The sequence below is a fragment of the Vibrio sp. EJY3 genome, from assembly GCF_000241385.1.
Lineage (GTDB): Bacteria > Pseudomonadota > Gammaproteobacteria > Enterobacterales > Vibrionaceae > Vibrio > Vibrio natriegens.
This window is the reverse complement of sequence record NC_016613.1, coordinates 2,306,859-2,364,529: the sequence shown is the minus strand read 5'-3', so window position 1 is coordinate 2,364,529 and position 57,671 is coordinate 2,306,859. Positions and strand designations below refer to the sequence as shown.

Annotated in this window: 46 protein-coding genes (2 of these 46 cut by a window edge); 24 read left to right on the top strand and 22 right to left on the bottom strand. The window is 45.6% G+C overall.

Annotation, left to right across the window (positions count from 1 at the left end):
- Both ptsG and VEJY3_RS10670 read left to right on the top strand, forming a co-directional pair.
- Positions 1 to 215, top strand: the final stretch of a protein-coding gene (gene ptsG / locus VEJY3_RS10675; RefSeq protein WP_014232482.1) for a PTS glucose transporter subunit IIBC. 1,216 nt of this gene lie to the left of the window's left edge; the window shows 215 of its 1,431 coding nt (coding positions 1,217–1,431); the start codon falls outside the window, past its left edge; it ends in the stop codon at positions 213 to 215.
- A gap of 264 nt (positions 216 to 479) precedes the next feature.
- The gene (locus VEJY3_RS10670; RefSeq protein ID WP_014232481.1) at positions 480 to 890 is read left to right on the top strand and encodes a hypothetical protein; all 411 of its coding nucleotides are present in this window, start codon (positions 480 to 482) and stop codon (positions 888 to 890) included.
- Between the two features lie 71 nt (positions 891 to 961).
- On the opposite strand, the gene VEJY3_RS25320 is transcribed toward VEJY3_RS10670, so the two are convergent.
- The 3 genes from VEJY3_RS25320 to VEJY3_RS10660 all read right to left on the bottom strand — a co-directional run bounded on the left by VEJY3_RS25320 (position 962) and on the right by VEJY3_RS10660 (position 3,578).
- Positions 962 to 1,057 (bottom strand): MetS family NSS transporter small subunit, encoded by a 96-nt coding sequence (locus tag VEJY3_RS25320; RefSeq protein ID WP_014232480.1) that lies wholly within the window; start codon positions 1,055 to 1,057, stop codon positions 962 to 964.
- On the bottom strand, positions 1,054 to 2,520 hold the full coding sequence (locus tag VEJY3_RS10665) for a sodium-dependent transporter (protein ID WP_014232479.1): 1,467 nt from the start codon (positions 2,518 to 2,520) through the stop codon (positions 1,054 to 1,056). The genes VEJY3_RS25320 and VEJY3_RS10665 overlap by 4 nt, the downstream gene beginning before the upstream one ends.
- A 467-nt stretch (positions 2,521 to 2,987) precedes the next feature.
- A complete protein-coding gene (locus VEJY3_RS10660) occupies positions 2,988 to 3,578 on the bottom strand; it encodes an outer membrane beta-barrel protein (RefSeq protein WP_014232478.1) in 591 nt (196 codons plus the stop codon).
- 127 nt (positions 3,579 to 3,705) lie between these two features.
- Between VEJY3_RS10660 and VEJY3_RS25315 the strand changes: the two genes are divergently transcribed.
- A complete protein-coding gene (locus tag VEJY3_RS25315) occupies positions 3,706 to 3,798 on the top strand; it encodes a YnhF family membrane protein (protein WP_020335625.1) in 93 nt (30 codons plus the stop codon).
- 33 nt (positions 3,799 to 3,831) lie between these two features.
- A complete protein-coding gene (locus VEJY3_RS10650) occupies positions 3,832 to 4,989 on the top strand; it encodes a patatin family protein (RefSeq protein ID WP_014232476.1) in 1,158 nt (385 codons plus the stop codon).
- A 69-nt stretch (positions 4,990 to 5,058) separates the two neighbouring features.
- Here VEJY3_RS10650 and pyk read toward each other — a convergent pair whose 3' ends face one another.
- Positions 5,059 to 6,501 carry a pyruvate kinase gene (pyk, locus tag VEJY3_RS10645; protein ID WP_014232475.1) on the bottom strand — a complete coding sequence of 481 codons (1,443 nt, stop codon included), beginning with the start codon at positions 6,499 to 6,501 and terminating at the stop codon, positions 5,059 to 5,061.
- A gap of 360 nt (positions 6,502 to 6,861) precedes the next feature.
- Between pyk and VEJY3_RS10640 the strand changes: the two genes are divergently transcribed.
- Positions 6,862 to 8,079, top strand: a complete 1,218-nt coding sequence (locus VEJY3_RS10640; protein ID WP_014232474.1) for an ROK family protein — start codon at positions 6,862 to 6,864, stop codon at positions 8,077 to 8,079.
- Between the two features lie 103 nt (positions 8,080 to 8,182).
- On the opposite strand, the gene VEJY3_RS10635 is transcribed toward VEJY3_RS10640, so the two are convergent.
- From VEJY3_RS10635 to VEJY3_RS10620, 4 genes are all read right to left on the bottom strand, one after another.
- Positions 8,183 to 11,257, bottom strand: a complete 3,075-nt coding sequence (locus tag VEJY3_RS10635) for an error-prone DNA polymerase (protein WP_014232473.1) — start codon at positions 11,255 to 11,257, stop codon at positions 8,183 to 8,185.
- A 6-nt stretch (positions 11,258 to 11,263) separates the two neighbouring features.
- Complete coding sequence (locus tag VEJY3_RS10630; RefSeq protein WP_014232472.1) at positions 11,264 to 12,667, bottom strand: DNA polymerase Y family protein; 1,404 nt, start codon at positions 12,665 to 12,667, stop codon at positions 11,264 to 11,266.
- A gap of 7 nt (positions 12,668 to 12,674) precedes the next feature.
- Entirely contained in the window at positions 12,675 to 13,367 is a 693-nt protein-coding gene (imuA, locus tag VEJY3_RS10625; RefSeq protein WP_014232471.1) for a translesion DNA synthesis-associated protein ImuA, read from the bottom strand.
- Between the two features lie 130 nt (positions 13,368 to 13,497).
- Positions 13,498 to 14,244, bottom strand: coding sequence for a YciK family oxidoreductase (locus tag VEJY3_RS10620; protein WP_014232470.1), 747 nt, complete (start codon positions 14,242 to 14,244; stop codon positions 13,498 to 13,500).
- 255 nt (positions 14,245 to 14,499) lie between these two features.
- On the opposite strand from VEJY3_RS10620, the gene sohB reads away from it, so the two are divergent.
- The 8 genes from sohB to VEJY3_RS10580 all read left to right on the top strand — a co-directional run bounded on the left by sohB (position 14,500) and on the right by VEJY3_RS10580 (position 23,727).
- Positions 14,500 to 15,561 carry a protease SohB gene (sohB, locus tag VEJY3_RS10615; RefSeq protein WP_014232469.1) on the top strand — a complete coding sequence of 354 codons (1,062 nt, stop codon included), beginning with the start codon at positions 14,500 to 14,502 and terminating at the stop codon, positions 15,559 to 15,561.
- 210 nt (positions 15,562 to 15,771) lie between these two features.
- Complete coding sequence (gene cmk, locus VEJY3_RS10610) at positions 15,772 to 16,452, top strand: (d)CMP kinase (RefSeq protein WP_014232468.1); 681 nt, start codon at positions 15,772 to 15,774, stop codon at positions 16,450 to 16,452.
- A 110-nt stretch (positions 16,453 to 16,562) separates the two neighbouring features.
- The gene (rpsA, locus tag VEJY3_RS10605; RefSeq protein WP_014232467.1) at positions 16,563 to 18,233 is read left to right on the top strand and encodes a 30S ribosomal protein S1; all 1,671 of its coding nucleotides are present in this window, start codon (positions 16,563 to 16,565) and stop codon (positions 18,231 to 18,233) included.
- A 213-nt stretch (positions 18,234 to 18,446) separates the two neighbouring features.
- A complete protein-coding gene (gene ihfB / locus VEJY3_RS10600; RefSeq protein WP_014232466.1) occupies positions 18,447 to 18,728 on the top strand; it encodes an integration host factor subunit beta in 282 nt (93 codons plus the stop codon).
- Between the two features lie 439 nt (positions 18,729 to 19,167).
- The gene (locus tag VEJY3_RS10595) at positions 19,168 to 19,461 is read left to right on the top strand and encodes a LapA family protein (protein WP_014232465.1); all 294 of its coding nucleotides are present in this window, start codon (positions 19,168 to 19,170) and stop codon (positions 19,459 to 19,461) included.
- Positions 19,462 to 19,479: 18 nt separating this feature from the next.
- The gene (lapB, locus tag VEJY3_RS10590) at positions 19,480 to 20,655 is read left to right on the top strand and encodes a lipopolysaccharide assembly protein LapB (RefSeq protein ID WP_014232464.1); all 1,176 of its coding nucleotides are present in this window, start codon (positions 19,480 to 19,482) and stop codon (positions 20,653 to 20,655) included.
- 69 nt (positions 20,656 to 20,724) lie between these two features.
- A complete protein-coding gene (gene pyrF, locus VEJY3_RS10585) occupies positions 20,725 to 21,426 on the top strand; it encodes an orotidine-5'-phosphate decarboxylase (protein WP_014232463.1) in 702 nt (233 codons plus the stop codon).
- A 462-nt stretch (positions 21,427 to 21,888) separates the two neighbouring features.
- On the top strand, positions 21,889 to 23,727 hold the full coding sequence (locus tag VEJY3_RS10580) for an extracellular solute-binding protein (protein ID WP_014232462.1): 1,839 nt from the start codon (positions 21,889 to 21,891) through the stop codon (positions 23,725 to 23,727).
- A gap of 71 nt (positions 23,728 to 23,798) precedes the next feature.
- Here the strand turns inward: VEJY3_RS10580 and VEJY3_RS10575 are convergent, their stop codons facing one another.
- Entirely contained in the window at positions 23,799 to 24,038 is a 240-nt protein-coding gene (locus tag VEJY3_RS10575; protein WP_014232461.1) for a hypothetical protein, read from the bottom strand.
- Positions 24,039 to 24,538: 500 nt separating this feature from the next.
- Here VEJY3_RS10575 and VEJY3_RS10570 point away from each other — a divergent pair, with 500 nt between their 5' ends.
- From VEJY3_RS10570 to VEJY3_RS10555, 4 genes are read left to right on the top strand one after another with little or no spacing between them, the layout of a single operon-like run.
- Positions 24,539 to 25,543 carry an NAD-dependent epimerase gene (locus VEJY3_RS10570; protein ID WP_014232460.1) on the top strand — a complete coding sequence of 335 codons (1,005 nt, stop codon included), beginning with the start codon at positions 24,539 to 24,541 and terminating at the stop codon, positions 25,541 to 25,543.
- A 58-nt stretch (positions 25,544 to 25,601) separates the two neighbouring features.
- The gene (locus VEJY3_RS10565) at positions 25,602 to 26,351 is read left to right on the top strand and encodes a glycosyltransferase family 2 protein (RefSeq protein ID WP_014232459.1); all 750 of its coding nucleotides are present in this window, start codon (positions 25,602 to 25,604) and stop codon (positions 26,349 to 26,351) included.
- Positions 26,348 to 27,016, top strand: coding sequence for a TVP38/TMEM64 family protein (locus VEJY3_RS10560; protein ID WP_014232458.1), 669 nt, complete (start codon positions 26,348 to 26,350; stop codon positions 27,014 to 27,016). Before VEJY3_RS10565 ends, VEJY3_RS10560 begins: the two co-directional genes overlap by 4 nt.
- Positions 27,013 to 28,737, top strand: a complete 1,725-nt coding sequence (locus tag VEJY3_RS10555; RefSeq protein WP_014232457.1) for a glycosyltransferase family 39 protein — start codon at positions 27,013 to 27,015, stop codon at positions 28,735 to 28,737. The genes VEJY3_RS10560 and VEJY3_RS10555 overlap by 4 nt, the downstream gene beginning before the upstream one ends.
- 65 nt (positions 28,738 to 28,802) lie before the next feature.
- On the opposite strand, the gene VEJY3_RS10550 is transcribed toward VEJY3_RS10555, so the two are convergent.
- From VEJY3_RS10550 to dsrO, 8 genes are all read right to left on the bottom strand, one after another.
- Complete coding sequence (locus VEJY3_RS10550; RefSeq protein ID WP_014232456.1) at positions 28,803 to 29,372, bottom strand: membrane integrity-associated transporter subunit PqiC; 570 nt, start codon at positions 29,370 to 29,372, stop codon at positions 28,803 to 28,805.
- A complete protein-coding gene (gene pqiB / locus VEJY3_RS10545; RefSeq protein ID WP_014232455.1) occupies positions 29,372 to 31,018 on the bottom strand; it encodes an intermembrane transport protein PqiB in 1,647 nt (548 codons plus the stop codon). Before pqiB ends, VEJY3_RS10550 begins: the two co-directional genes overlap by 1 nt.
- The gene (locus tag VEJY3_RS10540) at positions 31,011 to 32,330 is read right to left on the bottom strand and encodes a paraquat-inducible protein A (RefSeq protein WP_014232454.1); all 1,320 of its coding nucleotides are present in this window, start codon (positions 32,328 to 32,330) and stop codon (positions 31,011 to 31,013) included. Before VEJY3_RS10540 ends, pqiB begins: the two co-directional genes overlap by 8 nt.
- Positions 32,331 to 32,614: 284 nt before the next feature.
- Positions 32,615 to 33,664, bottom strand: coding sequence for a c-type cytochrome (locus VEJY3_RS10535; protein WP_014232453.1), 1,050 nt, complete (start codon positions 33,662 to 33,664; stop codon positions 32,615 to 32,617).
- Positions 33,665 to 33,672: 8 nt separating this feature from the next.
- The gene (locus VEJY3_RS10530) at positions 33,673 to 34,236 is read right to left on the bottom strand and encodes a c-type cytochrome (protein WP_374953217.1); all 564 of its coding nucleotides are present in this window, start codon (positions 34,234 to 34,236) and stop codon (positions 33,673 to 33,675) included.
- A 176-nt stretch (positions 34,237 to 34,412) separates the two neighbouring features.
- Positions 34,413 to 37,505, bottom strand: coding sequence for a tetrathionate reductase subunit A (locus tag VEJY3_RS10525; RefSeq protein ID WP_014232451.1), 3,093 nt, complete (start codon positions 37,503 to 37,505; stop codon positions 34,413 to 34,415).
- A 17-nt stretch (positions 37,506 to 37,522) separates the two neighbouring features.
- Positions 37,523 to 38,653 (bottom strand): NrfD/PsrC family molybdoenzyme membrane anchor subunit, encoded by a 1,131-nt coding sequence (nrfD, locus tag VEJY3_RS10520; RefSeq protein ID WP_014232450.1) that lies wholly within the window; start codon positions 38,651 to 38,653, stop codon positions 37,523 to 37,525.
- Entirely contained in the window at positions 38,650 to 39,417 is a 768-nt protein-coding gene (gene dsrO, locus VEJY3_RS10515; RefSeq protein ID WP_014232449.1) for a sulfate reduction electron transfer complex DsrMKJOP subunit DsrO, read from the bottom strand. Before dsrO ends, nrfD begins: the two co-directional genes overlap by 4 nt.
- Positions 39,418 to 39,594: 177 nt before the next feature.
- Between dsrO and VEJY3_RS10510 the strand changes: the two genes are divergently transcribed.
- Together VEJY3_RS10510 and VEJY3_RS10505 are read left to right on the top strand one after the other, a co-directional pair.
- On the top strand, positions 39,595 to 41,430 hold the full coding sequence (locus tag VEJY3_RS10510) for a sensor histidine kinase (protein ID WP_014232448.1): 1,836 nt from the start codon (positions 39,595 to 39,597) through the stop codon (positions 41,428 to 41,430).
- An 18-nt stretch (positions 41,431 to 41,448) separates the two neighbouring features.
- Positions 41,449 to 42,057 (top strand): response regulator transcription factor, encoded by a 609-nt coding sequence (locus tag VEJY3_RS10505; protein WP_014232447.1) that lies wholly within the window; start codon positions 41,449 to 41,451, stop codon positions 42,055 to 42,057.
- A gap of 22 nt (positions 42,058 to 42,079) precedes the next feature.
- On the opposite strand, the gene VEJY3_RS10500 is transcribed toward VEJY3_RS10505, so the two are convergent.
- The 5 genes from VEJY3_RS10500 to VEJY3_RS10480 all read right to left on the bottom strand — a co-directional run bounded on the left by VEJY3_RS10500 (position 42,080) and on the right by VEJY3_RS10480 (position 51,379).
- On the bottom strand, positions 42,080 to 42,961 hold the full coding sequence (locus VEJY3_RS10500) for a transglutaminase family protein (RefSeq protein WP_014232446.1): 882 nt from the start codon (positions 42,959 to 42,961) through the stop codon (positions 42,080 to 42,082).
- A complete protein-coding gene (locus tag VEJY3_RS10495; protein WP_014232445.1) occupies positions 42,958 to 45,531 on the bottom strand; it encodes a circularly permuted type 2 ATP-grasp protein in 2,574 nt (857 codons plus the stop codon). Before VEJY3_RS10495 ends, VEJY3_RS10500 begins: the two co-directional genes overlap by 4 nt.
- A gap of 102 nt (positions 45,532 to 45,633) precedes the next feature.
- Entirely contained in the window at positions 45,634 to 48,981 is a 3,348-nt protein-coding gene (locus VEJY3_RS10490) for a DUF2126 domain-containing protein (protein ID WP_014232444.1), read from the bottom strand.
- Positions 48,978 to 49,922, bottom strand: coding sequence for an alpha-E domain-containing protein (locus VEJY3_RS10485; RefSeq protein WP_014232443.1), 945 nt, complete (start codon positions 49,920 to 49,922; stop codon positions 48,978 to 48,980). The genes VEJY3_RS10490 and VEJY3_RS10485 overlap by 4 nt, the downstream gene beginning before the upstream one ends.
- Positions 49,922 to 51,379 (bottom strand): circularly permuted type 2 ATP-grasp protein, encoded by a 1,458-nt coding sequence (locus VEJY3_RS10480; protein ID WP_014232442.1) that lies wholly within the window; start codon positions 51,377 to 51,379, stop codon positions 49,922 to 49,924. The genes VEJY3_RS10485 and VEJY3_RS10480 overlap by 1 nt, the downstream gene beginning before the upstream one ends.
- 428 nt (positions 51,380 to 51,807) lie before the next feature.
- Between VEJY3_RS10480 and VEJY3_RS10475 the strand changes: the two genes are divergently transcribed.
- From VEJY3_RS10475 to VEJY3_RS10455, 5 genes are all read left to right on the top strand, one after another.
- Positions 51,808 to 53,364, top strand: coding sequence for a sensor domain-containing diguanylate cyclase (locus VEJY3_RS10475; RefSeq protein ID WP_014232441.1), 1,557 nt, complete (start codon positions 51,808 to 51,810; stop codon positions 53,362 to 53,364).
- 507 nt (positions 53,365 to 53,871) lie between these two features.
- Positions 53,872 to 54,708, top strand: coding sequence for an MBL fold metallo-hydrolase (locus VEJY3_RS10470; protein WP_014232440.1), 837 nt, complete (start codon positions 53,872 to 53,874; stop codon positions 54,706 to 54,708).
- A 254-nt stretch (positions 54,709 to 54,962) separates the two neighbouring features.
- Positions 54,963 to 55,868 (top strand): 30S ribosomal protein S6--L-glutamate ligase, encoded by a 906-nt coding sequence (rimK, locus tag VEJY3_RS10465; RefSeq protein ID WP_014232439.1) that lies wholly within the window; start codon positions 54,963 to 54,965, stop codon positions 55,866 to 55,868.
- A 201-nt stretch (positions 55,869 to 56,069) separates the two neighbouring features.
- A complete protein-coding gene (locus VEJY3_RS26200) occupies positions 56,070 to 56,459 on the top strand; it encodes a hypothetical protein (RefSeq protein WP_014232438.1) in 390 nt (129 codons plus the stop codon).
- Positions 56,460 to 56,521: 62 nt separating this feature from the next.
- On the top strand, positions 56,522 to 57,671 hold the 5' portion of the coding sequence (locus VEJY3_RS10455) for a protein-disulfide reductase DsbD (RefSeq protein WP_014232437.1). 959 nt of this gene lie beyond the right edge of the window; 1,150 of the gene's 2,109 nt are visible here — the first part of the coding sequence; it begins with the start codon at positions 56,522 to 56,524; its stop codon lies beyond the right edge, outside the window.

Sequence of the window (57,671 nt, the reverse complement as noted above, 5' to 3'; positions counted from 1 at the left end):
CATTCGGTGGCAAAGCGAACATCACAGGTTTAGATGCATGTATTACTCGTCTGCGTGTTGCAGTAGCTGATACTGCAGCTGTCGACCAAGACAAACTAAAACAGCTAGGCGCAGCAGGTGTTGTTGTTGTAGCTGGTGGTGTTCAGGCTATCTTCGGTACTAAGTCTGATAACCTAAAAACAGAAATGGATGAGTGGATTCGTAACCACGGCTAATCTCAGTTATCCATTACTTGTGTGAAAGGGGGCTTCGGCCTCCTTTTTAATGTCTGCGTGCTCTAACCTCATATGTTAATCACCTCATAGTTGTACAAACTTCCTATATCGACACTTCTTCCTTAAAGTGCTTTGCCGTATTCATGTGACAATAAACTCATCTTTACTTTTTTGAGCGTATCCCTACATCCTTCTTACCCTTCATTGACATTATAAAATCCAGTCGTGTTTGAATTATGCACGATGTTTTTTTAAGAATTGATAATGGTTATGAAGAAGAAACTAATAATACTGGCAGCAGGACTGACGTCTGGCGCTGCAATGGCGGCTAATGGAACATCTGATTTAGCTGTTGGTATGGCAGTCGATCAGCAATTGAGCGTTGTTGTTGAGATAGATAATACGTACCGTGGGATTATCGGTAACGACGGCATGGCTTTTGATTACATTGCTAAACGTGGTACGTTCGACCAAAACGTGCCAGTGACTTGGTATGTCGGTGTTGGTGGTTGGTACGAGTGGGACGATGAGTTTGGTGTGCGCGTACCGCTAGGTGTCAATTGGGACCTATCTCAGGGCTGGGATGTGTATGCACAGCTACATCCAGAGCTTGATCTGTACAAAGGTGTAGACTTACAGCTTGGTGGTGCAGTGGGCGTGAAATACAGCTTCTAATACCAATTTGATTAACGTCCAATAAAAAATGCCGGCTAAGTAAGCCGGCATTTTTATTGTTAACGTTACGGTTATTGTTTATTCATCGCTCGTTTGATACAAACGGCGGCACCACCCCAAGTAATACCTAAACCAAGAACCATCATGATGATTGCACTGATTGTCATTTTGTTTTCTCCTTGCGGTTTACTGCGTTAATTAATAGCCCGAAGATAAAGAGTGCTGCGATCAATGCCCAGCCCAATGTCAAATCGTAACCACCGTAGCCGTCGGTAAATAGAGCATAAAGCTTGGTTGCTAAGATTACAGCTAGCATAAGTGGTGTCACGAAACGCAAGCAGATTTCAAACCATTGGCCGATTGAGAAGTCCGAACGCTCGTTAACGTAGCCACGAACTTCTGATACACGGTTTAGTAGCCATGCCATCAATACGATTTCTACTAAGCCACCGACCATGATACCGACGTTGTTTGCAAAATGATCGACCAGGTCGAGCAATAGCAGACCACCATTGGTTGCGAATGCCATGGATACGACGAAACCAGTACCGATAACCACGTTTGCGGCTTTCTTACGACTCCAGTTTAATTTGTCGATAATTGCTGAGGTTACTGCTTCCATGATTGAGATATGAGAGCTTAAGCCTGCTACAACTAGAGCAAAGAAGAACAGTGGGCCAAGAATGTAAGGTGCTGGCAATAAGTTAATTGCCGCTGGTAACGTTACAAACGCAAGACCCACACCCGCAGAAACCACCTCTGTTAAAGGTTTACCTTGCTCCTGAGCCATGTAGCCCAATACTGAGAAGATCATGATGCCGGATAGGATAGAGAAACCACAGTTAATCAATACCGTCATGAACGCATTGTTTGTGATGTCTGATTTTTCTGGCAAGTAGCTAGAGTAGGCCAGCATGATGGCAAAACCAATACTTAGGGTAAAGAAGATCTGACCATAAGCGGCTGCCCATACTTTAACGTCCCAAATTTTGCTGAAGTCTGGTTCGAACATGTAGTTCACGCCGTTCAGTGCACCTGGTAAGAACACCATGCGCCCGATAAGGAACAGCACCATCAAGAAAAGAATTGGCATCATGATTTTAGATGCACGCTCGATTCCTGATTTCACGCCGCTTGCAATTGCAACATAAGTAATGGCCCAAGCAATGACCATAGACAACGCAATCTTCCATTGGATACTACCTAGATTCGTTGGTGAGTTATCACCTAACTTTAGGTATTCACTGAAGAAAAACGCGTTTGTATCTGCTCCCCAACCTTGGCTGAACGACAGACCAAAGTAAGAAATAGACCAGCCGATCACGGCTACATAGTAAACGGCGATGACTGCTGCGACACCCACCTGAAACCAACCAAGCCACTCAAATTTTGAATGAATCTTTGCTAGTGTCTTTGGTGCTGAGCCACGGTATTTTTGACCCATACTGAACTCTAGGATCATGAATGGAATACCTGCAGTGATCATGGCAAAAAGGTAAGGAATAAAAAATGCGCCGCCACCGTTTTCGTAGGCCATGTATGGGAAACGCCAAATGTTACCCAGACCGATCGCTGAACCTACTGCTGCTAAGATGAACCCCGCGCGGGATCCCCATTGTTCTCGCTTCATATTTGACTCCTGTACAACTCCCTAAGGAATGAAGCTCTTTCTGTAAAGCAGGGCAATTTATTAAAAGTTAGGGAAACTGCTATCCATCAGTTTTTATGGCCTAAATTCTAAGTAGTTATTGATTTGCCATTTTTTATTCTGCTTCACATGAAAGAATTTAGAGTTTAACTCTTAAATTTATGATGTGTGTTTGATAAAACTGAAATATTTATCTGTTTTCGCTATTCAGACTAACTTCTAATAATTACAAGCGCAACAGATTCTAAATGTTAATAATAGTATTTTGTCTGGTTATAATATGGTTAATATTCGTTTTTCTGGAGTTTATTTGAGTTGTGTAAGCTTGATCTCAAAACAAATGACTGCAATGAGGTCGATTACATGGTTATAAGGACTATTTTGATTATTTAGGGTGTACGTCTAGCTTTTGTACACCATCTAGACGATGTTTCGTCATTGTGTTGCAGTTAAAAGCGAAAACTAATTCCGACATTAGATTGAAATTGGTTCATCCAATCGGTGTCATACTTGATGATGCAGTTGGAACCATCAGACGGCAATGTGCATGAACCTGAAGTGTCATTGTCGACGACTGTACCTAGCCAACGTAGTTGTGCCGTTAAAGCAATTGCTTGAGAGTATTCATATTCAATACCGGCAAACGCACTCGCAGAAAAACCCACTTTTTTATCCGCCCAGTTCACATCAGTATAAGAGCCGCCTAACCCCAAGCCGGCGTATGTCTGCCAACCCTGTGCAATGGGATAGGCGAGGCTACTTTGAAACTGCAGGTAATGAATGTCTGCTGAGTTGGACAGTGATTTTAGTTCTGTTGGTTGATAGGAATAAAAAAGACCGACTCGCCCCTGAAGAAAAGGTGTTTCGATTGCCAACGCGTAACTGGTCGCTGCATCAATGTCGTAGGTATTGGCATTCGTGTCTTCCACTTTGCCGCCAGCGGTATAACCAATAAATGGTGTGACGATTACATTTGCTTGGACGTTGAAAGCAACGCTCATCAAAATAGTTCCAATCAAATAGCCGACGTTATTCTTCATGCCCTATCTCCTTATTATGCCTAAGCTAATTGTGATGGCTTAGTCAAAATCGTGCGAACAAATTAAGCAAATCTTGAACATGTTTCACGCTGGTGTTATTAATTTGTTACAGTTCAAGGAGGTGTTTATGGAACACGATCTCAAATCCGCACTAATCATCGTTGCCGCTGTTTTCGCAGTTCTTTTGTCATACGGAATTATTGCGATTACTTCGGCTTAATCTAAGTTTAGCTTTATTAGAAGGCTTAAGCCGATGATACGTAACAGCGGTATAATCACCGATAGCCATACTGAACTCGATATCAATGTTTACGAACATTTCAGGCATGGCAAAACTGCTCTTGTCACGCAAGGAGGAGGGCAGCGAGGAATTTTTACCGCTGGAGTGCTTGATGCATTTTTACTGTCCAACTTTGATCCCTTCGATGAATTCTATGGTACCTCAGCAGGTGCACTAAACCTTTGCCCTTATTTATGCCGTCAGCATGGGATGGGCAAGGCGTTTATTACAGAATTGACCACCTCGCCTGAGTTTTTTAACCTTTTTCGTTACATTCGTAAGCAGCAATATTTGGGGCTGGAATGGGCGCTGGAAAGAATTCAGGATTTTCCCTATAAACTGGACCTTGATATGGGGCGCAAAGCACTGGGCACTAGAGGGGCTTTTGCTGCCGTGACTGATGTAGAGACGCTTTCCGATCAGTACCTTCCTATGCTGGGCGATTCCTGGTTTCAAACCATGTTGGCAACGTGTGCGATTCCCAAACTATACCTTGGCCCAGTCGATGTTGGCGGGCGTAAGTTTGTCGATGGTGGCGTTTCCGCCTCAATCCCTGCTCAGGAGGCGTGGAGACAGAATGCGCGCAATATTATTGTTATCCGAACGGAGCCTTACTCAGAAATCGACGCAAGAGTACAAAGTGAAGTCGGGGATAAGTCTGTCCAGTGGTATCGAGAATCGATAAACTCCGTGCAGCAATCGTGGCAACAGAAAGTGAGCCAGTGGAAGTCAGACTGGGCATCCTTTTTTCAGCAGAAAATTAACACGGCCCATCAATCTAAGCTGGCTGGCGAAATGCTTTTGAATGGCGGGCGATGGCTGTTTGGGGCGGATAACTTGTATCGATTGAGTCATCTTATCGGGGAAAACTTCGACTCCGGTTTGGCTGATATGTTGATGATCCATTATCAAACATTCGAGCTGACACAAGCGTTTCTCTCTACGCCACCAGATGATACTTTTATTCTACAGATTGCACCCAGAGAAGTGCTTCGGTCCTCTTCTTTGTTAAGCGACCCTGAAGATTTAGAACATGACTATCAGTTAGGTTTGCAGGCTGGCTATAACTTCGTTCAGCTTTATGACCAACTGAATATTGATCTTGACTTAGATGGGCGTGAAAGCGCGTAGTGTTTTCATTCGCTTCAGATGAAAGTTAAAAGGGCTCCGATTGGAGCCCTCGACTTTTGTACTGATATATTATGCAGGCATAATACGCATACAGTTGGTTGAACCAACGACATCCATTACGTCACCTTGAGTAATGATGACCAAATCTCCGTCGTTTAAAAATCCTTGTTCTTTTAAACAGCTAATCGCATCCTGCGCGGTTGGCAATCCTGCATCGCCTTTGGAGTTAAAATAGACTGGTGTGACGCCTCGGTATAACGCAGCACGATTCAGTGTCGATTCATTTCTTGATAAGGCAAAAATAGGCAACCCTGAGCTCAGACGAGACATCATTAAAGCGGTTCTGCCAGACTCGGTTAAGGAGATCATGGCCTTAATACCTTCCATATGGTTGGCAGAATACATGGTTGCCATCGCAATGGTTTCTTCTGCGGTTTCGAAGGAACGTTCAAGGCGATAGGTCGACAGACTGGCTTCAGACATTTTCTCTGCGCCCATACAGACTTCAGCCATCGATTTAACGGTTTCAACGGGGTATTCACCTGCCGCGGTTTCTCCTGACAGCATGACCGCATCGGTACCATCTAAAACAGCATTTGCCACGTCCATGACTTCAGCACGGGTAGGCATTGGGCTTGTAATCATCGATTCCATCATCTGGGTTGCCGTAATGACGATTCGGTTTAAGCTGCGTGCACGACGAATGAGCTTCTTCTGAACACCAATAAGCTCTGGGTCACCGATCTCTACCCCTAAGTCTCCGCGAGCGACCATGACCACATCAGAGGCCATAATGATATCGTCAATTGACTCACTACTCTCTACCGTTTCGGCGCGTTCTACTTTGGCGACCAATTTTGCTTCCAGGCCTGCATCTCGCGCTAAGCGTCGCGCATAGTGCATATCTTCGCCATTACGTGGGAAAGAAATCGCTAAATAATCGACTTTGATTTCTGCGGCAGTAAGAATGTCTGCCTTATCTTTTTCCGTTAACGCTTCTGCAGATAATCCGCCGCCTTTTTTGTTAATGCCTTTGTTGTTCGACAGGGCACCACCAACCGTGACGTGAGTATGTACTTTATTACCTTCTACGCTGGTGACTTGTAACTGAACACGGCCATCGTCGAGTAACAGGACATCATTAGGTGCGACGTCTTGTGGCAATTCTTTGTAGTCTAAACCGACAGTTTCTTGGTTGCCTTCACCTTTTGGCAAGTCGCTATCTAAGGTGAATTTGTCACCGACTTTGAGCATCACTTTGCCATCTTTGAATGTAGATACGCGGATTTTCGGACCCTGCAAGTCGCCTAAGATAGCAACCTGTCGTCCTAGTTTTGCGGCAATTGCACGGACTTTGTTTGCACGTTGAATATGATCTTCGCTGCTACCGTGTGAAAAGTTCAGCCGCACAACGTTAGCGCCAGCTTTGATGATCTCCTCAAGTACATTGTCTTTATCAGTTGAAGGCCCAAGTGTGGTAACGATTTTTGTTCTTCTCAATTTGGATGTCATAGATTCTCCGAAGAATGCTAGTGTGGGACAAGGTAACTCGAATTGTATTTAAGTATATGCACAGAATGCTTTGGTTAAGATGAACACGAGCAAAAAGTTCTCCATCTTTATAAAAAACCAACTGCATAGATTCGCTTGATGTTTTTAGTGATAGCCACTCGCGTGGAGTGGATGACTAATTTGGTCAAAAAATTAAGTTATTTTTTACACAATTTAACAGGTGTAAATTTTCCGTTATTTGACTAAATACACAAACAAACAGGTTTCTGCGTGATGCTTGTCACGGGGATCTATTAATTCACTTCACAATTAGTTCGCAAAGTAAAAAAATTGCCGTGTTATAGAATTTTGGAGTGCACAATGTACATGGCTCAACCGGGCCATATTGATCATATCAAACAGATCAATGCTGGTCGGGTATACAAACTAATTGACTTAAAGGGTCCAATATCTCGAATTGATTTGTCCAAGCAAAGTGAGCTTGCACCTGCAAGTATTACTAAAATCACTCGAGAATTAATTGAAGCACACTTGATTCATGAAACAACCGTTCAAGAGGCCACCAGTCGTGGTCGTCCCGCTGTCGGTTTGCAGGTTAATAATGAAGGTTGGCAGTTCCTGTCGATGCGTTTAGGCCGTGGTTATTTAACAATCGCGCTCCATGAGCTCGGCGGCGATGTATTAATTGATACTAAAATCGAAATTCATGAGCTGGACCAAGACGATGTGCTTGAGCGCCTGCTTTATGAAATTGATGAGTTTTTTCAAACCTATGCTGATCAGCTAGATCGTGTTACCAGTATCGCAATTACGCTGCCTGGCCTCGTTAACTCAGAGCAAGGCATCGTGTTACAAATGCCGCATTACAACGTAGAAAATTTAGCTCTGGGGCCTGAAATATATAAGGCAACCGGCTTACCCGTCTTTGTGGCTAATGACACGCGAGCTTGGGCATTAGCGGAGAAACTGTTTGGTCACTCTAAAGAGAATGAAAACTCAGTTCTGATTTCGATTCACCATGGTTTAGGTGCCGGTATTATTCTCGATGGTCGTGTATTGTTAGGCCGTCACGGTAATATCGGTGAATTAGGTCATATCCAAATCGATCCAAATGGTAAACGCTGCCACTGTGGCAATATTGGCTGTTTGGAAACGGTAGCAAGCTCACAGGCTATTCGCGAAGAAGTCGTCAGACGGATTGCTGATGGTGAGGCGTCCAGCCTTGCTGAGCAAGAAGAGATGAGTATCGAGAGCATCTGTGAAGCAGCCGCTAATGGTGATCCCCTTGCTGTGGATGTGATTGAAAAACTAGGCCGTTACCTAGGTTCTGCGATTGCGATTGTGATTAACCTGTTTAACCCAGAAAAGATCTTGATTGGTGGCGTCATCAACCAAGCGAAAGACATTCTTTACCCAGCTATTCGTCGTTGTATCGAAGAGCAAAGTTTGCCGGTTTATCACCAGGATCTGGAACTGGTAGAGTCTCGTTTCTACAAACAAGCGACAATGCCGGGTGCAGCACTTGTAAAACAAGCGTTGTATGACGGACAACTGTTGATGAAAGTGGTAGAGGGTTAATCTCTTTTACTGACTTTATTACCGACCTATTAAAGGGATGAGACTTGGGTTCTCATCCCTTTTTGTTATTGTTATTTACTACGGTTGGTAAGCTTTCTAAACACTAGTGAAAGTCTCGTGATTTACTTTGTAACGCCGCTAAGTGATGAGTGCAATCAATCAGTTTGCCTGCGATCACGTGTGTCACATCTCCCTCTCTATCTAAAATTCCTTTTACCATCATCACTTTGGATGTGAGATAAGCTTGCTTTTGGGCTCGGGCCGTCGCACTCCAAACCACGACATTAATATTCCCGGTATCGTCTTCTAAAGTGATAAAGGTAACACCCGCAGCGGTACCGGGAGACTGACGTCCGGTGACGAGCCCGACAACGGTCACCAGTGATTTATGTTCTTTCTCGACTAACTGCTGCATGCGAGTAAAGCGAGGCAGCTTACCTGCTTGATCCAATAAAGTAATCGGATGACGATTGAGAGAAAGCCCGGTACTGGCATAATCTTCAATCAGGTTTTCGTACTCAGAAGGTTGGGTTTGATAGCCAGCAACAGGCTCTTGTACATCCTGAAACAGAGGTAGGTCTGATAGGGAGTCCATGGCTGCCCAACGAGCACTGTAGCGATTGCCAGATAATATCTGTAACGCATTCGCGGATGCCAACAGCTCGATATCGCGGCGACTTCTCAACACCTGCTTTACCTCCTGAATTGAGCGATAGCCGTTTTGAGGGCGGCGCTTAAGGAGTTGGTTCGCGCTCTCTTCACTGAGCCCTTTGACTAAGCGAAAGCCAAGCTGCACGCCCAACCGACCGTTAGGGCGCTGGATCAGGTGGTGCTGATAGTGTGAAAGATTGACGCAGACTGGCAAGACTTCGATGCCATGGCGGCGAGCATCCTGCACCAATTGAGAAGGGCTGTAAAAGCCCATAGGTTGACTGTTCAATAGCGCTGTATAAAACTCAGCAGGGTAATAGAATTTCAGCCAGGACGAACAATACGCCAGCACCGCAAATGAAGCCGAATGACTTTCCGGGAAGCCGTATTCGCCAAAACCACAAATTTGTTCGAAGATACGTTCCGCGAATGCTAAATCGTAGCCTCGCTCACGCATACCATCGATAAGCTTAGGTCTGAATTTTGCGAGATCGCCATTCTTTTTCCAGGCAGCCATCGCCCGGCGTAGTTGGTCGGCTTCACCGCCACTAAAGCCCGCAGCAACCATTGCGAGCTTGATGACCTGTTCCTGAAAAATAGGAACACCCATGGTTCGCTCTAAGACACTTTTCACGGCTTCTGAAGGGTAGCTGACGGGTTCTTCACCATTGCGTCTTTTCAGGAAGGGGTGAACCATATCACCCTGAATAGGACCCGGACGCACAATCGCTATTTGAATCACCAAGTCGTAATAACAGGCAGGCTTTAAGCGAGGGAGCATGCTCATTTGTGCCCTGGACTCGATCTGAAATACCCCGACGGTGTCTGCTTTCTGGATCATGCGATACACATTGGGATCATCCTGAAGTCGGGTGATCTCAGCAATGGACAGTGATCGCTGGTGGTGCTTTTCGACCAGTTGAAAGCACTTTCTGATCGCATTCAGCATGCCTAATGCGAGCACATCGACCTTGAGCAGTTTTAAGCTTTCTAAATCATCTTTATCCCACTGTATGATAGTACGATCTTCCATCGCCGCGTTTTCCACCGGAACTAACTCGTATAACGGTCCGGAAGAAATCACAAAGCCACCGACGTGTTGAGACAAGTGGCGAGGAAAGCCGATGATCTCGTTCACCAGTTGAATAAATTGTTGCCCCTTGAGTGATTCCGGATGCAATCCGAGTTCGACAATTTGCGCTTGCCAGCCTTGGCTACGATCGCGGCGATTCACGTTCTTAATGAAAAAGTCGAGCTGGGTTTCTTCAATCCCCAGTGCTTTACCGACTTCTCTGACTGCACTTTTGAAGCGATAGCTGATCACGGTTGCAGCCAGAGCTGCTCGCTCACGACCATATTTCTTATAGATGTATTGAATGACTTCTTCCCGGCGCTCGTGCTCAAAGTCGACATCAATATCTGGCGGCTCATCTCGTTCTTTGCTGATAAAACGTTCGAATAGTACCGCGATTTGCCTTGGATCCACGGAGGTGATTTCCAGGCAATAGCACACGACAGAGTTTGCCGCAGAGCCGCGTCCCTGATAGAGAATGCCTTGCTTTTTTGCAAACATCACAATGTCGTGAATGGTTAAAAAGTAATAGTGGTATTTCAGCTCTTTGATTAATGCGAGCTCATTCTCGATCGTTTGCTGGATCGTTTCTGGAACACCTTCAGGAAAACGTCTTTTCTTGCCGCGTTCAACCAGCATACGCAGGTAAGAATCGGGTGTGTAACCGTCGGGGATTAACTCGGCAGGGTATTCGTATTCCAGGTCACTCAGCTTAAATTCACACAAATTAGCGATGTGCTGGCTTTCTGCAAGCCATTTTGGTTTGTAGACTCGGGCTATTTTGCTTAGTGGGCGTAGTGCACGCTCTGCGTTGGATAGTCGTTCAAACCCCAGCTTATCGACGCTGCAACCGTGTTTCACTGCCGTAAGTACGTGCTGTAATGGCAGGCGTTCGACCGAGTGCATGAGTACACCACCACAAGCTGTGATAGGTAACTGAAGTTCATGGGCGAGCTTTTCACAATGGTCGGTATATGCCGAATCATCGCCACCAAGGTGACGCTGGATGGCAACCCATAAGCGGTTTGGATGATGTTGGTTTAACCAGCGTCCCCAGTAATGATCGCTGTTTTGGTGGGTTGGGAGCCATAAAACAAAACAGTGACGAATCGACATCAAATCCCATTCAGAGAGTTGATAGCTGCCTTTTTCACTGCGTCGTCTTGCGTTGGTGATGATGCGGCACAATTCTGCATAAGCTTTACGGCATGGACACAATAAGACCACTTGGCATTCATCATTGAGCCAAAACATGCTTCCTACGATTTGTTTGATATCGAGCTTATGTTGCTGGATCGTGGAATAGGCTTTTACAACACCTGCGACGGAACATTCATCGGTGATCGCAATGGCTTGATAACGGTAAAAAGCGGCTTGCAGAACCAGCTCTTCTGCATGAGAAGCTCCGGTAAGAAAAGAGAAATTGGACTGACAAAACAGCTCTGCGTAATTCATAACGACTTAACAAAAAAATCCATGAAGAAACCAATGTTTGTATTGATCGCGGAACACCCATAACCAGCGACCTTGCTTGGTATGTGCAATGTAGTAATCACGCATGATTTCATCGCCATCCCACCACCCTGAAACAATTCGTTCTGGTCCGTGTACCAGAGAAACCTGTTCTTGGAGCGGCATTGGTCTCGGTAACTGCATTGCCGGACGCAGCAACTGAGGAATCGAAGAAAGCGCGACATCGGGTTCATCGGCCGAACGGTATTGACAGGCTTTTTCTGGCCTTGGGTCGTAGGCAATATCAGGCTTGAGTACGGAGTGTTTTCCCATTTTTGCTTGCAACAAAGAGAGCAGCTCTAACGGATGCATTTGGCCTTTCTGCCCCGCAAAGAGGTCGCAAGCGCTGCTGATTGGTTCGCCTTGGCGATTGACCTGCAAAGTCAGGCCAATCACAGGGCCATTGAGTGCCAGAGACTCCAGGCTCAAACTGGCGAGTTGTTGCCAGCGGTGGCATAAGTAGTCGCCGTGTGCTGAGGTAAGCGGCACCGACTGTGTGTGTTTATCTCGCTGGTGGAGCGTTAAGCAAAGCTCAAAAGCAACTTTGTCTCTTAATTTTAGAAAGGTTTCGAGTTGCATCAGCAGTTTGGCCAAGGGCTTCTCAATCCACTGAACATTTTCTAGCTCAAACAGCAACTCCAAATACACCCTGAATGATTCTGTTGGATGATAAAAATCGACAGGGTGTTTAAATTGGCCAGTCAGACGACCTACGTAGTTCACTAAATCAATATCAAAACGGCGAGCGATATCCTGCAGCGGTAACTCAAGCAGGTCTTGTAAAGTACTTACGCCAACACGCTGCAATTTACCCACCGTTACAGTGGATAAATCTGTCAGTGTGAGTGGCAAAGTGGAGAGTGATTGTTGAATAGACGCTTTGTCTTCAATCAACCGATTACTTCCAGACAGTGCCATGAGTTTGGCTGATAATGGAGAAAACCCACAGCCAAACTGCACACTCAGTTTTAGTGTGGCGAGGTGGGTTGAGACTTTGTGCCAGTAGTTTTGCAACCCATCATAGAGGCTGAGCATGGGGGTTGCGCGTAGCAGGAGCCCCTGATTTGGCATCAGAACCACATCAGACGTGATCAGATATAGCCACTGGGCAACCTCCTGCAATTTCTTCAGTTCAGTTTGGGGATGGTGAGGGTGGACTTGTAAGTCTCGACATAAAGACGCAGCGCTGCCCAATCCCATATTTAGCTTGATGCCTTGTTGCTCTGCAATATCGTTGTATTGAATGATGCGACAACGCTGGCTTTCGACTATCACCACAGGCTGTTCTTGGTTGCCACTAAAAAGTGTGTCCAATTGCAGACGAGGGAAGTGTAAGTAGATCCATAAAGACATGTTGTTATTACCCTTGATTTAACATCGGGAAATTTACGACTGTCGATGGAGTATGAGTCTTAAGCGGCATGACCAGTTGTGGGTAATGATGCTGGTAGTTAATCTCGACCTGACCTTTACTCCAGCCACCTTTACGTTTTAATACCTCAACGCTGACGCCTTGCTCACTCCCTTGTACTTTGAGGCTGAGTGAGACAGGCAGGGATAGACGGTTCGCTCGGATTGGCTTCAACATAAACAGAGGGCCAGAGCCCTGCTCACTGGCGACCTGTAGACGTTTGACTTGATGGATTTCAAGCTCGTCTTGCCACAATAATACATTGCTACACACACTACTTTTTAGGCACTGCTCCGCAGCCCAGAGTGCATCACGCTGATGCTCCGGTGTGATGACCCAGACTTGATTGATATCCAAGCCGATACTGTGCAGAAAGAGTGGATTCATTAACGCTGGCGGTTGAATAAACGCAGTAACGCCTTTAGTTAGCGATGATTTCAAATAAGGCGCTAATAAACGCAATTCACCGACACTGCCCACAGACTCCATTTCGATCACGCCGTGAGGTGGAAAACCTCCGCCCAGTAGAGCGTCCAGCTCAGGAAAAGCAGAGCTGTTGAGGAACTGATGTGAGTCCGCTTTGGTTAAATTTGCCTGCCAAACAAGGTGTTGGCTTTTTAAGTGCTGAATAATATCTTGCATAACTAAATACCTGTATATATGTACAGTATATTTCTGTAGTGAAAAGTAGCAAGATTTTTGTGGCGAGAAAAATAAAAAAGGCAGCGTTGGCTGCCTTTTCAATCAGTTATGCGAAGGAGTGAGAACGGAATCACTTACGCTTTGGTTGTGCGTCGATACACTGGCCATTCACGTCAGTCACACTCGGATCCATCAGATGCAGGTACAGTGGCATCAGATCTTGTGGTGTTTTCAGTTTGTTAGAATCTTCACCCGGGTATGCTTTTTCACGCATGCGAGTACGTGTGGCACCTGGGTTGATGGCATTAACACGCATTGTTGTATCACTTAGCTCATCAGCCAGCGTTTGCATCATGCCTTCTACTGCGAACTTAGAGATCGCGTATGGACCCCAGAAAGCACGACCAGAGTGACCAACAGTAGAAGAGGTAAAGATAATACGACCCGCTTCAGCTTTACGCATCACAGGTAGCAGCGCCTGAGTCATCAGAACTTCGGCTTTCACGTTAATTTGCATGATGTCGTCGAAGTCATCTTCTTTGATTTGTTCAAATGGACAAAGTGTGCTCAGAACGCCAGCGTTGTGCAACAGGCCGTCAAGGCGACCAAACTGGCCTTCGATTGTCTCTGCCATGTCGATGTAGTTCTGTTTTGTCGCCCCTTTTAAATCAAGAGGGATAATGGCAGCTTGCGGGTAACCAGCAGCTTCGATTTCATCGTAAATGGATTCAAGGTTTTGAACGTTTCTGCCCAATAAAATCACCGTTGCACCGTGCTTTGCATATGAAAGTGCGGCTTGACGGCCAATGCCATTACCTGCGCCGGTAACAAGAATGACTTTATCTTTTAAGGCATCTGCTGAAACGGAGTAGTCCACGGTGTTTAATCCTTATTATTGTAAGAGGGTCCATGATAGTTAATTGGCGCAAATTACGCCGCTTTCTTAATGGAAAATCTTGGTAATCGTGACAAGATGGTTACAATACACCAATTCATGTGTTATACCAATTCCAGAACGTTGGTTAGGTATGCTATCAATCAGAACAAGTGGTTACAAACCACGTTGCCTTCTCTCTGATTTTTCGGTGTAGCATAGCAACATATTCTCTGGAGTGAGATAAAGGAGCTCTCATTGGAATTTTTATTAGATTACGGTTTATTCTTGGCCAAGATTGTCACAGTCGTTGCTGCGATCATTGTCATTCTAATCCTGGTTAAATCGGTAGGTGGTAAATCAGGTGCTGCAAAAGGTGAACTTGAGATCACCAACCTTTCTGAGCAGCATAAACAGTCTGTTGAGCAATTAGAGCATCATTTACACGATGAGGCTTTCCTCAAGGCTCGTGACAAAGCCATCAAGAAAGAAGAAAAAGAAAAGAACAAATCCCGCGAGAAAGAGATCAAACAAGCCAGTAAAGAAGGTGAGCTAGATAGCAAGCGCGAACCACACCTGTTTGTTCTTGACTTCAAAGGCAGTATTGATGCGAAAGAAGTGAACTCATTGCGTGAAGAGATCACCGCCATTTTGGCTGTGGCTCCTGAAGGGGATGAAATCTTACTGCGTTTAGAGTCGGGTGGTGGCATGGTTCATGGCTACGGCTTGGCATCTTCTCAGCTTGATCGCATTAAAGCCGCTGGTTTGCCATTAACTATCGCCGTGGATAAAGTTGCGGCAAGTGGTGGTTATATGATGGCGTGTGTGGCAGATAAAATTGTCTCTGCACCATTTGCAATTGTTGGCTCAATTGGCGTGATCGCACAAATTCCAAACTTCAATAAGTTATTGAAGAAGCATGATATCGAGTACGAACAACTTACCGCAGGTGAGTACAAGCGTACCCTGACGATGTTTGGCGAAAACACCGACAAAGCTCGTGATAAATTCAAACAAGAGCTAGAAGAAACTCACGTACTGTTCAAAGACTTCATTCGTGAGCGCCGCCCAAGCTTAGAGCTAGAGAAAGTAGCGACTGGCGAACACTGGTTTGGTACTCAGGCGAAAGAGCATGGTCTGGTCGACGAAATCTGCACGTCTGATGATCTCGTTGTTGCGGCATGCAAAGACAAGACAGTATTAGCCGTTCACTACGTACCGAAGAAAAAACTGGCTGATAAGCTAGCGGGTGTAGCGAGCAAAGTGGCAGACAGTGTTATCTTAAAATTGGCTGAGCGTGGTCAAAAGCCAATCGTGTAATCACGAAAACTGATATCTAATTTGAACATGGCGAGGGTGAGAGCTCTCGCCATTTTTATTTGAGTTTTTAAATTTACTTATAAATCAGGCTGCTCATGCAGTGTGATGCATGGAATGACATTTTTCCTCGCCCGAAAGGGCAATTTCCCTTATAATGCGCGCCTCGAAAACCGAGCAATTTGCTAAAAGAAATAAAAGGTGGAGAAGAACATGTCCTCTCAAACTCCGGTTGTAACCGTAGATGGACCGAGTGGTGCAGGTAAAGGCACTTTGTGTATGTTGCTGGCGAAAAAGTTGGGTTTCCAACTCTTAGACTCTGGCGCGATTTATCGAGTACTTGCACTGGCTGCTATTCACCATGGTGTTGATACTGAGTCTGAGGACGCACTTGTCCCATTGGCTACACACCTAGATGTTCAATTTATCGCTGAAGGTGACTTGGTTAAGGTTATCTTAGAAGGCGAAGATGTCTCCGGTGAGCTTCGTAAAGAAGAAACGGGTATGGCTGCATCTAAAGTCGCTGCGCTACCACGTGTTCGTGAAGCATTATTGCGTCGTCAGCGTGCCTTTGAAACAGCACCAGGTTTGGTTGCTGATGGCCGTGATATGGGAACCGTTGTATTCCCACAAGCACAAGCGAAAATTTTCCTTGATGCGAGCGCAGAAGAGCGTGCAAATAGACGCCTTAAACAGTTGCAAGATAAAGGGTTAGATGTTAGATTTGCTGACCTTTTAAGCGAGATCCAAGAGCGTGACGATCGCGATCGTAACCGCCCAGTGGCGCCACTGCGCCCTGCAAAGGATGCGCTTGTGCTAGATTCTACGTCGATGACTATCGACGAAGTGGTAGAAAAGGCACTACAATATATCGAATCGAAGCGAGTTGAGTAACGATACTCAACTAGGCTAAGAGCGTTGGTCGCAAGGATGATGACTGGCGAATTTAATAACCCCATGCGGTAGGATACCCGTGGACGTTTAATTTATTGAAGATTAAATAAATGACTGAATCTTTTGCTCAACTCTTTGAAGAGTTTCTAAACGAAACAGAATTCCAACAAGGCAGCATCGTTAAAGGTACTGTAGTAGCTATCGAGAACGGTTTCGTTCTTGTTGACGCTGGTCTTAAGTCTGAATCTGCTATCCCTGCTGAACAGTTCAAGAACGCTGCTGGCGAACTTGAAGTTGAAGTTGGCGCTGAAGTAGACGTAGCTCTAGACGCTGTTGAAGATGGTTTCGGTGAAACTCAACTTTCTCGTGAGAAAGCTAAGCGTCACGAAGCTTGGATCGTACTTGAGAAAGCTTACGAAGAAGCTGAAACTGTTGTTGGTATCATCAACGGTAAAGTTAAAGGCGGTTTCACTGTTGAACTAAACGGTATCCGTGCTTTCCTTCCTGGCTCACTAGTAGACGTACGTCCAATCCGCGACACTGCTCACCTAGAAAACAAAGAGCTAGAGTTCAAAGTTATCAAACTTGACCAAAAACGTAACAACGTAGTTGTTTCACGTCGTGCAGTTATCGAATCTGAGAACAGCGTTGAGCGTGACGAGCTTCTAGAAACTCTACAAGAAGGTTCTGAAGTTAAAGGTATCGTTAAGAACCTTACTGACTACGGTGCGTTCGTTGACCTAGGTGGCGTTGACGGTCTTCTACATATCACAGATATGGCTTGGAAGCGCGTTAAGCACCCATCTGAAATCGTTAACGTTGGTGACGAGATCCAAGTTAAAGTTCTTAAGTTCGACCGTGAGCGTACTCGCGTATCACTAGGTCTTAAGCAACTAGGCGAAGATCCATGGGTAGCAATCGCTAAGCGTTACCCAGAAGGTCACAAACTAACTGGTCGCGTAACTAACCTAACTGACTACGGCTGCTTCGTTGAAATCGAAGAAGGCGTTGAAGGTCTAGTTCACGTTTCAGAAATGGATTGGACTAACAAGAACATCCACCCATCTAAAGTTGTTAATGTTGGCGACGAAGTTGAGGTTATGGTTCTTGAAATCGACGAAGAGCGTCGTCGTATCTCTCTAGGTCTGAAACAGTGTAAAGCTAACCCATGGCAGTCATTCGCTGAAGCACAAGCTAAAGGCGACAAAGTTACTGGTAAGATCAAGTCTATCACTGACTTCGGTATCTTCATCGGTCTAGAAGGCGGCATCGACGGTCTAGTTCACCTATCTGACATTTCTTGGAATGTTGCTGGCGAAGAAGCTGTACGTGAGTACAAGAAAGGCGACGAGATCTCTGCAGTTGTTCTAGCAGTAGACGCAGAGCGTGAGCGTATCTCTCTAGGCGTTAAGCAAATGGAAAACGACCCATTCAATGCTTACGTTGCAGACAACAAGAAAGGTACTCTAGTTAACGCTACTGTAACTGCTGTTGACGCTAAAGGTGCTACTGTTGAAATCGCAGAAGGCGTTGAAGGTTACATCCGTGCTTCTGAAGTATCTCGCGATCGCGTAGAAGATGCTTCTCTAATCCTAAGCGCTGGTGATGTTGTTGAAGCTAAGTTCACAGGTGTAGACCGTAAGAACCGCGTAATCAACCTATCTATCAAAGCTAAAGACGAAGCTGAAGAGCAAGAAGCAATGGCATCTATCAACAAGCAAGATGACAATGCATTCGGTAACGCAATGGCTGACGCTTTCAAAGCAGCTAAAGGCGAATAATATACTCGCTTAAGCAAAAAAGGAGCCGCAAGGCTCCTTTTTTATATTTATTGCAATAAAAGTAGTAATACTAATATCGGTAAACTATCTTAATAAAAGACATTTCTTCAATGCATACTTTGCGTAAAAATTGTCTAGAATTACGAGCAAGTGTTTGTTGGAATTAGTATTACTTACTATAATGAGTGAGAAAGATACTCAAAGAGGGCAACTATGACTAAGTCTGAACTGATTGAAAGACTCTGCGCTGAGCAAACGCATTTATCAGCGAAAGAGGTAGAGGATGCTGTAAAAGATATTCTAGAGCACATGGCCTCTACATTAGAGAGTGGTGACCGTATCGAGATCCGCGGCTTTGGTAGTTTTTCTCTTCATTACCGTGAGCCTCGCGTAGGTCGCAACCCTAAAACTGGTGATAAAGTGGAACTAGACGGTAAATTCGTCCCACACTTCAAGCCAGGTAAAGAACTTCGTGAGCGCGTAAATATTGGCTAATGCTCTCTGATTAGTTTGAAAAAAGCGGCATACTTTTGTGTATGCCGCTTTTTTATAATATGTCCAGTAAGACCAATTCCAGTCATTATCTCATTGTTATTGCTGGTTCAAATCGCTGACAACTGCATTAGAACTTTTGTCATTAACACCGCTGGTTACTGCAAGTTCTTCCTTGTTCTAAGCGATTTCTCCTGCACAACTTTCTGATAATTAAATTATTGGTATTAGTGTCAATTATCTCAACTTGCCTTACTCTGGACGGTTTTATCGTGCCATAAGTTGAATGTTTATCTATCCAGATTGCTATTAACTTCAATTGTGTGTCTACAAACCGGGTTTCTTGAGGTTACTTGGGTATAGATTATTGCTAATATACGTGGTCTGAAGAAACATTTTACTGCATAATCTGACCTACTTACTCCTCTAAGGGTGATGTAATATGAAAATTATAAAAATCGTTGCTATTTTCGCTCTCTTTTTAATTGCACTAGCATTAGGCTCACAAAACCAAGAGGTTGTGACCTTTAACTATCTTTTAGCAAAAGGAGAGTTCCATCTATCAACGCTATTAGGCGTGGTATTTGTTGTTGGATTTGGCTTGGCCTGGGTTATCTTCGCTAGCATCCAACTAAAGACTCAACTTCAAGTTCGACGTCTTAAGAAGAAACTGAAAAAGTACGAGCCCGCTAACGCAGAAACTGCTGCTAAGCCTGCTATCGACAAACAGGCATAAGGATAAGGCTTCACTTTAATGCTTGAACTACTCTTCTTGTTATTGCCTATAGCTGCTGCGTATGGCTGGTATATGGGGCATCGCAGCGCTCAACAAGACAAGCAGAAGCAATCACATCAAATTTCTCGTCAATATATGACGGGTCTGAACTTACTGCTTTCTGATCAATCAGATAAAGCAGTAGACCACTTTATTGAATTGCTCCAAGTAGATAACGAAACCATAGATACCCACCTTGCGTTGGGTAATCTTTTTCGTTCTCGTGGAGAAGTCGACCGCGCAATTCGTATTCACCAAAATCTTATTTCCCGCTCGGGTCTGACTCTTGACCAGAAAAATCTCGCCCTTCAGCAACTTGCTAAAGACTACATGGTTTCTGGTTTTCTAGATCGTGCGGAAAAGATATTTGAACAGTTAGTCGAAGAGCCAGAACATCGAGAAGGTGCACTTCAACAGCTTGTGACCATTTACCAGCAAACGCGTGAATGGGAAAAAGCGATTCACTACGCTAACCAGCTAGCAAAAATGAGTAATAAGCGCTCTCGAATGCGAGCGAATATTGCTCACTATTGGTGTGAAATTGCCATGCTAGATCAAGCTGATGGCAATAAGAGCAAAGCGGTTCAGCATTTCAAAAAAGCACTCTCGGAAGACCCAAAATGTGTGCGTGCCAGTATTGCTTTGGGCCGTATGTATTTAGAGTCGGAAGATTACAAACAAACCATTAAATACTTAACTTCAATCCTGGAGCAAGACAAAGACTTTATTAGCGATGTTTTGCCTACGATTGCAGAGTGCTACCACCACTTAGGGCAAGAAGATGAGCTGGTGGAATTCCTTCGGGCTTGTATCGATAAGAAAGCCGGAGTGTCAGCAGAATTAATGCTGGCACAGCTGGTTGCGCATCACGAAAGTGTGGGCGCAGCACAGGAGCTGTTGACCAAGCAGCTACTGAAAAATCCGACCATGAAAGGTTTCTACCGTCTGATTGATTACCATATTGCAGAGGCGGAAGACGGTCGTGCAAAAGACAGTCTTTCAACCTTACAAGCCATGGTTGGTGAACAGCTAAAAGTGAAACCTCATTATCGATGCAGAAAATGTGGTTTTTCTACTCATTCCCTGTATTGGCATTGCCCGTCCTGTAAGGGATGGGGAACGATCAAGCCAATCCGTGGATTGGATGGTGAGTAATTTTAGTGCAGCTGGCAGGTTTTCTGTCCGCTGCATTTTTTTAGAAAAAAGAAAATTTTAGGAGATGAAATGATCGACCAAAAAGTTATTGTCGCACTGGATTATGATAACCAAGCTGATGCGCTTGCGTTTGTAGATCGCATTGATCCTGCGTCATGCCGTTTAAAAGTCGGCAAAGAGATGTTTACACTATTTGGTCCTGATTTCGTACGTGAGCTACACAAACGTGGTTTCTCTGTATTTTTGGATTTAAAATTTCACGATATCCCAAATACTTGTTCGAAAGCCGTACGTGCTGCCGCGGAACTGGGTGTTTGGATGGTGAATGTTCATGCAAGCGGCGGTGAACGTATGATGACAGCATCTCGTGAGATTCTGGAACCATATGGTAAAGATCGTCCGTTGCTGATTGGTGTAACGGTACTAACCAGCATGGAACAGAGTGATTTGGCAGGTATAGGTTTGAATGTCGCTCCTCAAGAGCAAGTGATCCGCCTTGCGACACTAACGAAAAACTCGGGTCTTGATGGCGTAGTATGTTCTGCGCAAGAAGCTTCAATGCTGAAAGGCGAGCTGGGCAAAGAGTTTAAGCTGGTGACACCTGGTATTCGTCCTGCTGGTTCTGAGCAAGGTGACCAGCGTCGTATCATGACACCAGTAGACGCGATTCAAGCGGGCTCTGACTACTTGGTTATTGGCCGTCCTATTACTCAGGCTAGTGATCCTGCTGCGGTATTGAAGTCAATCAATGACAGCTTAGCGACCATGTAATTACTAAACTCAATGATTGTATTATTGATTCCAAAGGTGGGGCAGTGATGTCCCACCTTTTTCTATTTACTCGATTGGTATTGGATCTGCTAGCCAAATTTGGAGTGTTTAGGTTTAATGCTCTACGGTCAATCGACTTTGGACTAGGGCATAACACTATGTCGGTCACAATTTCATAACATAAAGCGCTGTGATAAACAGAAAATGCAAGTGGGTGTTATTGATGGGTTGCGTTACAAATAGGTTACTAATACTATGACGGAGATGCATTTACTGCGTTGTAAGGTCTAGGATGACCTGGTGAATCTCTTTGAAATTAATGCAGAAGTTGGCAGGACGTCGCTTCGTATTATACTTTTTTACTTTCCTGTCTGCGTAGGGCTATTCTCGCAGATCTTGTGAGCTTCACTCACGGTCTTCCTTGTATCTACCTTAGATCGCAAATCATAACAAGGAAGAAAAATGACCAAGAAACTGCCATTTTCAGTATTAGCAATACTAACGGCGACCAGTTTTCAGCTGAATGCGGCTGAATTGCCAGCCAATATTAAATGGACTTCAAACAACAATGAGCCTCTGTTCGCTTCAGAAGAAGCGGTTCATGGCGGCACTTATCGCACTTATATTCAAAGCTTCCCACAAACATTACGTAGTGTTGGCCCTGATGCAAACTCAGGCTTACGCCAATACCTGATGGATGGTACGCCAAAAATGGCGCAACGCCATCCAAATACGGGCAAATGGATTCCGCAACTGGCTAAATCATGGGCGTTTGGTGAAGACAATAAAACGGTTTATTTTCAGCTAGATGAAACCGCAAAATGGTCTGATGGTGAGAAGATTACTGCCGACGATTACGTCTTTATGATGCAGTACTACACATCGAAAGACATCATTGACCCTTGGTACAATGACTTCTTTACCAACAGTATCGTGAGTGTCGAAAAGATTGATGATTACACCATCCGAGTGAACCTTGCTGTTGCTCAAAGTCATGACTCCCTGATGGTGATGATCAATATGCCTAGTAATGGCTTCCAGCCTCGTCCGAAACATTTCTTCGAAGGTGAAAAAGACGAAAATAACGATGGCATGCCAGACAACTTCGTACGCAAATACAACTTCAAAGCGGAACCAACCGCAGCCCCTTACTACTTGGATCAAATCAAAAAAGGTAAAAGCGTTACCTTTAAACATGTTGGTGAAGACTGGTGGGGTTACAACAACCGTTACTACAAGAACCGTTACAACGTAGACAAGGTACGCATTACCGTCATTCGTGACCCGGATATCGCGCTTAAGCACTTTGAAAAAGGAAATCTAGATTACTTTGAAATGGTGCTACCTAACTATTGGCACGATAAGACTAACACCGATGTTTATAAAAACGGTTATATCGAAAAATATTGGGGCTTCAACCAAGCACCGCAAGGTGCTGGTGGTGTTTGGATGAACACAGCAATGCCATTGCTTGATAACCTTGAAGTGCGTAAAGGCATCATGGTTGCGACCGATTTTGACGGTATGATTGAGAATATCATGCGCGGTGACTACTCGCGTAAGCCACATGGCCTTGGTTTTGGCCATGGTGAGTATGACGATCCGAACAATGCACCACCGAAGTTTGATGTAGCTGCAGCCGTGAAACATTTTGAGAAAGCCGGGTTTGATACTGTTGGGGCGGATGGTATTCGTGTGAACGACAAGGGCCAGCGCCTGAGCTTTGCGATTACTTATGGCTACAACTCTTGGACGCCACGAATTGCTTACCTCAAGGAGCAAGCGAAGTTGGCAGGTCTTGAATTTACCTTAAACCTGGTAGACGGTTCATCTGCGTTTAAATATATCCTGGAGAAGAAACATCAACTGGCTTTCTTGAACATGGGGTCGGGTGAGATTCCAGCATACTGGGAATACCTCCACTCAGATAATGCGAACAAACCTCAGACGAACGCACACACTAACTTCAGCAGCCCAGAGTTGGATAAGTTGATTGAGGCGTATGACTCAGAATTTGATCAGCAAAAGCGTTATGAACTGTCCCACCAGATTCAAGATTATGTAACCAAAGCAAATATTATTGTCCCTGGTTACATGGTGCCTTATTCACGTGTGGCTCATTGGCGTTGGGTGAAAATTCCAAAAGATGGCATGACAAAAGCGACAGAATGGGTCCTTCATCCAATGGATATTGGTAACTTCTGGATTGATCCTGACATGAAAAAAGAAACGGAAAAGGCGATGAACGACGGAAAAACATTCCCTGAAGTTAGCGTTGTTGATGACCGTTACAAGTTGTAGTTTTAGCTTCAACTAAAATGTAAGCCCTGTCTCAACGAGATAGGGCTTTTTACTTTTTGCTATGCGTCTTGTTATCTAACCAAATAAGAAGCTTCGAGAAGATAGGTTTTTACATCGCCTAAAGAAGAAAATGCTTGGTCGATGGCTTTGAAACGTTCATCGATAGAATCACTAGAGATGATGTTAACAAACGTTGTAATCGAGAAAGCTTCATTGGCTTTAAAAAAACGGTGCACATTTTCTAGCTGAACTTTATGAATATGCTCAACCTTATTTAGTGCATTGGTTAGGTCTGAGATTGTGATTGACATTGCTACTCTAATTCTTATTCGTGGTCGAAAATCAACCCGTTGTTGGCGGTCTACATTTTCCGCTAGAGTAGCATCAGCATGCTGAAGATGGACTGACGAAGATCAATGTGTTCTGTTCACCACGGTGTATTTAGTTAGATAATGATATTTATTCTTATTCCGTATATTTGATATTTAAATGAGTAAATAGACATTTAATCTATCTTTCATATTAATTCCAGTTACTAATGTCATCCCCATTGTTACTATATTTTTTCAACTCGATTTAATGTTGCGCCTGCATGACAAAAATATGAATGTTGGCAAGATTGTGGTCTTGGTTAGGATATTTCTACGTCACACATTTAATTTTGTTTTGTTACTAACTATTTCAGAATAACCTAGAGTAATATCACAACATAAAGTATTTAATCTGTCTCATAAGTTATATTTTGTTAATAAACTTTACATATCAATAGATTATGACTAATTTTTAAAGATGGATTTTTGGGTTTGATTTTATGAAGTACTTAGTTACTGGAGCCGCCGGTTTTATCGGTAGCGCAACGGTGAAAAAACTCAATGCTCAGGGACATGAAGTCGTCGGTATTGATAACATCAATGATTACTACGATGTCGAGCTAAAACACGCAAGGTTAAGTTTTATCAAGAATCCGTCATTTCGATTCTTACAAATTGATATTTCGAATAGGGCGGAAATGGAAGCTTTATTTGAGAAGGAGAACTTTGATCGGGTCATTCATCTTGCTGCACAGGCTGGCGTTAGATACTCACTTGAAAACCCCCACTGTTACGTTGAATCAAATGTAACCGGCTACCTAAACATACTAGAGGGTTGTCGTCAGAATAGTGTTCAGCACCTGGTGTACGCCTCTTCTAGCTCCGTTTATGGCTTGAATAGTAAAGTACCTTTTGCAACGTCTGATAGTGTCGACCATCCCGTCTCTCTATATGCCGCGACGAAAAAATCGAATGAGTTAATGGCGCATTGCTATTCTCATTTGTATCAAATTCCTACTACTGGATTACGATTTTTTACTGTTTATGGCTCTTGGGGACGTCCCGATATGGCGCCATTTATCTTCACCAAAAAGATACTTGACGGGGAATCGATAGACATTAACAACAACGGTGAGTTGTGGAGAGACTTTACACATATTATCGACATCGTTGAAGGTATCGTTCGCATAGCCGATGTCATTCCTGTCCAAAATGCTCAATGGAAAGTAGAGACAGGCTCGCCAGCGAGTAGCTCTGCGCCGTTTGCGGTTTACAATGTCGGTCACGGGTCGCCTATCAACCTGATGGACTTTATATACGGGATAGAAAATGAGCTCGGCATTGAAGCGAAAAAGAATTTTCGGGATATGCAGCCCGGTGATGTTTATCAAACGTACGCAGATACCGAAGATCTTTATGCAGTAACGGGGTACAGACCTGTGGTATCGATACAAGAAGGTATTGCAGAGTTTGTGTCCTGGTACCGAGAGTTTTATAACAAGTAAAAATAAAGTGAGGCTATAGGGCTTGTCTTTATAGCTTGCTATGACAAGGTTAGAGTGAATGTTGCCGAGTATATCAGTCGTTATTCCTGCTAAAAATGAACAAGGGAATATCGGGAAGTTAGTGAAAGAAATTCATGATAGCTTGAAGGCTTATCCAGAAGTAGAAATTGTGATTACTGACGACGGAAGCACAGATAACACAGTGCAGGAAGCCCTTGATGCTGCGCAGGAGTGTGGTTGTAACCTCCAAGTTGTTAGTCACGAGCAAAGTTGCGGACAAAGCACCGCAGTTTTGACGGCGGTTAAACACGCAAAAGGTGAGTGGATTATTACCTCTGACGCAGATGGTCAGAACGACCCGTCTGACATGCCAAGCATGTTAGAACTCGCAGCTAAAGTGACTAATCCGCATTTTTGTATTGCGGGTTACCGGGCGAAGCGCTTGGATACGGCTTGGGTTCGCTTTCAGTCCAAAGTCGCTAATAAAGTGCGTCATACTTTATTGGGTGATGGTGTGCCCGATTCCGGTTGTGGTCTCAAAGTTATTCCCAAAGCGACTTACTTACGTCTACCTTACTTTGATCATATGCATCGTTTTCTCCCTGCATTGATTAAGTCGCTTAATGGTGAAATTGTGGTTCATCAAGTCGCGCACCGAGACCGAGAAGCAGGGACGTCAAACTATAATGCCTGGAATAGAGCGTGGGTTGGTATCGTTGATTTGTTTGGTGTGATTTGGTTACAAAGACGCACTAAAAATCCACTGGTTAAAGCGGTGAGTGTTGCAGGTACAGAACAACAAGAATGAAGTGGTTGAAGCTTTTTTTATTAATTGCTGTTGGGGTTCTGATTGCGAATCAGCTTGATAATCCCGTCTTGGTGCATTTAACGGATAAAAACTGGCTAGTTGGTTATATCCAACAAAATGGTATGACGGGAGAGCTGGTGGTATTCACTTTCAGCGTTATATTTTTATCTTTAAGTGGGCCTAAGCAAGCAATCGCACTCGTGTTTGGGTATTTATATAATATAAACCTAGGCGTGGTTCTGACATTATTAGCTTGTGTTGTCGGTGCCACTTTTAATTATTATTGCGCTCGGTTTATCTTCGCCAACTGGTTATATCGTCATTTCCCTAAAAAAATGATCAAATTCAATTCATTCGCCAGCCGAAAACCATTTTATAAAATCTTGCTGTTACGTTTGTTCCCTATCGGAAATAATGTTGTCACTAACGTTTTATCGGGCAGTGTTCGAGTTCCTTTTTTTGCTTTTCTTTCTGCAAGCGTACTTGGCTACCTCCCACAAGTGATTATATTTGCATTAATGGGAGCAGGTATTCAGTCATCTAGTAATACAATGATATATCTCAGTATTTTCTTTGGTGTGGTCAGTGCGTTACTGACTGGTTTTCTGTATAGAGATCATATTAAAAGCCGCGTTGAACTATTAAATATGGAAGAGGAACTATGAATCCTGTTGTTGCGAAGTCCAGGCAAGTTTGGCAAAACGAAGACTATTATCAAACGCTCTGCTTCTTATTGATCCTCGCTATTATCATTATTTTTTCTGGAATTGGCCTACGTGATCCTTGGCCTGCAGATGAACCTCGTTTTGTCGAAGTTGCTCGTGAAATGGTTCAATCAGGTAACTGGTTTTTCCCGATGCGAGGTGGAGAGCTTTATCCGGATAAACCGCCAGTATTTATGTGGTCAATGGCGGCCTTTTATTGGCTGACTGGCAGTATAAAAGCGACCTTCATGTTGCCCAATGCGATTGTTAGCCTAGTTGCATTAATTTGTTGTTATGACATTTCGGCAAAACTGTGGAATGTGAAAACCGCTCGAAGTGTCGGCTTTTTATTACTGCTGGCTCCGCAATTTATTATCCAGTCTAAAGCGGCTCAAATTGATGCTATGGTCGCGGCTTGGATTACCATTGCGATGTATGGGCTGTTGCGACATTTCTTTGTAAAGACCAGTTGGGGATGGTACGGCGTTGCGTGGGTTTTCATGGGGTTGGGCATTATAACGAAAGGCGTTGGTTTCCTGCCTGCCTTATTCTTAGTGCCAGTTTTGTTGCTTCATTTTACAGGCAAACATCGATTCGATGATGCAGTCTCCTGGAAGCTGCTGCTTGGTCCCGTGTTTATGTTAGCAACCATTGCATGCTGGCTGTTACCTATGATTTCGATTGTTGAGATAAGCCATAACCCGGATTTTGCAGCATATAAAGACAATATCTTGTTTAAGCAAACGGGAGAGCGCTACGCAAATTCTTGGGGGCATATTAAGCCTTGGCACTATTTCGTCGTCAGTGTCATTCCGGTTATGTGGTTCCCGCTTTACTTTATCTTCTTTAACAAGAACTTCTGGAAGCAGTTACGTTTGTCGCCTGCGCTTATCAGTGTGCTGTCGTGGATTGTACTGGTCATCGTATTCTTTAGTATCAGCCCAGGGAAACGAGGTGTATACATCTTGCCAGCATTACCAATGATGGCGATTTTAGCTGGCTATGCCTTTAGCCATCAGTCTTGGCCTTCATGGACAAGTAAAGTGCTAAAAGCTCTGACACTAGTTCTTGGCGTGGTTCTTTTTGTGGGTGCAGTGCTGGTAGCGCTGGAGGTGAAAGCAATCACCAAACATTTAGACGATTATGATTCGGCATTACCTTTCGCGGCATTCTTTTTAGTCGCGGCGATAATATGGGGAATAGCTTTCTTCAAATCTCGTGCGGTTCCTGCCATTGGCGCGTTTTGGGTAGCGCTGTCACTAACATGGGTTTGGTACAGCTTTGCGGGTTACATGCTGCTCAATCCAATCCGTACGCCAGCAAAACAAATAATGCTTAATGCTCAAACAGAAATTGGTGAAGATGGTGAGCTAGGTCTTGTACAATTTAAAGAGCAGTTTCTATTATTTTCTCCAATAGATTTAACCCATTTTAGTTATCTGTCTTACCATAAAGAGCAAGAACGAAATGCTTGGATATGGATGAATGAGCAGCCGCAGAGGTTCATTTTGGCAAAAGGTGTTGATGATATGGACTGTTTCGATGTTACAAAAGCGAAGCTTCTGGGTACTGGTCATCGCCAAGACTGGATCTTACTTGATGAAACAAGCGTACTTGATACTTGTGAGCCACCTAAAACCATCAAACGTTATGAGTTACATGTCGTCGAGCCTTACTCATGATAGGTAGTCGGTATATATAGGAAAGGGGAGCAATACGCTCCCCTTTTTTGGCTTTAACTAAACACTTACAGTTGTTGCGCGATGTTGTCTGTAAGGTTTTCCAGTCCGGCCGAAAGTGCGCCTACCAGAGCATCGTAACCTTCATCCTGTAGAGGCATTAGGATTTTGACTGGAGAACGATGTTGCACTTTGCCATTAGCATCAATCAACATCCATTCGCCTTCAAGCTCGGCGTTACCTTGGTAATTTCCATTGAACTTACTCAAACTTAGCTGGAGCTTATTTTCGCTACTTTGATCTATGAGGCTATGTACTTTAACTGGCCAATAATGGCTTTGCTTGTGGCGCAGGTCGTCAATGATTCGCTGAGTTATTTGCTCTGAAATGCTTTGCGCCCATTGGTTGTGTTTAGCCTGAATAATTTGTGATTCAGAAGTACGATACACTATGCCACTATTATTGAGATAGCTGGCCAGCTCAACTGGGCGAACAATCAAAAGAGGGCGTTCAGCCACTGCCGCGCTACTCAACGTTTGAGACTCTACTTTCGGTAACAGATACATCGAACTGGTTGGTTCTGGTGCGCTGCTACAACCTGCTAATAGTGCAGAAACTAAAAGAAATACACGCTTCATTATTTTTGCCCTCTGACAGGTACCGGATCACTGGTTTCTTCTTCTCCAAACACGAGTGAGTTTGGTTTTTCATTAAGTTGTTTGAGTACCGGTTTAAACTCGGTCATTACGCTTTCAAGTTCTTTCAGCGTAGATTCCATTTCGCTGTACATGGTTGAGTTAGGACCGTAACTATCGAGTGTTTTTTGCAGCTGCTGCAGGCTCTGGCGAATATCCGCAGGGATCTGCTGAGTATCGTTCTGGCTTAACAATTTATCGATACTGTTTGCAACACGCTCTGCCGAAGCCAAAGTACGTTCTGAAGTCTTCAGCGTTTCATTTAACGAGTTTAGCGTGTCTTCCATTGGTAACTTGTTGAGCTTATCAAGGAAATCATTCACTTGCTTTTGAACCTGGGCAAATCCGCCACGCATGGTGGGGAAGACCTCTAAGCCCAAAAACTCGTCTGGTACGTATTTCTCGGCATCTGGGTAGAAATCAGTATCGATGTAAAGAGCTCCAGTAATTAAGCTACCGGTTTTCAACGTACCACGAAGGCCTTTGGCAAACTCTAGTTTTAATTTCTCGCTGTAGTCAGACATCGAATCCGTGTGGAAGTGCTCGAACAGGCGGCCTAATTCGATACGCACCAATACCGGAATTCTTTTGACTGAAAAACTTTCTTCTTGAGTCGGGAAGCGCAGTGGTACTCTCATGACGGTACCAATTCGCAGACCTCGGTACTCGACAGGTGCTTTCGCTTTTAGACCACGGACGGATTCATCAAACAACATAACAAATTCAATGTACTCGTCGTACATGCCTTCACGAAGCTGTTTAGCATCATCGTATAAGCGAAAACTTGCCATTTCTTCCGTGAGTGGCTCACCTGAGTCCATACCGGGAATGGAGTCGAAAGTTACGCCACCTGTCAGTAAGCTTTCAAGAGAGCCGAATTTTAATTCAAAGCCCTCGGTATTGAGTTGTAAATCGACGCCGGAATTGAGCCAAAACTTGGTGCGCGTACGAACTAGATTGTCATAAGGCTTAAAGATAAAGAGTTGATAAAGTGCCTGACGGGAATCAACATCAAAACTGGTTTTCTCTACGCGCCCAACGGTAAAACCTTTAAAGATAACCGGATCGCCAACCCCCAGCTTTCCTGCTTCACGGTGAGTTAAGACCAGTCTCAATCCTTCAGCATCGGGAGCTGCAACGGGCGGAACATCTAGTACCGTGAACTTTTCTTTCTCTTCATCTGACTTACCAGGCTGTAGCTGAATGTAAGCGCCAGAAAGTAAGGTTTCTAGTCCAGAAACGCCTTCACGGCCAATGCGAGGTTTGACGACCCAAAACATGGTGTCGTCTCTCAGCATACGCGCCGCGTCTTTGTTCATCTGCGCTTTAGCGATGATGTGATCATAATCTTCGCTGAGTGTGACTTCGGTAATAACGCCCACTTTTACGTTAAGCGCTCTTATCTCCGTCTTGCCTGCTTCAATGCCATCGGCTGTCGGTAGCTGCAATGTGATTTGTGGGCCGGTACTGTTGATGTATTGAAACAGCATCCACGCCCCCATAACTAGCGCAAGGATTGGAACAATCCAAATAGCAGAAACCTGCTTTTGCGGTTTTATTTGAGCGGTTGTGTTGTTCTCATCACTCATATTTGGCTTTCTCTTTTAAGTCAGGCATCGGCTCTTGCACATCATTCTGTGGCGATTGCCACAATAAGCGTGAGTCAAAAATCATGGCAGAGAGCATGGTGAAAATAACCACTGCAGCAAATGACAACGCAGCAGGGCCGGGATAAATCGCCATCAGGTTTTGCAACTGAACCAGTGCAACCAAAATAGCGACGACAAAAATATCAATCATTGACCAGCGGCCAATAAATTCAGTTAAGCGATATATCTTTAAGCGTGAAATACTTTCTTCCGGAGGAAGGTATCGCGCTTTCTGAGCTTGAATATACAACCACGCCAGAGCGAACATTTTCGCCATCGGAATGAAAACACTAGCAAAGAAAATTACCATAGCGATTGGGTAGGAGCCCAAGTGCCAGAGCAAAATGACCCCTTCCATAATGGTAGAGCCTTCTGAATGCCCAAGGCTAACGGTGTACATCATCGGGTAGAGGTTCGCAGGGATATAAAAAACTATCGACGCAAAAAGCAGAGCCCACGCTTTTTGTAAGTTGTCGGTAGGGTTGTATCTGTGAAGCGGGCTTTTGCAGCGAATGCAGGCTTTATCTTCGATACGGTTTATCTGATGACAAGTATGGCAGCCAATATGATTGTGATTGTGGTGGGTATCACCTTCTGCTACTCCAGGCGCCTCTACGGCAGGAATAAAGTGACCCCATAACCAGCTTCTATCGACCATCGAAATGCACTTTACGACTAAAACAGTGTAAACGCAGAAAGCCCAGAAAGAGGTTCCCATACCGATATCGGCGAGAGAAGCAATTTTGATCAAGCTAACCAGTACACCAATCAAAAAGACATCCACCATCAGCCAGGGCTCGACCTTAAACAGAATACGGCACAAGACCTTTGTCATCCTCTGCTGCTTTTTAGAGGGGGAGTGTTTGAGTGTTTTCAGTGCCTCAAGATGGAGGAAAAGAATCAAGCCTACGTAGATGGTTGGCAGAACAACAACCGTTGCTAACAGCAGTACGCCAAGTAGAACATTTTTGAATTCGGCCAGCATTTTGGCTGCGTGCAGTAACGTGATCTCTTGAGATAAGCCTTGCACACTGAAAGACATAAATGGAAACGAAACGCTGAGTACCAACATAATCAAACATGCCGACGAGATAGCAATGACACTTTGATACGGTTTCGCATTCACTTTAGTGAGTGAATGTGAACAGCGTGGGCACTGTGCTTTTTGCCCCTGTTCTATCTCAGGAATACGGACAACAAGACCACATTCTTCACATGCTATTAACTGACTTGAGTTTGGTTGAGTGCTCATGGAATAGGATTGTAAATCATTTGCCCGAAAGAATACTCTGTTTTACAGCAGATACTTATATAAGGCAAAGATTTTAACACAAATTCTACTTGCATTTTAGTGACTAATTGGTGTAGATGATTTCTAGAATGACATTTATTTTGTGCGCAAATAAATTGAGCGCAAAATAGGGGGGAGCTCAAGGTTAACCTTTTTATGAAAGGGGTTACCTGTCGAATGGCTAACCCTATCTCAGTTGGTGGAATAGAAATCCTGCTCCCAATTAAGGAGCAGGTATTGTTACCTTATTTAACGGTAGTGCTTTCAAACGCATTAGCGCCGATTTGCTTACCATTCAGCGTTTTCCCGTAGTAGCCTTGGTGCTGGTGGTACTTTTCAGCGTTCGCGGCAACACTGCCTTTAAAGCGAGGATCTTGAGGGCGCTCGTGACTATTGACGTACGCGGCTACATCCCATGCTTCTTGCTCTGTCAACTGCACACTTTTGCCAAGCGGCATATTCTCGTAAATAAAGTAAACTGCGGTGTTGATACGGTGCATGCCTGCGCCCCAGTTATATGCGTTTGCCCCCCAAAGAGGTGGGATGTAAGAGTTACCATCGCTGCCTTTGATACCTGAGCCATCAACGCTGTGGCAGGTTTCACAGTTCTTTGCGTAAACCAATGCGCCTCGCTCTGGTGATGGGGTTTGCTCTGGTGCCGGTATTTTCGGGTAACCGCGTCCGGCAAGGTTGCCGCGTTCTTCCACTGGTAACGCCTGAGCAATGGCTTTTGGCAGTGGGAAATCTGGCGCTTTCCCGCCCGTTTGCAATGTTTTAGCGTCTATCTCAGGAATTGGTTCATCGCTCATGCCATACTGGTCCAGCAAGCCACCCATGGCAAGCCAGTAGGCGTAAGAACTCAGCGCGATAATCTCTGGTGAATCATAAGCTGGTGCTTTACCGTTCATGGAATATTCGAAGCAGCCTTGAATGCGATCGGCGTAACTGTTGACGCGATCGTTTTTCTTACGATAAGCAGGGTAAGCCATGTAAGCTGCCCACAAAGGTGCCGCATTGGCTTTGCGTCCGGCTTCCATATGGCAGTTCACACAGTTTTGCTCATTGCCTACGTACGTTCCGCGCATCTGTTGCGAGTTCACAAACAACGAATAGCCACGTTTTACTTGCTCGCCAAACTCTGTGTTGGCAATGGTGCTGAGATCGCGTGGCTTGAGGTATTTATTGTGGCTTTCTTTTTCAACCGCTGGCAGTTCTTTTTGGCGATCGGGCAGTTGGTCATTTGCTATTGCAGCAGAAACCACAGGCAACACGAATAAAGAATAGAAAAGTTTCATGTTTGCTCCTAATAACGCAGTGAGGCAAAGTAGTAGGAAAGGTTTTCGATCTCTTTATCGGTGAGATTCTTCGCGATGGTGCTCATCATATTGAGCGGGTCACCACTGCGAGTTCCGTTTTTCCAAGCCAATAATTGTGCTTTTAAATAATCGGCGTGCTGACTGGCGAGACGAGGGAACTTATCGACCCCCATACCGCTGGCACCATGGCAAGTTGCACAGGCTGGAATGTTGCGGTCCCAGTCTCCCTGGAAAATTAACTTGCGATAAGGGCTGAGAATGTTGGCTTGGTCGCCGCGTTTCTCTGGGTTTGTGAACTCATAGCTTGGTAAGTTTGCGTAGTATTCGAGTACTTCTTTGCGAACGCTCGGATCGCTCACTTCTTGAGCCATACCTTGCATTACTGCATTTTGTCGCTCACCGCTAAGGAATAGCTCTATTTGAGAATTGAGGTAATTAGCACTTAAACCGGCAATCATAGGGGCGATATTGGCCTGGCCCATACCATCCTGACCATGGCAACCGCTACATACACCAGCTTTTTCAGGAATAGACGAGGCGCTTACGCTCATTGTGGTTGCCAGCAAACTGGCTGCGACCACTGAAAGAACTTTTGACATGCTGACTCACTTTGTCTTTTTAGAATCGCAATATTGTCTTCCTTGTCAATAAGTGACGGTATTGTGGATTTCCACATATTTGACGCTGAGAACATGCGAGGGCTGCCCCAAAAGGACAGCCCCGAAGGTTAAGCTTTGACTATCTTAGCTGGCAGGGATTGACGTGCCGCCGCGCCGACCACCCAATCCAATAACACGCCTTTTCCTTCTCGGGTTGGATCTATCAAGCCAATGTCATTGATGTTGACGCCATCCTGACGGCGAGTTTTCACTGGCTGCTGCTTATCGCCAATCCAGTGCGCGCGTTGTCCTAACTCGGTATGACCAAATCCATGTTCAAAGCCGAGAGTTCCCGGACGAATGCCGCTAACTACCATCGCGAACGCTTTGGTGCTTGCCGACGGGGTTTCGATAATAAACTCATCGCCGGTTTCAAGACCTGCTCGCTCGGCATCGATAGGGTGGATGTACACAGGGTTAACCCCTTTGATCGAGTTCAATCTTGGCGATAAATTTGACACCGCACTGTGAATGTTGGACTTAAAATTCGTCAGGCTAAAAGGCCACTTAGAACTCGGGTATTTTTCCTCCAAAGGCGTACCGTCCGCCAGTTTCTGCGGATGCCATGTCGGACACCCGGAATAGAAATTGCCCGTCATGGTGTTTCTTGCGCTACCAACACGCTCGTTCCATATCGCAACTGGACGCGTCCACTTGTGTTTCATTTGCTCATCTTGATAGGCTTCTGTCGTGTTTTCGAATCGGCCACCACGAGCAAAAATAAAGCCTACGCGTTTCATCTCCTCTGGGGTGAGTGTTTTTTGCATGGCTGGCATCAAACGCTCTAAGCCCGACCATGCAATATCCTCTGCCGACACTTCGGGAACGCCGCCTTTCACATAAGCCAAGTTTGCCGCAGAGAGTAGGTAGAAATCTTCTGCGCTATGGAGAGCGTGCCAGTTACCTTGAGCGTCCGGAATTGCTTTGTCACCAAATCCGCCCAGTTGCATTTTCTTAGCGACATCAATCAAAAAGTTCTCTAAGCAAATTGAGCGGCCGTCGGAAGTTTTATCGGTTCTTGCCTCCACAATCGGCCAGCGAGCAGTCACGGTTTTCACGGGTACGCCATGCCAAGGTGTTGCTATACCCCAGCTTTCATAGGTGACGGTGTCTGGCACAATGTAATCCGACAACGAGGTGGTTTCGTTGATGAACGCATCGACGGAGACAATTAAACCAAGCTGTTTTGGATCTTTTAACTTGTCTTCCAGCAATGTTTTTAAACCTGGGACGCCATACATTGGGTTCGCCATATGATTGACCCAGGCTTTTACTCGGTATGGGTAGCCATCGATGGCTGCCGACAAGTGCTCTGTAAGCAGTGGTGACGCAAATGGATACCAAGGCGCGCGTGTTGGGTATGGGGATTCACCAGCTTCAACGCGACGTTTGTATTCGCTGGTCTTGTGATACGGGAATTTACTGCGAGAGAGAAAGACGCCCTTCGGACCGACTTTGCCTTGAAATTGGGTGAAGTCATAGCGTGGACCATTGGCGGAGGTTGGATAGCCACCCGCTTTCGCCATCGCGCCGCCTTTCATGTTGATATTACCAATCAGTGCGTTGAGCATCATGATGGTAAACGCATTGTAGAAACCATTCGTGTGCATGTTGCCACCGTGGGTGTCGACGACTGCTTTTGTACCGTGACTGGTAAATCGCGTTGCTAATTCCACAATTTGTTCGACAGGGATTTCACACTGCTGACTGTAAAACTCCAGGTTGTATTTAAACGCTTCTTCTTTGAGTCTTTGCAGCGACGACTTTACCCGAACATCACCCGATGTGAGTGTCACGGTTTTATCGACAAACAGTTCTGCTTCATCGGACTGAGTATGAACACTCAATTCACCGCTCTGGGCATCGACAATGACATATGGGTCTGAGTCAGAAAGCACATCGCCATCGAATGGCAGGTTGAGATCGGACGCACGTAAAAACGTCCCGTTCCTAGGGTGCTGCTCATCGCTGATCACCAGATGAGTGGCATTGCACCAGTGCGCGGTGCCTGCGCGTTTCATTGCGTTTGCGCCTGGCTGGGCTAAGAAGGTTTTATTGTAGCGTTGGTTTTCCAAGATCCACTGGATCATACCTAGCACAAGGGCAGAATCGGTTCCGGGTTTAATCGGAATCCAGTGGTTGTTGTCACCCGCCGCTAGGCTTGACGAACCCGCAGGTAAGCTTGGCGTGATGATGTTGTACTCCAGTTTACCGTTGGTCCGCGCATTGGCGAGTTGCCGAGCCTGACGCTTAAATGGATTACCAGCTTGAGCGGGTGACATACCGATGAAGATAATGTATTCCGCGTTGTCAAAGTCTGGTTTCAAATGCGCGTACTTATCTAAATCATTCATGAATGCGCCGCTGCCAGCGCGAAATGCATAGCCGCAGTATGAACCGTGGTGACCGAAGTTACGCGTGCCATAACTGTTGAAAGCGAAACGCTTAAAGATGTCGTCCCGGCCTTCGTTGCCGGCATTTGTCATTAACAGTTGGTTGGCTTTGGGGCCATATTCTGGATTATCAGGATCGACTGGTGTCTTTATATCTCGAATTGCACGCAAGCCATCGACATGACCTTCACCAAACAAATCACCGCCTTCGACGACTTCTTCAATCAACTTATCGTAGCTAATCGGAGTCCATTTTCCTTCGCCTCGCTTTCCTGCTCGTTTAAGTGGTTGGGTAATGCGGTACGGACTGTTACGAATCTCTAGCATGCCATTGCCACGAGCACATGCAGTCGATCGACCTTCAAGACCTGCTTCTCCCGCCAAACTTAAATAGGCGTCTTTGACTGGCGTTTCGAAGGGAATATGTTGCTGTTGAGAGAGTGGGTGATATGGGTTGCCACTGATACGCAAAATTTCGTCAGTACGGTTGTCAACGCGTACGCGTAATCCACACAGTGACCAGCAGCCAAAACACATTGACGGCGCAATGCGCTGATTTGAATTCGGGATCAGATTGCCATTGTCGCTAGCTGTGTATTCAGGTTCCAGAGAGTTGCCGTGGTGACTATCCCGAGCCTTTTTACCCGCAGTGCCTTCAAGCGCACCTTCTACCATATGTTTAGTGGTGGTGGCATAACCTGCAGCGAATGCGCCAAGCCCACCAACGGCAAGCCCTGATTTCAAAAACTGACGGCGTTTGTTATCCATAATGAAATCCTCTTTGATTAGCGTTCGGTTAAGGTGAGTGAAGTCGTTTTTCTATGGGTGTTTTGTTTGGACTGAACCAGTTCTGAGCCGAGTAAGGCCAGCGCTAGCCACAACCCGAACATGCCAATAATGCCGAGCCAGCCATTTCCATCCATAGTTAATTGGTACGGATACAGACCTGCATCGAATTTGGCGATGGTCTGCACTTCCATGATGGTGAACCAGCGAACCAGCCACGCGCTTGCAAGTGAGGTTAATGACATGCAAGACAACCCAAAGATGCGACAAAAGTGAGAAGATGTGGACGTTTTACTGTCTCTCAACGTAATGAACGCGAGCAACATACTGCCTAAAATTATCAAGGTGATCAGGGCAATGTTTTGTACCCATTGGTCGCTTGAATAAAGTGAGAATGTCGAGTTATTGGATGCCCAAATTGGCATGAGAATCAGGGTTAAGCCTCCGCTCATTAGCACAGACTTTTTCATTAAATTGGTATCGCCTGAGGATAGGCTTTTTGAGTGGTTTGGTAGTAGTAGCCAGATCAGCAGAGCAAAACCAACTGCGCCCATAAATGCAGTGACGAACCAAAGAATAGGCGAAGCAGGTTGATGCCATAAAGAGCGTGACTGAACGACGGCGATTTCTGCACCCGTATAGAGTGCGATGGTTAAGCCAGAAAACACGGTGATCATAGATATCATCAGCATGGCTTTACGGGAGATTTGCCACTCACCAAACGATAACTTCGATAATAAAGGCAGTATTTTCCCCGGTTGCTCACGCAAATTGGTCAGATCCTGACGCAGGTACAGCCAGGCTGTCATCACAGCTAGACCAGAAAATACGGGCAGGAACAGCGAGCCTAAAGACATCCACGACCACGGGGTGAAATGCGCGTAAAAATGCCAAGCGCGCCCCGGCTGGTGTAGATCGCCCGTTAACGCCAACGGTCCCACGATAGCGCCTATGGCCAAGGTTAGTACCAATGCAGCGCGCAGCCGGTGGCTGGTGTATTGTTCAAACAGTAAAGCAATCAAAAACAGAATGGCTGCCGCATAAGCAGAACCGATATAGAAGAAATACTGCACTGCCCACGGGAGCCAGGCCATCGCTTGAGGTTGGACTAACACTTCGGTGATGTTCATGCGTGTTCTCCTTGTGGATCGTAAATCGCTGGCTGTCCGTTTATATGGTCGGTAAAACGTTCATCCATGCCGATATAAAAAACGTGCGGTTTGGTGCTTTGTTTGGGCTTGAGCACTTTGATGTCGTTTTGATGTTCTGCAATTAAGCGGCGGATTTCACTTGATGGGTCATTCAAATCTCCAATCACGCGAGCACCGCCCACACAGGTCTCCACGCAAGCTGGCAATAACCCTTTTTCTAATCGATGTGCGCAGAAGGTGCATTTGTCAGCAGTAAGTGTGTCTTCATTGATAAAACGAGCATCATAAGGGCAAGCTTGTACACAATACGCACAGGCGACGCAGCGGTTGTTGTCCACCATAACGATTCCATCTTCGCGCTGAAAAGTCGCCTGAACGGGACAAACTGCCACGCATGGCGGGTTGTCACAGTGGTTACAAAGGCGAGGGAGCATAAAGGCTTTAGACTCTTGAGTGGCGGTAGAACCATTATCGAGTGACACCTCGTATTGTTTTACCGTGGTTCGGAACTGTCCAATAGGCGCTTGGTTTTCGATACTGCAACCAACCGTACAAGCTTGGCAGCCGACGCATTTGCGTAAATCAATCACCATAGCGTAACGTTTCCCGACGTGTCCTTTTCGGTCGGGGGAGTTGTTATTTCGAATGACATTACCCGCCGTGGCAGTGCCAATACCTGCAATTGGGATCAGCGCGGCACCGGCTGTGACAGCGCTGAGAAAGCGACGTTTGGTGGAATCCATAACTCACCTGCTTAGTTGAATTTGAACTGACTGATTCCATTGTGAGAAATGCGCTGCGAGGTCGATATAGTGGATTTCCACATACCCAGATCAAAGTTGATCTAAAACAAATGTGGTTTAGGGAATGTAGCTGTTATTCTTGTTCCATCATTTGCTTAGGGAATATTCAACCTCATCATGAAAAAAACATCGCTGCTGTGTCAGGTTTGGATTCTTTTCTTGGCTGTGTTCTCCTCTTTGGTTCAGGCAACTTCTTCGGTACAAATTGAGCAACAAGGCGTGAAACAGCCTGAAATAAAGAAGAATGAGGTTAAGCAGACAGTTGACGTCGGTGTTTTGGCAATACGTGGTCATCTCTATGCGGAGCAGAGGTGGCAACCGACTATTGATTGGTTAAATAAGCAAATTTCTGAAGTTCACTTTGTTCTTCATCCTCTGAACTTAGATGAAATGGGAGAGGCGGTGAAATTTCAGATGATGGATTTCATCGTAACCAATCCCGGACAAGCGGTTCGATTAGGCAGACAATACGCGCTTTCCTGGATGGCGACCCTGACCAGTCGCGCCCCACAAAATTCAAACTATGGCATTGGGTCAGTGCTGGTGGTGCGGGCAAACTCTCCGTATCAAACACTAAAAGCGGTGTCTGGGTTGCCAGTGGCCGCGGTGTCGGAAAAAGCTTTTGGTGGTTACTTAACTTTGCGCTACCAGATAGTTGAAATGGGGTTTGACCCGAATGACTTTTTTGCAGACGTTCGCTTTCTCGGCTTCCCTATTGACGCCAACCTCTATCAATTACGTGACGGCAATGTCGAAGCCGCTGTGGTGCCCGCCTGTTTATTGGAGAAGATGCAAGATGAAGGTCTGTTACAGCAAGGCGGTTTCAGAGTCTTAAATCAACAGCCGCATGAACACTCCTCCTGTGCGGTGTCGACTCCGCTTTATCCCAACTGGTCATTTGCCAAAACAGAGCGAGGATCTTCTCTTCTGGCGAAAAAAGTCGCTCAGGTATTACTTGCGATACCGCCAGAACATCCAGCGATTATTGCTGCTGGCGCATCGGGATGGACGTCACCAGTGAGTTTGTTGAGCATTGATAAACTCTATCAAGCTTTAGATTTGCATCCCTTGCAGCAACCTTGGTGGCAGGATGCGCTGCGTTGGCTGCGAAACCATCAGGAATGGGCGTGGGCGCTGTTCATTTTTGTGATTGTGTTGAACGCTTACCATTTTTGGCTTGAGTATCGTTTTAGTAAAAGCAAGCAGGCGTTGGAGCAGACTTCGTTGAGGCTGAAAGAGAAAAGCGAGCAGTTGGAGCATTCGCAGAGAGTTGCCATTGTCGGAGAAATCGGCAGCAGTCTCGCTCATGAATTAAATCAGCCATTGGCGGCGATTCGAAATTACAGTGAGGGCGGTTTGCTGCGTTTAGCGAAGAAGCGCCCTTACGAAGATATTGTTCCTGTTTTTGATAAGATACAGGGTCAAGTAGAGAGAGCCGACGCGATCATTCAACGTCTAAGAACCTTAATCCGTAAGCGTAGCGTCGATAAAGCGCCATGCGATATTCAAGCGTTAATTGATGACACGGTTGAGTTGCTCCATTTCCGACTGCAAAAGCAAAATGTATCGGTTGTGACCAGTAGCGAAGGGGAGGTTCGCCACATCTTGGCCGATGCCGTGGGTGTTCAACAGGTTTTGGTTAATGTGATCAACAACGCGATTGATGCTTGCGCTTTGTTTCAGGAGAAATATCACTCGTCCGGTTATCAAGGTAAAATTGCCCTGCACAGTGACTATCAGACCCATCAGCTTTCTATTCGTGTATTGGATAACGGGACAGGGTTACAGCAAGAAAACCCTACTCAAGCATTTGTGAGCACAAAGGAAGAAGGACTTGGGTTAGGTTTGGCGATTTGTCGTGACGTGATGGAATTGCACGGTGGCGAGTTTCTTATTCAATCGACCACGCCACACGGTTGTTTGGTTGAGCTTGTGTTTCCATATCAAGACTAACCTGTACTAGGAGCATTCATGAGTAGTACTGAAAAACAGTTACCTGTTTATGTCGTTGACGATGATGAATCGGTGCGTGATTCGCTCGCGTTTATGTTGGAGGAACATGACTTCAGTGTAACGACCTTTGCTGATGGGCAAGCCTTTCTCGATGCGGTAGACATTCAACAGGCGGGTTGTGTCATTCTCGATAGCCGAATGCCCAATCTTCGTGGTCAGCAAGTGCATCAAATACTTAACGATGCCAATAGCCCACTTGCGGTGATTTATCTGACTGGTCATGGTGATGTGCCGATGGCGGTGGATGCATTGCAGGCTGGGGCGGTGAACTTCTTCCAAAAACCCGTCAAAGGTGATGCACTGGCGCAAGCCATTTTACAGGGGCAGGTGCAGTCGGCAGCAAGTTTCGATATGGCTGGAGCAAAGTTGGCGTATGAGTCACTCACGCCTCGTGAAAAGGATATTTTACGTTTAATCATCGAAGGTAAGCGCAATATCCGTATCGCAGATGAACTGTGTATTGCGATGAGAACCGTAGAAGTACATCGAGCCAGTTTGTTGAAAAAGTTCTCCGCTAAAACGGTCGCTGAGCTGGCGTACATTTACGGGAAATTAGCGCTTGAGTAGTCTGATTTTAAGAACTTCAGATTTATACTCTAGCCACATCCACTGAAACACTCAGGTTGTGAGTTTCACCACCATCAAACACGACACCCTGCAAGGGTGGCACATCGGCGTAGTCGCGTCCCCAGCCAGTAACAATATGTTGATCGTTAGCGATGAGGTCGTTCGTCGGGTCAAATTCCACCCAGCCAAGATCCGGTACAAAAATCGCAAACCAGGCGTGAGAAGCATCAGCACCAACGAGCTTTTCCTGACCTGGAGGCGGCAGAGTCTCTATATAACCACTCATATAACGTGCTGCTAGGCCAACAGAGCGCAGGCAGCCTATCGCCAGTTGGGCATAATCCTGACACACGCCCCGTTTCTCTTTAAGAACCTGTTCGGTTGGCGTTGTTACGTCGGTTGCGGTTGGATCAAAAGTAAACTCGGTAAAGATTTTATGGGTAAATGCCAAGGCGGCTTTTAACACGGGCTGATTGTCACTAAACAATTCTTGCGCATATTGCCTTAAATTTTCGGAGCGTTTGATTTGTAGTGAGTCGAGGCAAAATTCCTGCGCTAACCTGATGTCCGCACTTTCAGCATTAGCCATGATACTTCGAAGTTCACCGCAGGTAAGCTGATGGTTCTCGATGATGCCAGCCCAGTTGTGAGGCTTTACCTCTAAAAAGCTGGTGACATCAATAGTGAGTTCCTTATGTGGCTCTTGAATAGAGAAGTAAAACGTTTCGTTCCCAAAATAATCCTGTCCTTCGTTTTGGTACAACGGCCTTGGTGTCACTCTAATCTTTCGGTTAAAGCAGCGCTGGTTGTCGGTATCCCTCGGCAACAGGTGAGCCATGTTGTAGCACAGGGTCACTGGCGAACTGTAGGAGTAGGTCGTTTTATGCTGGACTTTATATCTCATACATTCAATTTCCATTTGGGTTTTATCAACTGCTGCGGTCCAGCTGTGTGATCAAAGTATTTGTCGCTTATCAGTGAAGTAAATTGCTCTAATTGGCCGATTATCTTATCCATCAGAGCACCAAACTCTTCTCTGGTTTGGTTATTTGGATTCGCCTTAGCGAGTTGTTCGAGATCCGTAAGTTGAATGTCGTTCAGCGTGAGTAGGATCAGCCTGGTTTCGCTGGTGAGTCCGCCGGGAATAAAGGCATGATTATCCGGTAGCATATCCAGAAACTCTTTCAGCTTTTCGGTCTGGTAGACCAATGAGCGCGGGTTCGAAGGATCAACCATTAGCAGATCCAAGCCAAACGCTACACGAGCTCGGGTGCGATAGCGTCTTCTGAAAGAAATGAGCGCTTCCATGCTGAGGAGTACCGACTCCAGCACTTGTTGCTGCGACAAACTTTCTAGCTTGATACTTAGCGTTGACTGGAACAGTTTTGCGGTCTGAATTGCCCTTTCGGTACGCTGGCCAATCTGCTGAAATATCCAGTCTTCTCCTCTAAGCATGCTGTCGTTGCTCAATCCGGACAGTGCCAACAGCATGGTCATTAAATTATCCAGTGATTCTTCTGGCGCTTCAGGCAGGCCACTGGTGTAGGCTCTATCCAGCTCGTTAAGGTGGTCACGTAGCTTGTTCAGTACTATTCGGGTGTCGGCAGACAGGCGATCCCGCACATTATCACTGCAAGAAAGCATGGCCAGTAAGTTGGATTTGATACTGCCAATTCGTTTGCCATTCACCACCAAGTCGGCCAGTTCGGTATCTGGATTTTCCAGAAGTTCGGCATTCCCCTCAACAAATCCCGGCAGGCAATTTGTCTGTAGAGAGATCGCCTTTAAAAGGGTCGTCCTTGCTTGAGGTGAGAGCTCTTCGATACCATTCAGCTGCTTAAATAACACTCGCATCAGGCGAATGCTTAACTCAGCGCGTTCCGCATAGCGTCCAAACCAGAAGAAGTTTTCGACGACGCGGCTTGGTACATTCCCGTGCTGAGCAACGTGAAAACCAGGCTCGTCTAGCAGGGACTGATGAGTCAGATCAGGCTTGTTGGCAGTTACCCAGGTATCCTTACTGCGAGCACCAGATAAACTGGTAACGATGTAGTCGTCATCGGATTGAGTCACCCGACTTAATGCACCTGGCATCACGCAGTATCGGTCACCGTCAGCGACAGTAAAGGCTTTCAACAGGCTATGTCGGTTTTTTATTTTTGAGCCGGAACAGACAGGCACCGTAGAGCCGGGGATATAAGTCTGCGCTACATACTGTTTTGGATTTGCCTTAATCATCTCCAGCGTTTTTATCTTTTCTTCCGCCGATAAGCAGTGGCCGTAAATTGTCTGGCTGCGAGCTTTTCGATATGAAGGCTTAATAATCAGGTTTTCGAGGTTTTGTTCAACAAACTCTATGGTTCCGTCAATACCGCACCAGTAAGTATCAACGCTATGGAGTTTCAAAGGCTCACCCAGCAAGTATTCACATATCTTCGGAAGAAACGCCATCAGTACCGGAGATTCAAGAACTGCGCTTCCCAGCGGGTTGGCTAATACCACATTGCCGCTGCGTGCCGCTTCTAACAGTCCAGGAATACCAAAAAGAGAGTCAGGTCGCAGCTCTGACTGGTCACAGTCGTTGTCGTCCGTACGGCGCAGAATGACATCAACTGGCGTTAAACCAGAGAGGGACTTGAGCCAAACTTTTCCACCTCTTACCGTTAAATCGCCAGCTTGCACCAGAGGGTACCCTAAATAGTTGGCTAAATAGGTGTGTTCAAAATAGGTGCTACTTGATGATCCCGGTGTTAAAAGAACAACTCTAGGTTCGTCGGTTTTATGTGCAGCAAGTTGGTTAAGAGTGTTTCTCATGGTTTGGAAGAAACTGGAAAGACGCCTCACATTACTATGACGAAATACGGATGGCAGCACTCGTGAGATGACGGTTCGGTTTTCCAACGCATAACCCGCTCCTGAGGGCGCTTGAGTTCTGTCACTGATGACCACGTAAGAGCCGTCTGAGTCTCGCACTAAATCGATGGAATGAAAGATAAGGTTTTTCAGTCCTGGAATGTCAATCCCAAAGCACTGGCGTAAAAAGCCAGGGTGAGAAAAAATAATCTCTGCCGGTATCACACCATCTTTGATAAGGCGTTGTTCGCCATAGATATCTTTTAATATCCGATCAAATAACTCTGAGCGTTGTGCCAGACCTTGTTCTGTATCTTTCCATTCGCTCTGAGCGATAATATTAGGCAGCACGTCCAGAGACCAAACTGTAGGCGAAAGTGGATCGTTTTTAAGATCATAAGTCGCACCGTCGTCTCTCAGAATTCTCTGAGCACGCTTTTGTAAATCTTCCAGATTACCATCTTCCAGTTTCTCTAAATGCGTAAAGAGAGGCTGCCAGTGCAGTCTGGTTTGCTTGATGTCATCATACGCCTCATCGTAGGCCTTTTGGGATGCCTGATAAGGACCAATCAAGGGCGGGTTTTCTCCCGCCCCAGCGAAGTCTGAAACGAATTGACTCATACTATTTTTTGCTACTACCTTGTGAGTTATTGCCTAGTATATACCACTCGGAAAAGACAACCAGCTGAGTAGAGTTTATACGATTCAATTTTCGCGATGATCTCATCCAATACGTCGACTGCGTTTGCGAAGATCCAGAGTGTTTGGATATTCGTGGCAGATTTCCTCTTTGGGTGGTGCCATTGGGCGCGGCGCAGTCTTGTTTTCATAGAATTTGCGCAGAGCGTTGAACTCCGGTGGCGGGTTAAACGTTCCCTGAGTAAATCCGTGATCCCAAAAACGATTCACCCTCCGAGCCTCAGCTTCATTTCCGTTGACTGGGAAGGTTTCATAGCTTCTTCCCCCAGGATGGCTGACATGGTACGTACAGCCGCCAATCGAGACACCGTTCCAGCTGTCTATCAAATCGAACACCAGCGGAGAATCTATTCCCAGTGTTGGGTGTAGCGCTGATGGCGGAGCCCAGGCTCTGTATCGCACGGCTGCCACGAATTCGCCTTGTCTGCCGGTCGGTCTCAATGGTATCCGACGGCCGTTACACGTTAGTACATAACGGCTTTCCGTCATTCCCGTCAGGCGAACTTGCAGACGCTCTACCGACGAGTCGACAAAGCGGCTGGTGCCAGTCTGCGTGACTTCCTCACCGAGAACATGCCAAGGCTCTATTGCCCAGCGCAGTTCGATTTCAATGCCATCTATCTGTTGCCTTCCGTAATGAGGGAAGCGGAATTCTTCAAATGGTGCAAGCCACTCCAATTTAAACGGGAACCCGTGCTGTTGAAGATCGTCCACCACCTCTTTGATATCCTGCCAGACGTAGTAGGGCATCATGAACTTATCGTGCAGGGTAGTTCCCCAACGTATCAAAGGCTTGTGGTAAGGATCTTTCCAAAAGCGTGCAACTAAACAGCGCAGTAATAGCGTTTGTACCAATGCCATTCTGGCGTGCGGTGGCATTTCAAAACCACGGAATTCCAGTAGCCCTTGTCTGCCGCTGCTGGTACCTGCCGCATATAACTTATCGATACAAAACTCGGATCGGTGGGTGTTCCCCGTCACATCCACAAGAAGGTTTCTCATCAGTCTGTCGGCCAGCCAAGGCTGATCGACCAGTCCATCCGGAAAGTTTTGGAAGGCTATCTCCATTTCGTACAGGGCTTCGTCTCTTCCTTCATCCGGGCGTGGTGCCTGACTTGTCGGGCCAATAAACATGCCGGAGAAGAGGTAAGACAATCCCGGATGGTGTTGCCAGTAGTTAACCAGACTTCTCAACAGATCTGGTTTTCTCAATAGAGGGCTGTCCGCAGGGGTCAGACCGCCAAGCGTAATGTGGTTACCACCGCCAGTACCGGTATGACGGCCATCCAGCATAAACTTCTCTGTCCCAAGTCGGCATTGGTGCGCCTGTTCATATAGCGTTTCGGTATTCTCCACCAACTCTTGCCAGTTTTTTGCAGGGTGAATATTCACCTCGATCACGCCCGGATCGGGTGTGATAAGGAATTTCTGCAAACGGTAATCTTTCGGTGGCTCGTAACCTTCAATGACAACCGGAATGGAGAGCGCGCTTGCCGTCGCTTCTATTTGATAGATGAGCTCAACATAATGCTCCAGATGGGTCACTGGTGGTAGAAACAGATGTAGCCGGCCATCTCTCGGCTCGACACAAATTGAAGTACGGATAACATCAACCGTCTTTTTGCTACTTTCCTTGTCTTCGAGAGGAGGTTGTTGAGATTGCTGACGTTGCGCGACATTCTCCGTTAACGAATAGACAGGCAATGCCTCTCTGGCTTCAAACGGGTCACGTTCCGGCGGGATTTCCTCTTCGCTGACCTGCGGCAGAGAGTCCAGCGGAAGTCGGTACCCCATTGGACTGTCTCCGGGGATAAGCGTGATCACGTCACTTCGCATTGGCCATAGCGAGCTTTTCCAGCCTTGTTCGTCAAATGAAACCGGAAGCACATAGCCGCTGATGCTTTCTAGGCCTCGTCCTAGCAGCTTTGCCAGACGACGTCTTTCCAAATCATCGCTCAGCTTGGCTTTTTTCGGATTCGCTGACTCTGGCAAGGAGCGTTCTAGCCAGAGATAGTAAAGCGAGTCTTCATAGGCCGGTTGCAAATATTGGTTATGGATGCCCAACCGGTCACAAAGCAACTGCCCGAAACGCTCGGCATCCTCAATCGTATGTTGGTAATCTTTGTCCACACGTGCCAGCAAAGACGGATCGTGCCACAGTGCTTCACCATCGGTACGCCAAAAGCAGCCGAGCGTCCAACGTGGTAACTCTTCGCCGGGATACCACTTACCTTGACCGTAGTGCAACAGTGCGTGGGTGTTGAACTTGTCCTTCAGGCTGATGAGCAGATCTTTTGCCAGTTTGAGCTTATCCGCACCTAACGCTTTGGTGTTCCATTGCGCCGAGTCCATATCATCAATCGAGACAAAGGTTGGTTCACCCCCCATAGTCAGTCGCACGTCCATCTCATCCAGCTGCTCGTCCACAGCGCAACCGAGCGCTTTGATGTTTTCCCACTCATCATCCGTGTAAGGTTTGGTTACTCGCGGGTCTTCATGGATTCGAATCACCGTATTGCTGTATTCAAATTCACATTCGCATTCGTCGGTCGCACCAGTAATAGGGGCGGCCGAGACAGGATCAGCGGTACAGGCAAGGGGAATATGTCCTTCTCCGGCAAACAACCCGCTGGTCGGGTCAAGGCCAATCCAGCCTGCGCCAGGCAGATAAACTTCACACCAGGCGTGCAGGTCAGTGAAGTCCTCTTCCGGCCCGGATGGCCCATCTAAAGATTTAATATCAGAGGTCAACTGAACCAGATAACCAGAAGCAAAGCGTGCAGCCAGCCCAAGGCTGCGAAGGATCTGAACCAGCAACCAAGAGGTATCACGGCAGGAGCCTTTTTTCAGGGTTAGCGTTTCCTGACAGGTTTGTACGCCCGGTTCCATACGAATGCCGTACTCTATCTGTCCAGCCAACTTACTGTTTAGCTCGACCAGAAAATCGACGATGCGCTTTTTGCTGCGGTCGACATCTGCCAGCCATTTTTCGAGTTCTTTACTCGATTCAGTCACCGATAGGTAAGGTGCAAGTTCCTCCTGTAGGAGATCGTCGTATTTGAACGGAAAGTTCTCAGCGTACTCTTCGATAAAGAAGTCGAAAGGATTAATCACCGTCATATCGGCGATAACTTCGACCTCAAACTTCAGTTCGCGCATCTTCTCCGGGAAGACCAATCTGGCCTGATAGTTGCCAAACGGGTCCTGCTGCCAGTTAATAAAGTGTTCTTCCGGCTCTACTTTAAGTGAGTAGCCATGGATATGAGTACGTGAGTGAGGGGCCGGTCTCAACCTCAATAGGTGAGGTGATACCTTCACGTCGCGGTCGAACTTATACGAGGTTTTGTGCTGAATAGCTACACGTATGGTCATGCCGCTTCTCCGTGATCAAAGTGGAACCAAGTTTCACCAATCTCTGCTTGCAGGCTAATCAATGCCAACTGAATATCGTTCAGGTAGTCACTGAACGCCTGACAGATACTTTCGTTGTGTTCAATGCTGTAGGTGGTATCCAACAACTGTTCTATGTGCAGGATGATCTCTTCGTGTCGTGGCAGATACATTGCCGCGCTTTTGATCTGCTTCAGACAGAATGCTTGTGATCGAGGAAAATCTTCGTCAGTAAGTAAGAAGGTTGTGGTATTGACGCCATCGATACCGCAGCGCATGGTTCTCAGGTAGTTCTGATAAGCGCTTTGCGACTTGAGCACCTTCGGCCAGATAATCTGTTCTAGCAAGACCTCTTCTTCCGGTAGGGCTTTTATCTTTAAGCTGACGGCGGAATCCAGAATGCGCGTATTCATATCCGCCCGTTCGAGATAACGTCCCATAATAATAAAGCTCCATGCGGCATCTCGGCTCATGGCGTTGCTCAGCAAACCAATGATCTTTCGGCAGCCTTCAAGCACATTGTTTAGATAGTCATAGCGCTCACCCCGATTTATTCCCTTTTGTAGATTCTTGCGAGCATAGATGTCCAGTTCATTAATCAGCTCCCACATCTCCTCGGGAAGGACATCTCGGGTGGTACGGATATTTTCACGTACCATTTTCAGTGAAGATAACATCGAGCATGGGTTATCCTCACTGGCAAGAAGAAAGCGCACTACGTTTCTTTCGTTCTTATCTTTGTACTTTTTATTAAACTCCTGCGCACTGCCGCTTATCTCTATCAGGTTGTACCATGAAATACGTACATCCTTTGGTAAATCAAACAATAGCTCATCGTAAACACTGATCAGACGGACAATATTTTCAACTCGTTCCAGGTAACGGGCACTCCAGAACAGTCGTTCAGCAACTCTTGATAGCATCACTTATCTCCTTCTGTTTTTACGATCCAGGTATCTTTACTGCCACCGCCCTGAGAGGAATTCACCACCAGAGAGCCTTTTTTCATCGCGACCCGGGTAAGGCCACCAGCGGTTACATAGGTTTTCTTGCTTTGAAGAATAAACGGACGTAGATCCAAGTGTCTCGGCTCCAGTTTTCCTTTTTCTATCAGTGTCGGCGCTGTGGAAAGCTTAAGAGTCGGCTGGGCGATATAGTTGCGAGGGTTGTTCTTAATCAGTTCGGCGAACACGGCTTGTTCTTTTTTGCTGGAGTGAGGACCGACTAACATGCCATAGCCGCCAGATTCATTGGCTGGTTTTACTACGAGCTTATCTAAGTTTTTCAGCACGTATTCTCTGTCATCTTTATCTTCACATAAGAAGGTTTTGACATTAGGCAGGATAGGCTCTTCATCCAGATAGTATTTGATAAGTTGCGGCACATAGGCGTACACCACTTTATCATCTGCGACACCAGCACCAGGTGCGTTTGCTAGCGCTACGTTGCCTTGCTTCCATGCTCGCATCAGTCCAGGAACACCAAGCATAGAGTCTGGGTCGAATGCTTCAGGATCTAAAAACATGTCGTCGATGCGGCGATAGATCACATCCACGCGTTCAGGGCCGTAGATGGTTTTCATGTAGACGCAGTCGTCTTTACCTACATAGAGGTCTCCGCCTTCGACTAACTCTGCGCCCATCTGCTGCGCGAGAAATGCGTGTTCAAAATAGGCTGAATTGTAGATGCCAGGGGTTAAAACGACGATTTCTGGTCGCGGGATATCTCTTGGTGAGAGCGCTTGTAGCGTATCCAGAAGCTGAGAAGGGTAGGAGTCCACTTTTCTGATATTGTCGTTTTCAAACAGCTCTGGTAACACCCTTTTCGTGACGGCTCGGTTTTCCAACATATAAGAAACACCTGAAGGGACACGGAGGTTATCTTCCAGAACGTAAAACTGTCCATCATCGGCACGCACCAAATCGGTGCCACATATATGCGCCCACACACCAAAAGGGGGCGAGACACCGACACACTCAGGACGAAAATTTTTCGATTCTTTAATGATATGAGCAGGGATAATGCCGTCTTTAATACAGTTCTGGTCGTGATAAAGATCGTCGATAAAGCGGTTTAGTGCGGTAAGGCGCTGCTTGAGTCCTTTCTCTGCAGTTTCCCAGTCTTTTGCATCTATTGTTCTGGGAATAATATCAAATGGCCAAGCGCGGTCGATGTTGCCTTCTTCGGTATAGACAGTAAAGCTGATACCCATTTCCTGAATTGTAGCTTCCGCCGCCAGCTTACGTTTATCAAGCTCTTCTGGGGGTAAGCTATCGATATAGCTCAGCAGTCTGCATGAAGAGTCTCTGTATTTACCTGAGCTGTCGATCAGCTCGTCAAAGTACTCTCCACTGTCGTACCCTTCGGTTAATTTACTCATAGCGGGGATCCATCCTCTTGCTTTTGAACTCACTTCCCGGCCGTACTTCACTTTTATCCCTAGCAGCAACTTTAGATATTCAAAGAAAAAACCGGCGAGATTTGATGTTCCTGTTTTGATTAGTTTTATTCTTTATTTATTGCATAAGCATGCATCTATCTCATGACAGTAATAAGAATAAAAGCAAATAACAGACCGGAAATTACATAGTCATGGAAGATTAATAATTCTAAAGTGAGTTTAGCCGCTATGAGCAATTGCATGAATAAATCTGGTCAGCGCTAATTTTTTCTAAGCATATTCACTCGTTTGAGTATTCATTACAAAAATTAAGGTATTGATTCTTTTGTGTTTATCAGTTGCAGTGCTTGCCTTGAACGTTTAGATTACCCAAAACAGTATTAAAAAGCGTGGTTGAGAGTTGGCAGATGTGGGACAAATTGAATTTAAGAAAGTTAATCCTGATCCTATGTGTGTTCAGCGTTGTAGTCACATTGCTTAATGCTTTTTACTCTATTTATCGAGTGCAACATAATCTGATTATCAGCAATACAATGGAGTCCAACCGTGTTTACGCTGAGAAAATGGCGGAGATGACGGATGCTTTTATTGATTCTGCAATGTCTCAGCTTGAATACAGTGCAAATACCCTCCGTACGAAAATGGCTGATCCTGATGTCCTGGAAGAAGAAGTTAATCGCTTAAGAACCCAAACCGATTACTTTAACTCTGTGCTCATCGTCAATGCAGAAGGGGTGATCGTTTCTGTTTCTCCAGAAGCGTTACAAGTGAAAGGCATGCGTCTAAGCGGTAAGCGTTTCTTGCAATCTCTGCACTCGCAAGCGCCAAAAATTACAGACCCGTTCGTCTCTCCAGTAGGGAACTATCTAACCAGTATGTCATATCCTATTTTCTCTGAAAGTGGCGAATATCTGGGCTATGTTACGGGCACCATCTATCTCGAACAAAAAAACATACTGAAGACTTTATTGGGACAACATAGCTACAAAGATGGGTCTTATCTGTATGTTGTCGACCAAAATCGAACGCTGATCTACCATCCAGACAAACGTAGAATCGGACAGAAAATCGTCAACAATGATGCGATCAATGCGGTTGTTGAGGGTCAAAAAGGGCAGCAGGACATTGTAAATTCTCAGGGAATAGAAATGCTCGCTGGTTATGCGCCAGTAAATCAATCCGGGTGGGGGATCGTTGCACAGAAGCCTAAAAATCTCACCTTATCCGTACTCGATGACCAAATGTGGACCGTGTTTCTTGAGACACTGCCTATTGGCGCGCTCACACTGTTGCTTATTTGGGTATCTTCCGTTTTTATATCCAAGCCATTGTGGCAGTTAGCCAGTGCTGTAAAGAACTTCGAGAACCATACTTCGAGTGACAACGATTTTACACAGATTAAGCCATGGTATTTTGAAGCGAGTTATCTGAAACGCAGTTTTCTGAGTGCAATGAATATTGTATCTAACACCATTGATCAGCTTCATCTGGACACCTTAACGGATGCGATGACGGGGTTATTGAATCGTAGAGGGTTAGACAAGGCGGTAGAAAGTCTGCGTGAGCAAAATACGCCATTTTCTGTCCTGGCTCTGGACGTTGATTACTTTAAAAAAGTCAATGATACCTTCGGCCATGATGCGGGAGATGCGTTATTAAAGAGTGTTGCGAGTTTGATTCAGGATCAAGCGAGAAAGGGGGACGTCGTGTGTCGCTCTGGCGGAGAAGAATTTATTGTCTTTTTGACCAAAACCGATCTGGATCAGGCATTTATGGTCGCAGAGCGAGTAAGAAAATCGATTGAATCTCACGAATTTGACACCGTTGGGAATGTAACGATTTCGGTTGGCATATCCCGTTGGGATGGAACGAATGAGCCAATCAACGCGGTGCTTAAAAATGCTGACGATGCACTGTATCAAGCGAAACACAATGGTCGCAATCAAACGGTGTTGAGATACTGATGATTTTGAGTTGCTAAACTAGAGAGCGTTCTTGCTGATTCAGAATCACCAGCCAGAACGCTTCTAGAGTGACTCCACACGTTCGACCTATGTGTTTAGCGTCTGCTGTCATTCCACTTTCTACTGTTTCTCACTCTCGAGCAATCTACACAGAAAGGCGCTTTAATAACGGCGAGTATTCAATATCGAAGTTTTTCTCCTTTTCCTTATTTTTAAAGTCGTGAAATAGAGTGGTTTGCACTTAATTCTTTTAGACGACTCGCATTTTTAATTTTGGTTTGCGTTTAGTCGCTGTTCATCTGGCTTCAGAGTTTGAAGTTTGGTGTTATATTTCAGCATCTTGGCGCGTCTCTAAGATTCCAGTGTACAGCATTGTCTTGATTCCCTACACGCGGCGTTTTTAGTGTGTCAGTTCTTCTCATGTATCCATTGGAAAGTCGTATCGAGCCCACCGCCAGACATGAAAAACGTTTACTTTAAGAAATAGTTTTAAAGCTAGGGAAAATAATGGAACTAAAAGTCTTAGTTGATAACAACACAATCATTGATCGTTATTTTTTAGCCGAACCAGCCGTGTCTTATCTGATTACTGATGAGAATATAAAAATATTATTTGATGTAGGTTATTCAGACGTGTTTATTCAAAATGCAAAGAAAATGGCTGAGTCACTAATGGATATAAATTACGTTGTAATTTCACATGGGCACAATGATCATACCGGAGGTTTGGTTCCACTTGTTAAGCATTACTCTGAGGCGAAAGCTGAGGGAAAAAGCTACGTAAATCCAATAGTTGTCGCCCATCCAGATGCCTTTGCATATAAAGAGTATTCAGGCGATGACATCGGCTCTATCTTAGATGAAACGAGAATAGGCAGATATTTTGGTACTAAAATATCCAAAGAGCCATTCTGGATAACCGACAACATCGTTTTTTTAGGAGAAATCGAAAGAACGAATGACTTTGAGAATATCGACCCGGTAGGAAGGTGTGAACGAGATGGCTCTCTGGGCGATGACTATGTGAAAGATGACTCGGCGTTAGTGTATAAATCGCCTGAAGGCTTAGTGATTATAACGGGCTGCTCCCATTCCGGTATTTGTAATATTATTGAGTATTCAAAAAAAGTTTGTGGTGATAATCGAATCATAGATGTTATAGGTGGCTTTCACTTGATTCAGCCAAGTCCAAAACAATCGGAAGGGACTCTGGATTATTTTAAAAATCAGAAAATCAACGCTATACATCCATGCCATTGCACCAATCTGGATTACAAAATTAAGTTATCTAAATACTCTAGCGTAAAAGATGTGGGCGTTGGCTTATCACTTAATTTTCAATGATTTTTGTAAATAAATAGATCGGAATATCACGTAAGGGTAGTGATTGCGGTACATTTGGCATGAGATCTTCTAACTCAGGTTGATCTGCGACGTTGTATGCTCCTGTGGGTGGGCTATTGTTTATATAACCTTTTAAATTTGTACGTCGGTTATGCTGATTGTACACAGTCTTGGAAAGTTCAAAAGGTGTTTAACCATAGGTTTATTGGAGTCGACTTTAAATCATCAATTTCTACAAGAAGAAGGATGTAAAAGTGAAAATCGCTATTTTATCAAGGAATAAGAACCTTTACTCCACGCGCAGATTAAAAGAGGCTGGTGAGGCTCGCGGCCATGAAGTAGACGTTATTGATACGTTACACTGCTACATGGATATCACCAGCAGCAAACCTGCAGTGAGGTTCAAAGGTGAGCAATTACCGCATTACGACGCGATTATTCCACGAATTGGTGCGAGCATTTCGTTCTACGGAACATCAGTAGTCAGGCAGTTTGAGATGACGGGTAGTTTTAGTGTCAATGAATCCGTCGCTATCAGTCGTTCACGAGATAAATTACGCTCTATGCAGCTTCTCTCAAGAAAGGGTATTGGATTGCCACGTACAGGGTTTGCTAACCGACCAGACAATGTGAAAGATTTAATCCGAAATGTTGGTGGTGCCCCATGTGTGATTAAACTTTTAGAGGGGACGCAAGGTATTGGCGTTGTATTAGCGGATACCGCAAAGTCTGCAGAGGCTATCGTTGAAGCATTCATGGGGCTAAAAGCCGATATCCTGATACAAGAATTTATCAAAGAAGCGGGTGGCGCTGATATTCGCTGTTTCGTTATCGGTGAGAGGGTTGTCGCTGCAATGAAACGACAAGGCGCAGAAGGTGAGTTTCGTTCAAATCTACACCGGGGTGGTTCAGCAACGTTAGTCAAACTGTCTAAAGAAGAACGTGCTACTGCGATCGCTGCGGCTAAAGTGATGGGGCTTAAAGTGTGTGGTGTCGATATTCTAAGAGCGGAACGCGGGCCTGTTGTGATGGAAGTTAACTCTTCACCAGTACTTGAAGGCATTGAAACGGCAACAAAAAAAGATGTCGCAGATTTAATTTTTCAGTTTATCGAAAAGAACGCGAAACCTTACAGAACGAGAACGTTAGGTAAAGGTTGATACTAAAAGTACATATCTGACTCACTTCACTAAGTGATACGGATGTCGGCGTTCTGTAGTCAAACCGGATCACACTGTGGTCGATGCAGCCGATGCAAAGTCGAGATTTCTCTCATCGCATATAGAGCTGATTCGGTTTGACTTGAGCTTTCACCTGACTCGCGTATTATTCTCAGCGTTTCTTCTTTCATTCGATTTTTTATGATCTTATTGGGTTCACGACATCGCGCGCCGCAGAAGCAGGCGAAGTGGCTCCTGGCTATCATTGGCTGGGTCATTGTCGTGTGCCTGATGCAAAACTCCGGCTTTGTATCGTCGTGTTCCATGACCAGAGAGGCGGTTGCGAGCGCTTTGGTCGCTGTAGAAAAGGTTCATGATACTAAGTCAAAAAGTGCCAACAAGTGTGAATTGTCTGAGAAGCTCATTCAGTTTGCTAAACACCATCTCGGGCTGTTCATTGTTATTTTGTTTGTGGGCATTACATTGGTGGCGGTCTGTCGACGTGGTGTATTTGCACAGTTAAGGCAATGGACCGAACCAATACCCTATAAACATCGGGTTCATCTTACATTTTGTGTTTTCCGTGAATGACAAGTGACTTCTGGCTTATGTAGCCAGCGAACTTCTACACTTGTTTTTTATCAGGAATCACTATGAACCATATGACTAAAATGACTCGAGTCGCGTTGATATTCATGACAACGTTACTGTTAAGTTTGTTTTCCTTCCAGCTTTCCGCTCAGACACCCGATACAGGCTGGATGAGCAACCCTCAACATCCACCGGTACAAACACGCTTTGTACTGACCGGCTTGCAAGATCCTCAAGCCAAAACGGTCACTGGCTATCTGGATGTAAAGCTATCGGGAGATTGGAAAACCTATTGGCGCTCACCGGGTGAAGGTGGTGTTGCCCCATCAATTGACTGGCAAGCGTCGAACAATTTGAACAAAGTCGATTGGCTTTGGCCCTACCCACAAAAGTTCGAACTACTGGGCATAGAGACGCAGGGCTACAAGGGCGACACTTTATTCCCGATCACGCTGCACATCGAAGACATGAGCAAACGCGTTGCTATTGATGCGGTATTAACGTTGTCTTCCTGCACCACGATTTGTGTTTTGACGGACTATCCAATTCAACTGACGTTTCTGCCTTCAGATTTACAGGTTGATGAAGAGGTGATGTTTCGTTATGCGCAAGCACTGAGTAATGTTCCGCAACCTTCGCCATTTATTGAAGTCACGCAGGTAGATTGGGATGCCAATCAATCGATACTGCAGGTAAAGCTGACAAACACCCAAGGTTGGAATCATCCGCAGGTATTGGTAGATGGCGTTGATGACTCCACGCGAGATTACAGTTTCAAGTTAAAAGGAACTTATTTGGAAGGCAATGTCCTGACGGCTAGTTATAAAGTGAATACCTGGCTGGGAGAGGTTGACCTTAATAACCAACCGCTGTTTGTTTCAATCAAGGACGATAACTTATTAGCGGAAGAGGTTAGCCAAGCGAAAGCTGCAGCGATCGTAGATGCGTTACCAGATACGTCTTTAACAAGCGTATTTGTTTTTGCTCTGCTTGGTGGTCTGATTCTTAATATCATGCCTTGTGTTCTTCCTGTGCTTGGGATGAAGCTGAGTAGTATCGTTACTGCTCACGGGGTCGAACGTCGTCAGATTCGCGCACAGTTCGTCGCTTCTTCATTGGGAATTTTGACGTCGTTCTGGATTCTGGCGGGTTTTATCACTGCGCTTAAAATGACAGGCAGTGCGATCGGGTGGGGTGTACAGTTCCAGAGTG

Bases quoted from the DNA above. Each gene is read 5' to 3' on its own strand.
- VEJY3_RS10530 (WP_374953217.1), bottom strand. From the start codon at position 34,236: ATGAGCGTAAGCGCCTCGTCTATTCCTGAAAAAGCTGGTGTATGTAGC.
- ihfB (WP_014232466.1), top strand. From the start codon at position 18,447: ATGACTAAGTCTGAACTGATTGAAAGACTCTGCGCTGAGCAAACGCAT.
- VEJY3_RS10640 (WP_014232474.1), top strand. From the start codon at position 6,862: ATGTACATGGCTCAACCGGGCCATATTGATCATATCAAACAGATCAAT.
- VEJY3_RS10550 (WP_014232456.1), bottom strand. From the start codon at position 29,372: ATGAAGCGTGTATTTCTTTTAGTTTCTGCACTATTAGCAGGTTGTAGC.
- VEJY3_RS10540 (WP_014232454.1), bottom strand. From the start codon at position 32,330: ATGAGCACTCAACCAAACTCAAGTCAGTTAATAGCATGTGAAGAATGT.
- VEJY3_RS10485 (WP_014232443.1), bottom strand. From the start codon at position 49,922: ATGCTATCAAGAGTTGCTGAACGACTGTTCTGGAGTGCCCGTTACCTG.
- VEJY3_RS10595 (WP_014232465.1), top strand. From the start codon at position 19,168: ATGAAAATTATAAAAATCGTTGCTATTTTCGCTCTCTTTTTAATTGCA.
- VEJY3_RS10535 (WP_014232453.1), bottom strand. From the start codon at position 33,664: ATGAAACTTTTCTATTCTTTATTCGTGTTGCCTGTGGTTTCTGCTGCA.
- VEJY3_RS10665 (WP_014232479.1), bottom strand. From the start codon at position 2,520: ATGAAGCGAGAACAATGGGGATCCCGCGCGGGGTTCATCTTAGCAGCA.
- VEJY3_RS10560 (WP_014232458.1), top strand. From the start codon at position 26,348: ATGAAGTGGTTGAAGCTTTTTTTATTAATTGCTGTTGGGGTTCTGATT.
- VEJY3_RS10650 (WP_014232476.1), top strand. From the start codon at position 3,832: ATGATACGTAACAGCGGTATAATCACCGATAGCCATACTGAACTCGAT.
- VEJY3_RS10505 (WP_014232447.1), top strand. From the start codon at position 41,449: ATGAGTAGTACTGAAAAACAGTTACCTGTTTATGTCGTTGACGATGAT.
- VEJY3_RS10475 (WP_014232441.1), top strand. From the start codon at position 51,808: ATGTGGGACAAATTGAATTTAAGAAAGTTAATCCTGATCCTATGTGTG.
- VEJY3_RS10570 (WP_014232460.1), top strand. From the start codon at position 24,539: ATGAAGTACTTAGTTACTGGAGCCGCCGGTTTTATCGGTAGCGCAACG.
- VEJY3_RS10490 (WP_014232444.1), bottom strand. From the start codon at position 48,981: ATGACCATACGTGTAGCTATTCAGCACAAAACCTCGTATAAGTTCGAC.
- pyk (WP_014232475.1), bottom strand. From the start codon at position 6,501: ATGACATCCAAATTGAGAAGAACAAAAATCGTTACCACACTTGGGCCT.
- pyrF (WP_014232463.1), top strand. From the start codon at position 20,725: ATGATCGACCAAAAAGTTATTGTCGCACTGGATTATGATAACCAAGCT.
- lapB (WP_014232464.1), top strand. From the start codon at position 19,480: ATGCTTGAACTACTCTTCTTGTTATTGCCTATAGCTGCTGCGTATGGC.
- VEJY3_RS10660 (WP_014232478.1), bottom strand. From the start codon at position 3,578: ATGAAGAATAACGTCGGCTATTTGATTGGAACTATTTTGATGAGCGTT.
- cmk (WP_014232468.1), top strand. From the start codon at position 15,772: ATGTCCTCTCAAACTCCGGTTGTAACCGTAGATGGACCGAGTGGTGCA.
- VEJY3_RS10525 (WP_014232451.1), bottom strand. From the start codon at position 37,505: ATGGATAACAAACGCCGTCAGTTTTTGAAATCAGGGCTTGCCGTTGGT.
- VEJY3_RS10580 (WP_014232462.1), top strand. From the start codon at position 21,889: ATGACCAAGAAACTGCCATTTTCAGTATTAGCAATACTAACGGCGACC.
- VEJY3_RS10510 (WP_014232448.1), top strand. From the start codon at position 39,595: ATGAAAAAAACATCGCTGCTGTGTCAGGTTTGGATTCTTTTCTTGGCT.
- VEJY3_RS10555 (WP_014232457.1), top strand. From the start codon at position 27,013: ATGAATCCTGTTGTTGCGAAGTCCAGGCAAGTTTGGCAAAACGAAGAC.
- VEJY3_RS25320 (WP_014232480.1), bottom strand. From the start codon at position 1,057: ATGACAATCAGTGCAATCATCATGATGGTTCTTGGTTTAGGTATTACT.
- pqiB (WP_014232455.1), bottom strand. From the start codon at position 31,018: ATGAGTGATGAGAACAACACAACCGCTCAAATAAAACCGCAAAAGCAG.
- VEJY3_RS25315 (WP_020335625.1), top strand. From the start codon at position 3,706: ATGGAACACGATCTCAAATCCGCACTAATCATCGTTGCCGCTGTTTTC.
- VEJY3_RS10630 (WP_014232472.1), bottom strand. From the start codon at position 12,667: ATGTCTTTATGGATCTACTTACACTTCCCTCGTCTGCAATTGGACACA.
- VEJY3_RS10635 (WP_014232473.1), bottom strand. From the start codon at position 11,257: ATGAATTACGCAGAGCTGTTTTGTCAGTCCAATTTCTCTTTTCTTACC.
- rpsA (WP_014232467.1), top strand. From the start codon at position 16,563: ATGACTGAATCTTTTGCTCAACTCTTTGAAGAGTTTCTAAACGAAACA.
- VEJY3_RS10500 (WP_014232446.1), bottom strand. From the start codon at position 42,961: ATGAGATATAAAGTCCAGCATAAAACGACCTACTCCTACAGTTCGCCA.
- dsrO (WP_014232449.1), bottom strand. From the start codon at position 39,417: ATGGATTCCACCAAACGTCGCTTTCTCAGCGCTGTCACAGCCGGTGCC.
- nrfD (WP_014232450.1), bottom strand. From the start codon at position 38,653: ATGAACATCACCGAAGTGTTAGTCCAACCTCAAGCGATGGCCTGGCTC.
- VEJY3_RS10565 (WP_014232459.1), top strand. From the start codon at position 25,602: ATGTTGCCGAGTATATCAGTCGTTATTCCTGCTAAAAATGAACAAGGG.
- VEJY3_RS10495 (WP_014232445.1), bottom strand. From the start codon at position 45,531: ATGAGTCAATTCGTTTCAGACTTCGCTGGGGCGGGAGAAAACCCGCCC.
- imuA (WP_014232471.1), bottom strand. From the start codon at position 13,367: ATGCAAGATATTATTCAGCACTTAAAAAGCCAACACCTTGTTTGGCAG.
- VEJY3_RS10480 (WP_014232442.1), bottom strand. From the start codon at position 51,379: ATGAGTAAATTAACCGAAGGGTACGACAGTGGAGAGTACTTTGACGAG.
- VEJY3_RS10670 (WP_014232481.1), top strand. From the start codon at position 480: ATGGTTATGAAGAAGAAACTAATAATACTGGCAGCAGGACTGACGTCT.
- VEJY3_RS26200 (WP_014232438.1), top strand. From the start codon at position 56,070: ATGATCTTATTGGGTTCACGACATCGCGCGCCGCAGAAGCAGGCGAAG.
- VEJY3_RS10470 (WP_014232440.1), top strand. From the start codon at position 53,872: ATGGAACTAAAAGTCTTAGTTGATAACAACACAATCATTGATCGTTAT.
- VEJY3_RS10575 (WP_014232461.1), bottom strand. From the start codon at position 24,038: ATGTCAATCACAATCTCAGACCTAACCAATGCACTAAATAAGGTTGAG.